This window comes from Pseudarthrobacter sp. RHLT1-30-1, from assembly GCF_059383415.1.
The window spans coordinates 1-43,834 of the sequence record NZ_JBWZCG010000031.1; the positions used below are offsets into that span (position 1 = coordinate 1).

The following is a 43,834-nucleotide window of genomic DNA, read 5'->3' on the forward strand; positions in this document are numbered from 1 at the left end:
CGGCCTCAGCAGCGAAGCCCGGGAAGGCAAACAGCGCCGCCGTCGCCGCCCCGACCGCCGCCAAAGCCTCCCTGCTCTCCACACTCAAGGCCGAGATATCCATGGACCAAGTACATCAAGGACCTACGACAAAAGGACTTGCCGAACCCTTCAGGGGTGCAGGTTCGGCGATCAAAAATCCGGCCGCCCCGAGGGGAGATCGGACCGGACCTCGCCGGCAGCAACACCTGCCGCCTTCGCCGTTTCGCAGTCTCAGCCGGCTCGCGTCGGGAACGCGGAAAAGCCCGCAACCCGACGACAGCCCTCCGTCAGCAGCCGACTTATACGTGTTTACATCCTAATGTCAGGACAAACTATTGACATGCGTGAGCTAAGTCACCATGATCTAGGTAGGCATTATTCCGGCGGCTGCAAAGTAGTAGCCCGGAGCTGAAATCAAAGGAGATTCACGGTGGCTAAATTTTCCTGGCGCAAGGCAACCCTGGTTGCAGCGGTCGTACCGATGCTGGCCTTAAGCGCATGTTCAAGCACTGGCGGCAAGCCCGCCGACTCAGGCAACGCGGCCGGCGGCGGCCAAGTCGCCACGACCGAACGGATCAAGATCGCCCTAGTCACTCACGCCGCTCCCGGCGACACATTCTGGGACATACTCCGTAAGGGGGCCGAAGAGGCGGCCGCGAAGGACAACGTGGAACTGCTCTACACCTCAGACCCAGAAGGCGGCCGCCAGGCCCAACTGATCCAGCAGGCCATTGACCAGAAGGTTGGAGGCATTGCCGTCACCTTGGCCAAGCCAGACGCGCTCAAGGACGTCCTGAAAAAAGCCACTGATGCCGGTATCCCAGTTGTCAGCCTTAACTCGGGTGCGGATGTCTGGAGGCAAGTAGGTGCCTTTACTCACTTCGGTTCTGATGAAAATCTGGCCGGCGCCGCCGTCGGAGAGAAGCTCTCCTCGCTCGGAGCCAAGCACCCGATCTGCGTGATCATGGAACAAGGCAATGTCGCACTGGATTCCCGGTGCGCCGGCGTCAAGTCGAAGATCCCGGGTACCGAGAACCTGTTTGTTCAGGGAACGGACATGACCCAGGTTTCCTCCACCGTGACAGCGAAGCTCCAGGCTACCCCGGATGCAGACGCCATCATCGGCCTCGGCGCGCCCTTCACCTTGACCATAAACAAAGCGGTGGAAGCCTTGGGACTGCAGAGCAAAGTCAAGGTCGCTTCCTTCGACATGAATGGTGACCTTGCCCAGGCCATCATCGACGGCAAGGTAGCCTTCACTGTTGACCAGCAGCCTTGGCTTCAGGGCTACGGCGCCATCGACGCGCTGTGGCAGGTCAAGCGTGGCGGCTACCACGTGGGTGGCGGACTTGCGGTGCTGACCGGTCCGTCGATCATTGATCAGGCAGCAGCTCCTGACGTCCTCAAATTCGCCAAGGAAGGCATCCGCTAAGGATGCTCTGAGCCGGGTTCCGGGGCCCTCTCGGCTCCGGAACCCGCCCTAGCAGGAGAAACCCCATGACTCAGACACTATCCAAGTCCCCCCTCCCTGTGACCGACGAACGTGTCGGCAAACGCAATCCCCTCCAGAAGCTACTCGGTCGCCCGGAGGTCGGCGCCCTGGTGGGCGCAATCGTCCTCTTCATTTTTTTCGCATTGGTTTCCCAGACGTTCCTGCAGCCGGCTTCCTTCGCGACCGTGTTGTACGGCAGCTCCACGATCGGCATCATGGCCGTGGGGGTGTCGCTGCTCATGATCGGCGGTGAGTTCGACCTCTCCACCGGTGTCGCCGTGATCAGTTCGGCGCTGACGGCGTCAATGTTCAGCTGGTATTTCAGCACCAACGTCTGGGTTGGCGTCCTCCTGGCCCTGGTCGTCTCCCTGGCTATCGGATTCATCAATGGCTGGATCCTGATGAAGACCAAGCTGCCCAGCTTCATCGTCACCCTGGCCACGTTCCTGATGCTGACCGGCCTGAACCTGGGCCTGACCCGTATGATCGGCGGCGGCGTGTCTTCCCCCTCGATTTCGACCATGGACGGCTTCGCCTCCGCCCGAGGGGTGTTCGCTTCCTCGGTAACCATCGGCGGTATCGACGTCAAAATCACCGTGTTCATCTGGATCGCGCTCGTCGCGGTTGCCACCTGGGTGCTGATGCGCACCCGGGTGGGGAACTGGATCTTCGCCGTCGGCGGCGACGAGAACGCGGCCCGCGCCGTGGGTGTCCCGGTCAAGGCCACCAAGATCGGCCTGTTCATGGGCGTCGGGTTCTGCGGCTGGATCCTGGGCATGCACAACCTCTTCGCCTTCGACACCGTGCAGTCCGGCGAGGGCGTGGGCAACGAATTCCTCTACATCATCGCCGCAGTCATCGGCGGCTGCCTCCTCACCGGCGGCTACGGCTCGGCCATAGGCGGCGCGATCGGCGCGTTCATCTTCGGCATGGCCAACAAGGGCATCGTCTACGCCCAGTGGAACCCGGACTGGTTCAAGTTCTTCCTTGGCCTGATGCTGCTGCTGGCCACCATCGTCAACCTCATCGTCAAACGCCGCGCGGAACTCAAGTAAAGGGGCCGGAGAAATGAACGCCAACGAGATCGACCAGCAAACGCTGCTGCAGAACGAAAAAGACCCCCTCACCCACACACCCGTGCACCTGCTTTCCCTCGAGGGGGTCGGCAAGCACTACGGCAACATCATCGCCCTCTCCGATGTCACGATGGCCGTAGACAACGGCCGCGTCACCTGCGTCCTGGGCGACAACGGCGCCGGCAAGTCCACCCTGATCAAGATCATCGCCGGCCTGCACCAGCACGACGCCGGAATCCTGAACATCATGGGCGAGGAACGCAAGTTCAGCTCACCCCGGGACGCGCTCGACGCCGGCATCGCCACGGTCTACCAGGACCTCGCCGTGGTGCCGCTGATGCCGATCTGGCGGAACTTCTTCCTCGGCTCGGAACTGACGTCCGGCTTCGGCCCGTTCAAGAGCATGGACGTCGAGAAAATGAAAGCGATCACGCTCAAGGAACTCGCCGAAATGGGCATCGACCTCCGCGACGTCGAACAGCCCATCGGCCAGCTCTCCGGCGGTGAACGCCAGTGCGTCGCGATCGCCCGCGCTGTGTACTTCGGCGCGAAAGTCCTCATCCTCGACGAACCCACCGCCGCCCTGGGCGTGAAACAGTCCGGTGTGGTGCTGCGCTACATCCTGCAGGCCCGCGACCGCGGCCTCGGCGTCATCTTCATCACCCACAACCCGCACCACGCCTTCCCCGTCGGCGACCGGTTCCTGCTCCTCAAACGCGGCAAATCGATCGGCTACTACGACAAAAAAGACATCACCCTCGACGAGCTCACGGCCCAAATGGCCGGCGGCGCCGAACTCGCCGAACTCGCGCACGAACTCGAACAACTCGGCGGACACAGCGACATCGTCAAGGAAGTCCAGAGCGAAGTGGCCGAGGTGGCACAGACCACCGGCAAGACCTACTAGCCCCAAGGGGGAGCAGGGCCCGCCCGCCTGGGCCTGGCCCTGCTTCGCCATGCGCTGGCGGAGCCGCGGCCTGGACTCCGCTTTCCGGGACGGGGCCGGTTCCAACCCCGCGCAGTTGTGAACGTGAACATATCTGAAAGGACGGGCCCATGGCTTACCTGAATCGAGACTCCACCAACGTCCCCTCGCCCGTGCGCATCGGACTCATCGGCTCGGGCTGGATGGGCGCTTTCCACGCCGAGAGCATCGCCCGCCGGGTCCCGGGCGCCGAGCTCGCCGCCATCGCTGATCCCAACGTGGAGTCCGCCGCGGCGCTGGCAACCGTCCTGGGCGCCGGCAAGGTAACGGCCGACGCCGCCGACATCCTGGCCGACCCGGAGATCGACGCCGTGATCATCGCAAGCCCGGCGCGCTTCCACTCCTCGCTGATCGCCCAGGCAGCCGCCGCCGGAAAGCATGTGTTCTGCGAGAAACCGGCCGGCCTGGGGCTCGACCAGCTCGACGCCGCCCTGGCCACCGTGGAGGCCGCCGGCGTGCACTTCCAGATCGGCTTCAACCGCCGTTACGCCGAGGACTTCCAGGCGGCCAAAAAGGACCTCGCCGCCGGCACAGTCGGGACGCCGCAACTGTTGCGCTCGCTGACCCGGGATCCGGGCACGGGCAGCATTCCAAACGCGGCCAGGGTCCCTGCCTGGACCGTCTTCCTGGAAACCCTGATCCACGACTTCGACACGCTGAACTGGTTCAACGAAGGCGCCGAACCGGTGGAGGTCTACGCCATTGCCGATGCCCTCGTGGAACCCGGGCTGCGCGACCAGGGCTTCCTGGACACGGCCGTCGTCACCATCCGCTACAGCAACGGTGCCATCGCGGTCGCCGAGGCGAACTTCAGCGCCCTCTACGGCTACGACATCCGCGGGGAAGTCTTCGGCTCCAAGGGCATGGTGCAGGCCGGCAGGGCCACGGAAACCGCGGCCCGCCGCTACACTGCCGGCGGGATGTCGGCCGACACTCCGCGGCTTAACGTCGAGCTCTTCCGGCAGGCCTACACGGATGAACTCGTCGACTTCGCCGATGCCGTGCGTGCGCGGCGGGACGGCACGGCGCCGTCGTCGGCCGCGTACTCGCTCACGCCCGGCGCCGCGGATGCCCGGCGCGCGCTGGCTATGGCGCTGGCCTGCATCGAGTCGGTCAAACGCGGCACCCCGGTGGCCGTCAACGCAGTGGCTGTCAACACCGTCGCCGTCAACGAGACGGCAGTCCTCTGATGCGCCTGGCAGTCTGCGCGGAAATGGTCTTCACCGACCTGCCATTCACAGAGCGGGTGCGCCGGATCCACGACGCCGGCTTCGACGTCGAACTGTGGGACTCGCGGACCAAGGACATCGCCGCGCTCAAGGCAACCGGCGCGGTCTTCTCGTCCATGACCGGCTACACGGCCGGCAGCCTGGTGGACCCCGAGTCGGCGGACGAGGTGGTGCGGACCGCCGAGTCGCTGATCCCAACCGCCCTGGAACTCGGCGTGAGCCGGATGGTGGTCCACCCGGCGGAACTCATCGACGGCCACGCGGCCCGTCCGGTCTACCGATCCAGTGGCCACATGTGGACTACCGGTGCCAGGAACCTGGAGCGGCTCGGCCGGCTCGGCGAGAAGTACGGCGTAACCTTCTGCCTCGAGAACCTCAATACCATCCTCGACCACCCAGGCGTCCCGCTGGCCCGCGCCAAGGACACCCTGGCGCTCGTGCAGGCCGCCGGGCACCCGAACGCCAGGCTCATGCTGGACCTTTACCACGCCCAAATGGGGGAGGGGAACCTGGTCGAGCTGGTCCGTAGCGCCCTGCCGTACCTCGGCGAAATCCAGGTGGCGGATGTTCCGGGGCGCTGCGAACCCGGGACCGGGGAAATCAACTACGCTGCTGTCGCCAAGGCGCTTGCGGAAGCCGGCTACGACGGGACCGTGGGCATGGAAGCCTGGGCCAGCGGCGACAGCTACGCGGCCCTGGAGGCTTTCCGGGCGGCCTTTACCGTGCCAGCACTACACATGAAAGTAGAAGTATGAAAGACGTCATTCTCGGGCTGGTCGGGGTGGGGCGGATCGGCGTGATGCACGCCAACAACATCGCCGCGCTCAACGGCGCCCTCAATCCGCAGGGCATCAACGTCCGGCTCCGGCTCACCGACGTCGCGGCAGACCACGCCCGGGCCATCGCCGCCGGACTCGGTGCCGATTTCCTGCCGTCGGTGGAAGCGCTCCTCGCGTCCGGGCTGGACGGACTCGTCATCGCCACCGGGACCGGGACCCACCCGGAGCTGATCAAGGCCGGAGTCGACGCCGGCATCCCGGTGTTCTGCGAAAAGCCTGTCGCCCTGAACGTGGCGGACGCCCTGCCCGTGCTCGACTACATCCGGAACCGCCACGGGGTGGTCCAAATCGGCCACCAGCGCCGCTTCGATGCCGGCTACCAGGAGGCCCGGCGCGCCTACCAGGCCGGGGAACTGGGCTGGATCCACTCACTGCGCGCCGTCACCTGCGACATGACACCGCCGCCGGTCGAGTTCCTGGCCAGCTCCGGAGGGCTGTTCCGGGACTGCTCCGTCCACGATTTCGACATTCTGCGCTGGCTCACCGGCCGGGAAATCGTCGAGGTATACGCCCGCGGCTCCAACAACGGCGACCCGGCCATCGGGGCAGCCGGCGATGTGGACACCGCCCTCGCGCTGGTGACCTTCGACGACGGCACCGTGGGAACGGTCTCGGCCACGCGGTACAACGGGGCGGGCCATGACGTCCGGCTGGAAATCCAGGGCTCCCGAGGTTCGCTCATGGTCGGCCTGGACGACAAGACGGCGCTGGCCTCCGCCGAGGCCGGGATCAGCTTCCCGGCCGGGGAACCGCACCGGACGTTCGCCGAACGGTTCGACCAGGCCTACCGCTCCGAGATGGCCGCCTTCGTGGAGTTGATCCTGGGCCGCAGGGACAACCCCTGCACCCCGGAGGATGCCGTGGCCGCTTCCCGGGTCGCGGACGCCGCCCAGGAATCCCTCGCGACCGGCGTTCCGGTCCGGGTGGTCCACACCGTGCCCAGTTGAACGGACGACAGCGCCGATTGTGACGCAAAACCCCGGCTGGTTCGGGGTCAAAGTATTCAGATACCGCAGTCAAATACCGCAGCCAAATACAACGAACCCCCGGCGCCGAAAGGCTCCGGGGGTTCGTTGTGGCTGGAGCGGCTTGGGCCGGTTCTGGCCCGCTCAGGCTTCTGGCCCGCTCAGGCGCCGAAGGGCAGCCGCGGGTCGAGGTCCTGGCCGTCCCAGGTCTGTCGGATCCAGCCGTGGTGCGGGTCGTCGCTGATGAGCCACTCGCGGACCGGGCCGGGACCGGCCATCACATTGAGGTAGTACAGGTCGTAGCCGGGCGCCGCCATGGCCGGGCCGTGCCAGCCGTATGGGACCAGGACGACGTCGCCGGTCCGGACCTCGGCGGCGACGTCGATGGGCCGCTCGTCCGAGGCGTACACGCGCTGGTAGCCGATCGCGTCGTCCGCTCCGGGCCGTGCCGGGGCGCCGGGCGTCACGCGGGTTTCGAAGTAGTAGATTTCCTCGAGGCTGGTTTCGCCGTCCTTCTCCTCGTCGTGCTTGTGCGGGGGATAGGAGGACCAGTTGCCGGCCGGCGTGAGGACTTCGCAGACGATAAAGCGGTCCGCCTCCAGCGCGGCCGGCGTCCCGAAGTTGTGGACCTGGCGCGAGCAGTTGCCGGCCCCCCGCAGCTCAACCGGAGTCTCCGCGGCCGTGACCAGACGGGTCGGGTAGGAAGCCCTGGCCGGAGCAGTGGCCACGGCGACCCGTCCGCCGTCGGCTGAACTGATCGTCACGGCTTTGCCGGTGCCCGTGTAGAGGACGTCGCTGGGGCCGCTGAAGACGCTCGCCCGGCCGGCCAGCCGGTACTCCTCGCCGTCGACGGAGACCGTGAAGGACCCGTTGAGCGGGACCACGATGCGTTCCTCGTCGGCGGCGGAAAGTTCGACGGCGGCCGCCGCACCCAGCGTGGCGACCTTCAGCCCGGTGTGGGCCCAGCCGTCCACCTCCACGGCGGAATCGGAGGTGCCCAGCGAGATATCCCAGCTGCCTTGGGCGGCGGTGCCGAGCGGATAGACCCAGTTGGCCATCGGTTCTGCCCTTTCGTTGTCGCGCCGGCGGACGGCGCGGGTGTTGTGGGGTGTTGTCGACCGGGGCGGGTGGCACCCGCCGGCAGGCGCCAGCGCCTAGCGTTGGACGAGCGTCATTTCGAAGCTGTAGGAATCCGCACGGTAGACGTGGTGGCCGGTCTCGACCTGGCGGCCGGTGTCGTCCACGGCGGTACGCTCCATGGTCACAAGGGCCGAGCCCGGAGTGGTTTCCAGCAGGGTCGCCTGGTAGTCGTTGGAGATCATGGCGCCGATCCGCTGCGAGGCGAGCCGGAAGTTCACGCCGCCGTTGCGCAGGATCCCGTAGAGGCCTTGTGAGCCCAGGAGTGCTTCGTCGATGGTGGTGATGTCATCGCGCACCCAGTTCTCCATCAGCGCCAGCGGTTTGCCGCCGACCTTCCGGAGCCGGGTGAAGTGGTAGACCTTGGCGCCGGCGGGAAGCTGCAGCGCTGCCCGGGTGGCGGCGTCGGCCTCGTCGTGGGAGAAGCTCAGCACCTCGGTGGTGGGTTTGCTGCCGTTGTTGCTGAGGTCGTCGAAGAGGCTGGAGAGTTCGAGCGGGCGCCGGACCTGGCTGGAGACTACCTGGGTGCCGACGCCGCGCTTGCGCACCAGCAGGCCGGAGCGGACCAGTTCGTCCATGGCTTTGCGCATGGTGGGGCGGGAAAGGTTCAGCTGGGCTGCCAGGTCAATCTCGTTGTCGAGGCGGCTGCCGGGGGGCAGCATCCCGCCGTGGATTGCGGCTTCGATGCCCTGCACCACCTGGTGGTAGAGCGGCACCGGGGAGGACCGGTCGATGCTGATGTTTAGGTGGTTAGCCACTTTTTGAATAGCCACTGTTGACCCGCTCCCTTGTACCCCGTGCCGGCACCCGGTGGGGCCGCCAGTTATCGATCCGGCATATGTTCGCTTGATAGGACATACTGCCTAAGTCGATGGTATCAGGGGCACGCCGGGGATGTCAGGACGCGGGGTGTTACGACGGCGGGATGCCAGGACGCGGGATGCGGGATGCGGGATGCGGGATGCGGGGTGCCGGATGCCACGATGCCGGGTACCGGGACGATGGATGCCTGGATGCGATGCTCCCCAGCTACCGCGCCCGGCAGACATCGACAAAGGCGCGGAACGGGGCCAGCCGGTCTTCCGCCGGGAGCTCGCGGGCTTCGGGGTGCCACTGTACGGACGCCACCCAGCGCTCCGGATCCTCCAGCGCCTCCACTGTGCCGTCCGCAGCCACCGCCGTCACGACGAGCCCTTCGGCGACCCGGCCCACTGCCTGATGGTGGCCGGAGGCGATCTTGACTGTGACGCCCGCGGGTGCGGCGCCGCCGCGTAAACCGACGCCGGCGCCGTAGAGTCCGGCAACCTTGCTTCCGCCCTGCACCTCCACCTCGTGCCAGGCCCAGGGCCCGGCTTCCTGCACCGGCATGGTTTCCCGGTGGGCCACGGTCCCCGGATCCATGTCCTGGATCAGCGTTCCGCCATAGAGGACATTGAGCAGCTGGTGTCCCCGGCAGACGCCGAGCACGGGCAGCCCGGCCTCGATGGACCGGCGCGCAATGGCAAGATCAAGCGCGTCCTGGGCCGGGCTGACGTCGTAGCAGGCGTCACCGGGCACCTCGCCGTAGCGGCGGGGGTCCAGGTCGCCGCCGCCTGGAAGGACCACGCCGCCGAGCGGCCCGAGCGGCACATCCGGTGCGCTCAGCAGCACCGGTTCGCCGCCGCCGTCGCGCACCAGATCCACGATGTAGTCAAAAAGCTCGTTCGCCTCCGCCACCCGCGGGTCCGGGTCCGTCGAACTGCTGAGCCGGACGGGAATGCCGATGCGCGGCCGGCTGCGGGGGAGGGGCGGAGTCTGCATGATTTATTCTGCAACAGAATGCCCGGGACTAGGATTGCCCGATGACCCACAGATATCTCGTGTCCCGCAGCCGCTTCATCGCCGCCGCCCCGGAAAAAATCTTCGAGGTGCTCGCCACCCCCGCACTGCACAGCGTGATCGACGGCTCGGACACCGTCAAAGGCGCCCAGCCGCGCGGCCCCGAACGGCTGGCCCTCGGCGCGAAGTTCGGCATGGAAATGAACATCAAGCTGGACTACAAGATCCTCAACACGGTCTGCGAGTTCGAGGAGGGCCGGCGGATCGCGTGGCAGCACTTCGGCGGCCACATCTGGCGGTACCTGCTGGAGCCCGCCACCGACTCCGCCGGCACTCCGGGCACCCTCGTCACCGAACAGTGGGACGCGCGTGAAGTGCGCGCCAGGATCCTGCTGCGGCTCGCCGGGTACGTCCGACGGCACCCGGCCAACATCGAACAGACCCTCGCCAAGCTTGAAGCGTACCTGTCGGCCACCGGGCAGCGTTCGGCCGGCAATGCGGGGGTTTCCTGACGCCGAGGCGGCACTGAGCCCTGGCCGTACCGCTGGGAGGCGGTCCCTCAAGTCCCGGCGTGCCCGCCGGGTTCTGTAGTGTGGATGGCACCGGGAGCAACAGCAAAGATTGAAGGTGGAACCGCGATGGGCCGCAGGACACTCGTGGACGACCTCGTCGACGGCCTGCTCGCCGACATTCTCGACGGTAAGCTGCAGCCCCACGAAGCCATTCCGCCCGAAGCCGACATTGCCAAGGCCTACGATGTCAGCCGGCTCACGGTGCGCGAGGCACTCAAGGCCCTGCGGGCGCAGAACATCCTCTACGTGAAGGCCGGGCGGGGAACCTTCGTCAACCCATCCGACAACTGGACCGGCCTGGATGCGATCTTCAAAGCCGCCTCGCACGGCAGCGGGGCGGAGCAGGTGGGCGCAGGCCTGATTGAGATGCGCCGCATGGTCGAAACCGGGGCCGCCGCCCTGGCAGCCAAGCGCCACACTCCCGAGCATGCCCAACAGATGCTCGAGTGCATCGAGGACATGAAACGCTTCCATGATTCCGGCGACCTGGATGCCTTTGTCGCAGCGGACATCGGGTTTCACGATGCCGTGCTGAAGGCCTCAGGCAATCCTTTTGTCCGGGCGCTGTTCGCCCAGCTGGGGCAGCTCCTTTACGTGAAGCGGCGCGAAACGTCAGCCGTCGAAGTGATCCAGCTGCACGCCATTGAGTACCACCAGAAGGTCATGGACAGCATCCTCAGTGGCGACCCCGAGCTGGCCCGCCGCAGCATGGACGAACATATGGACCAGACGTACCGCGACTACGAACGCTACGTGCACAACGCCGCGTCCTAATCCCACGCGGCCCCGGCAGCCCGGTCCGTAACGACTCACTTGTAGGCCGGGCGGGTGAAGTAGATGTCCTCCTCATCAGCCCACTTGATCAGGGCGTACTCAATGATTTCCCTGTTGATCATGGCCACGAAAACTTTCCCTACGCGTTGCCATCGACAGGTCCATCCCCTCATCGTCACCGCAGTGCCCGGAGCGGCCGATGATTCGCGAGCGTTTCTCAATAAGGCATGCACCCCGTTTCCCGAGCACCGCTGGTGAGCCTCGTCGGGGTCTTGACGTAACGCACGTCACTCTTTTATGATCGTTCTCATGCCTTTCCATCAGACGTCTGACATCTGACTCAGCCCCCTTGTAGCCTTCGCAGGACTGAGCTTCCCCCACCCATGGAGTCCCGCCACCCCCCCCGCAGGTGCTGGACCCGTAAGACCAAAGGTCGATGATGACTTCACACTCCCTAAAGCCCGCCGGACTCGGCGAGCTTGGCGAGCGCACGCTCCGCAAGGTCCGCCGTCGCGTTATGCCGCTGATTGTCCTGCTGTACTTTGTTGCCTACCTTGACCGCAACAACGTGGGCTTCGCCAAACTGACCATGAGCGAGGACATCGGCCTGAACGCCGCCGCCTACGGTCTGGGCGCCGGCATCTTCTTCCTCGGTTACGCGCTTCTCGAGGTCCCGAGCAACGCCGGGATGTACAAGTTCGGCGCCCGCAAATGGCTGGCTCGGATTCTGATCACCTGGGGCATCTTCGCCACGGCCATGTGCCTGGTGAACGGCGAAACCACCTACTACGTCGTCCGGTTCCTGCTGGGAGCTGCGGAGGCGGGGTTCTTCCCGGCCATCCTCTTCTACCTCACGCTTTGGTTCCCCGCCGCGCAGCGTGTGACGGTGCTGGGTATCTTTATCCTTGCCCAGCCGGTGTCCAATGCCCTCGGTGCACCGGTTTCCGGCCTGCTCCTGCAAATGGACGGCGTCATGGGCCTGCAGGGCTGGCAGTGGCTCTACATCATCGAAGGCATCCCGGCCATCCTGCTTGGCCTGCTCACCCCGATCCTGATGACAGACCGCCCGCGGGATGCCAAATGGCTCAACCCGGAAGAGCGCGAATGGCTTGCCAGCACCATGGACAAGGAACTCGCCGTCAAGTCCGGCACCGGCAACCACAACTTCCTGGCCGGCCTGAAGGACAAGCGCACCCTGACCTACTCGGCCCTCTACTTCGGCCTCGTCTGCGGCATTTACGGCCTGGGGCTGTGGATGCCCACGATCGTCTCCGCCCTGGGAAAATTCTCCACCGCCCAGATCGGCTTTATCGTCCTGATCCCCTACACAATCGCCGCGGTGTTCGTGTACTTCTGGAGCAGGCGTGCGGACCGGACCGGCAAGCGTGCCTGGCACACCGCCGTTAGTATGGTGCTGGCCGGTATGGGCCTGCTGGCCGCCGGATACCTGCTGCCCATCAACCCGGTCCTGGCCATGATCGGACTGACAGCCTCGGCCATGGGCATTTATGGTGCGATCGCGCCGTTCCTTTCGATGCCCTCCGCCGCACTGACCGGGGCGGCTGCCGCCTCCGGGTTGGCCCTGATCAACTCGCTGGGAAACCTGGGCGGCTTCGTTGCCCCCTACGCTGTCGGACTCCTGAACGACGCGACGGGAAACAACCAGAGCGGGCTGCTGTTCCTGTCCTTCTGCCTGTGCGTCACCGCGGTGGCGACCTACCTCTACGCCCGCAAACGCCCCGAGGGCGATGCGGCGCTGGATCCCGCCGTTGCCGCGGGCGCCGCAGTGACGCCGGACTCCGCGGCCGCCGCCAAGATCTCCTGATACCGAAATCCCCGAAGGAAACCCAACATGAGCGAAACAACTTTCCCTTCCGAACGCACCGTCGTCCTGACTGGCGCCGCCTCGGCTCGCGGCATCGGCCGCGCTGCCGCTGACCGCATGGCCAGCGACGGATGGTCCATCGCTATCCTGGACATCAACGCGGAGGACGCCAAGGCTGCCGCCGCGGAGATTGGCTCCAACCGCGCTGTGAAGGCGGTCGGCGTCGGGGCGGACGTCTCCGATGCGGCGTCCGTGGACCGGGCCATTTCCGAGATCGAAGATTCGCTGCCGCCGATCGTTGCCCTGGCCAACCTGGCGGGCATCAGTTCGCCGACGACGTTCATGGAAACCACCGTGGCGGAGTGGGACAAGGTGTTCGCCGTCAACATGCGGGGAACCTTCATCGTGTCGCAGCGGGTGCTCAAAGGCATGATCGAGCGCAAGCTTGGGCGCATTGTGAGCATCTCCTCGATCTCCGCCCAGCGTGGCGGCGGCACCTACTCCAAGGTTGCCTACAGCGCCTCCAAGGCCGGCATCATCGGGTTCACCAGGGCACTCGCCCGGGAAGTCGGCGAATTTGGCGTCACCGTGAATGCAATCGCACCGGGTCCCATCGACACGGACATCATGGGGGGCGCACTTAGCGATGAGCGCAAGGCCCAGATGTCCGAGGGCATCATGATGGGACGGGTCGGCACACGTGAGGAAGTTGCAGCCCTGATCGCCTTCCTGCTTGGACAGGACTCGGGCTACATTACGGCCGCCACCTATGACATCAACGGCGGCCTCCAGGTTTCCTGACCGGATCCGGACCGAAACAGAGTTCCCTCCGCCGGTTTCCGGCGGGGGCACCTCCGTTTCGGACCCACTGCTTGCCCGGACGGATCCTGCAACGCAGTCTAGGCTGGCACCATGAATCCCGCCGGCAGCCTGCACCCGAGTCCGCGCACCCTGGAGGTCGACAGTCTGGAGGGCTTCGACCGGCTGGTTGCGGCCGGGGCCAGGACCATGCAGGGCTGGCAAGCCCAGTCGCTGGACCTGCGCGGACGGACTGCACAGCTCGAGGCCATGAACGCCCAGGGCGCGGTTTTCCTCGGGTGTACCTTCGACGCCGGGGTGGAGGCTTCGCTGCGCAGCCGTGGCGCGCTCATTTTCCCGAAGCTCGAGGCGGTGCCGTTCAACCCCTATCGTTCACAGCTCTACACCCCGCAGGAGCTTTACCAGGGGATCACCGAGTCACGCTATGAGGAGACTCCGGACGCCAATATCTACCAGTGGAGCATCCGGGCGGGACAGCGCCACCGGCTGGACGCCACCCTGGCCGCGGCCCTGCATGACCACTCGATCGGTGATGCCCTCGAAGAGCTGACCCGCTCGGAACTCTGCACCGGCCGGACCATGGTGGGCGTGATGGGCGGCCATGCCGCGCACCGTGGTTCCGGGGTGTTCGAGGAGGCCGCGCTGCTCGGGCGGCTGCTTGCCCGGGACGGCCGTGTTGTGGCCACCGGCGGCGGGCCCGGCACCATGGAGGCGGCCAATTTGGGCGCCTACCTCAGCGAGGCCCCGGAGCGCGAGTTCCGGCGGGCGCTGGATGACCTCTCCGCTGTTCCCGGTTTCCTGCCCTCCGTCTCGGCGTGGGCGCGTTCCGCCGCCGCCGTCGTCGAACGCCATCCGAAGGGCACACCGTCGCTGGGGATCCCCACCTGGTTCTACGGGCACGAGCCGCCGAACTACTTCGCCACCCACATTGCCAAGTACTTCGCGAACTCCGTCCGCGAGGCCATCCTGCTGGAGCTCTGCAATGGCGGCATCGTCTTCCTGCCGGGCTCCGGGGGCACCGTGCAGGAGATCTTCCAGGATGCCTGCGAGAACTACTACGGCACCCCGGAGACCATCATGCCGATGGTGCTGGTGGGGCAGGACCACTGGCTCCGGCGCTACCCGGCCTGGCCGCTGTTGCAGAGCCTCGCCGCGGGACGGCGGATGGAGAGCCGGATCTTCCTGGTGGATACCGTCGAGGAAGCGCTCGCCGTTTTGGACAGCTGACTGCTCAAAGGTCCTTGCGGCACTGGGCGTTGCCCAGCTCGTAAAGGCCGTTCAGGTCGCCGGCTGCCAGTCCGTCCGGCGCGCCGATCTCCGGATACATCAGCTGCACGGGGTCGTCCACATGCTCCAGCCCCATCACGTGGCCGAGTTCGTGCAGGATCACCGCGGTGGCGTACGCGGCACCGTCCCGCCGGCTGAGGTCCCCGGCGATCTGCGCAGCGTCGAGTTCCAGGCTTCCGGTGACGAAGCTCTTGGGTCCGTCGCCGAAGCTGAAGTGGGTGCTGCCCCCGGTGCCGATCACCGGGCCCTGGAGCTGAGGTGCCTGCTCGGGCGTGGTCCACGTGATCAGCAATGGTGCCCAGCGTTCCCCGTAGGCGTCCGGCTGGTATGGAATGCGGGACTGGGAGGACAGTTCGGCGGTGACGCCGTCGTCGACGAAGGTGATGCCCGTCGCCCGCGACATCGTCCGGATCGCGCCCTCCACCAGGCCCGCGGCGCCCGCCGGCGCCAGCGCCGCATTCACCACATAGTGCAGCGGCCGGCACGGCGAGTAGCCCACCGGCGTGCCGTCGTCATTCACGGCCAGGAACTTGTACGAACTGCTGGCCGCGGCCGGCTTCTGCGGGCGACCGAGCGGCTGGTCCTGCTCTTCGTAACCGGCCGGGGGAGTGTCAGTGCGCACCGCCCCGGCGGATGCCGGTCGCCCGGGCTGGCCCGGTACCGCCGTGCCCGGTCCGGTTCCACGGCTGTCGTCAAAAAGTCCGGCGAACCGCGGATCCCCTTCGACGATGCCGGCGGCAAGGAACGCCGCGCCGGTAATCACCGCGGCGGTGGCGAGGCCGCGGACGATCCGCCAGGCGGTGCCCGGACGGCTGTGCTGCGGTGTCCGGTCCCGGAACTCAGGACCGTCCACTATGCGACCACGGCACCGAAGGCCATGCCGAGCAGATAGGTCACGCCGGCGGCGCCGATCCCGATCGCCAGCTGGCGGAGGCCCCGGGTCGTCGGGGAGGTACCCGAGAGCAGCCCGACGACGCCGCCGGTCAGCAGCAGCGCCGCACCCACCAGGATGGCGGACACGACGAGCGCCGCGACGCCGGTCATGCCCAGGATGAAGGGAATGATCGGCACGATGGCGCCGGAAGCGAAGAAGCAGAAGCTCGACGCCGCCGCGCTCCAGGCGGTGCCGACGGCCTCATGCTCGTCCCGGCTTTCCGGCAGCTCCGGCTGCAGCGAGAGGCTGGGGTCGCAGTCGCAGTCGAGCAGGCCCATCCGTTCCGCGACGCGGTGTTCGGCGGCTTCCCGGGACATGCCGCGGGCAAGGTAGACCAGCAGGAGTTCGTTGTGCTCGATGTCCAGGGAGGGCGCGGCGGAGAGCGTGATCTGGGTGGGTCGGGTCGCAGCGAGGAGTTCTCGCTGGGAGCGCACGGAGATAAACTCGCCCGCTCCCATCGACAGCGCGCCGGAGAGAAGTCCGGCGACCCCGCTGAGCAGCACCACTGAACTGCCCACGCCGGAGGCGGCCATGCCCATTACCAGGGACAGGTTGCTGACGAGGCCGTCGTTGGCGCCGAAGACGGCTGCGCGGAATGAGCCGGCCAACCGGTTGCGGCCCCGGGTGGCGAGCCCGCGGACGACTTCCTCGTGAATCTGCTCGTCGGCGACCATGGCCGGGGTGGCCGAGGGATCGGTGGAGTACGGCGACCGGCTTTCGGCCCGCTGGGCGAGGGCCAGAACAAAGACCGAGCCGAAGTGGCGGGCCAGGAAGCCCAGGAGCTGGCTGCGGAGCGAGGCGGGTCGGGCGCGGCCGGCGTGGCCGCCGAGCAGCTGGAGCCAGTGCGCCTCGTGCCGGCCCTCGGCCTCGGCGAGGGCGAGCAGGATCGCGCGTTCCTCGCCCCGGCGGTTTTGGGCCAGGTCACGGTAGACGGCGGCTTCGGCCCGTTCGTCGGCGAGGTACTGCCGCCACCGCTTGATGTCCGCAGCGCTGGGGGTGGGCACTTCCTTGCTGGCGGGAGTTGCCGGGCCCGGTATTGCCGCTGCTGGCGTCGCGGCCGCCGGCGTCGCGGCGCTGGCTGCCGGGGCGGGGGTGCCGGGGCCGGGTTCGTGGTGGGGTTCAGGGTTGAACGGGTCAGATGTGGCGTGCTGTGACACGGAAGCTCCTGGGCTGGAAAAGGGCATGGTTCGGCCCCATTGCGTCTCCAGCGTACCCCGTATTTCCGCGGATTTTCGGCTGGCATTCCTCAGCCGGGAGTTTAGGTAAACCGCAAAAAATGACGCTTCGTGCGGCTGTTTCCGGCAGCCGGGCTCCGGCTGGCTGGGAGCCCTTGACCACCCGGGTTCCCGGTGTTCGAATGAAACCCAAGGGCGGGCTCTGCGGGGCCCTTGCCGCCATCCAGTGACACGGAGGTTGCATCATGGACAATACCGGCTCACGTCCAATCCAGCCGGCCCGGGATTCCCTCGAGTCCGACCCCGCCTACGACTACGCCGAGGACGCACCCGTGGGGGACGCCGCGGAGACGGAGGAAGAGGAGCTTTTGGAGGAGGCCGACCGTCTCGTTCCGCTCGGCGAAGACGACTTCCTGGGCGACGAGATGCCGGTTGCGCCCCTGGCAGGGGAGGAATTCCTCGAGCCGGAGGAAAACGAATAGCGCGCGCTAAATCGCCGGCTGATAATTGCCCGACGGCGGCGCCCCCGGAAAGGGGAGCGCCGCCGTCGGGCATTAATTCGTTAGGAAGCTGCTGCCTCGGGACTTCAGTGGGTCAGGACCGGGACCTGTTCCTCCTCGGCGGCGCCGCCGGCGACGCGTCGGCGCCACTTGGCCATTACCGCGGGATCCGTTGGTTTGGTCAGCAGCGACACCGCAATGTAGACAACGGTGGAGGCCAGCAGGCCGTAGTAGATCGGCTCGTTGGCGTAGATGCCGTCCAGCGGAACCTCGGCGTTGATCTCCAGGACGATCATGGTGCCGAGCGTAATGACCGACCCCACCGCCATGGACGCGGCCGCGGCGATTCCGGTGCCGCGCTTCCAGACCAGCCCGCCGAGGATCGCGACGAGGAGGCCGCCGACGAGGATGTCGTATGCGATGGTGAGTGCCGCGACGACGTCCTTGGTGATGATGGCGATGACGATCGCGACGATGCCCAGTCCCAGGACCCATCGACGGTTGGCCCTGACGTCGTGCTCCGGGTTGTCGGTGTCGTCGGTGTTGATGCTTTTGCCGAACCAGCTTGCGACGAACGGCAGGACGTCCGCGCGGGCCACGGTGGCGGCGGCGATCAGGGCGCCGGAGGCCGTGGACATCATGGCGGCGACAGCCGCGGCGAGCACCAGGCCGCCGATGCCGATCGGCAGCAGGTTGGTGGCGACCTCGGCGTAGACAACGTCCTTGCCGAGGGCCTTGACGTCGATGTCCGGCAGCGCGACGCGGGCGCCGAGGCCGATCAGGGCGCCGGCGGCACCGTAGAGAATGCAGTAGATGCCGGCGGTGGCGCCGCCCCAGCGGGCGACCGTGGGGGTCTTGGCGGTGAAGACGCGCTGCCAGATATCCTGGCCGATCAGCAGGCCCAGCGTGTAGACGACGAAGTAGGTGATGATCGTCTGGATGCCGATGCCGTCGATCTGGAAGAAGCTGGCGTCCACGCGGGCACGGATGCCCTCGAAGCCGCCGGCGGCGTTGAGCGTAAACGGCAGCATCAGGAAGAAGATGCCGACCGTCTTGATGACGAACTGGACCTGGTCGGCCAGGGTGATGGACCACATGCCGCCGATGGTGGAGTAGACCAGGACGATCGCGCCGCCGATGGCGATGGCGAGGGCGCGGTCCCAGCCGAAGAGCACCACGAAGATGGTGGCGTAGGCGCCGGTGGACGTCGCGCAGAGCATCAGTGTGTAGGCGAGCATCACGATGCCGGAGGTCTGGGTGGCGTGGCTGCCGTAACGCAGGCTCAGCATCTGGGACACGGTGTAGATCTTCAGCTTCTGGATGGTGCTGGCGAAGAGCAGGCTGAGCAGCAGCACGCCGGCACCGATCGCGACCACAAGCCACATGCCGGAGATGCCGAACTTGTAGCCCAAGCCGACGCCGCCGACCGTGGAGGCGCCGCCGAGCACGACGGCGGCCATGGTTCCGGTGTAGAGAAACGGGCCGAGGCGGCGGCCGGCCACCAGGAAATCGCTGTTGTTCTTGGTGCGGGACTTACCCCACCACCCAAACGCCAGCATGGCGACCAGGTACACCACCACAATGGCGATGTTGACGAAACTTGCGTCCATTAGGGGCTCCTCGGAGCTGTTCGGAGCAGGGCTGAACCCGCCGGCACACCACAGGGCTCCGGCGATCAGGTGCTTCTTGACGGTTTTGGGGACGGGTTGCCGGCGGGAGTGCCGCAAAGGGGGCAGCAGCCCGGTCCGGCGGAAGATATTGCCTAATAGGCAACTCTTGTTGCCAAACACTATGATGTGATCCGGGTAACAGTCAAGACGCATTACGTGCCGCAGGGGGATCCGGCCTCCGGAGGATGCGGTCCCGCTAGTATTGCTCCAATGATGGGGCCGAGGCGGCCGGCCGTGAAAGGTTCCTAAATGAAGGCTTTACCAGTTGAACCGAGCAACGTTCCGGTTGCCATCGGTTCGCGGATCCGTGCCGCGCGGCAGTCGCAGCGGCTCACCATCGAACAGGTTGCGGACGCCACGGGTCTGACCAAAGGCTTCCTCAGCCGGGTGGAGCGCGACCTCACGTCACCGTCGGTCGCTTCCCTGGTGACGCTGTGCCAGGTGCTCTCCATCTCGATCGGCGACCTCTTCGCCGCTCCGGAAACGCATCTGACCAAAAAGAACGAGGGCCCGCGGATTTCCCTCGGCGGCGAGGGGATCGTGGAGCGGCTGCTGACGGCGCGCTCCGAGCGCCGGGTGCAGATCATCCAGGCCGTGATTGCGCCCCGCGGCCGCGGCGAGTCCGAACTGTACGCGGTGGACTGCGACGTCGACGTGCTGCATGTGGTCCGTGGCAGCATCCGACTGATCCTCACAAACGAGGAATTTGAACTGCACACCGGGGACACGGTGACCTTCCCCGGCCGCGAGCCGCACACCTGGGTCAATCCCACGGATGAAGCCGTCGAGGTCCTCTGGGTGCTGGTCCCCGCCGCCAGCCGGTAGTTCGCGCCCCGCCGCGAGCCGCGATACAAGCCGCTGCCCGGCCCGGGGTGTCCGCTAACTTTTCTGCGAGCCGTTGAGGCGTTCCTGCCCAGTTACGGAAGCCCCGCGGCCTGAACGGGTTTGGTGAACCCCTGATTTCCGCGGGAGAACTGGTGCGAGTCCGACAGTAAGTGGGCGGGAAGGTCAGGTGGGCGTTTAGCTGCGGCATTTTGGTCCTCGCGGCGCCACGGCTACGTCAGGGTGCGGGCCGGGGCCGTCGGAGTACGGCCCGGATTTCCGCCAACACCCGCTCCGGCTCAAACCAGATGTGCTCAGGCATGTACCTCAGTACGGCGAAACCTGCCAGAGTCGAGGCGTTGTTGCGGCCAAGGTCCCGGCGCATGGCTTCGCGGCTGGAGTGGAAGGCAAATCCATCCACCTCCACGATCAGATACCCCTCGATGAGGAAATCGACCCGGCCGATCCCCCGGAGGAGGACCTGGGTGTCATAGCCAACGCCGTTGATGGTGAAGAGGTGTTGGGCATCGACCTCCACGATGGACTCGGCCCTCAGATCCAACTGGCGCAGCGCCTTCAGTGCGGGGCCGGACCTGGCGCCTCGGAGTTGGTCCTTGAGTAACTCCAGCGGCACGCCGTGCAGACGCATCGCCGAGGTTGCGATCGCAGTGCATGCCGGCGGTGCGAGGCAGGTCATTGCATGCAGGACAACATCCTCGACCGCGGCGAGGGGTAACGACGGATGGCCCTCGAACCGAATCGTCCGGTGCCGGATGAAGCCGTTTCCGTGGCCGTGGTTGCAGGCCAGATGGTGCTGGCCCGGCGGTTTCCGGAGCCAAAGCCCGTCGTGCCCCGCCGCGCTGGCGCACGTGACGCGGGCGTTGTGGCGTATCGCAGCCTCAAGATCAGGACGGCACTCGGGAAGGGCGAAGACACCCCGCCGCAGGAGGCGGACGCCGTTGTTTGCCAGCTGGGCGATGTCCGTCCGGGAGAAGCCGGCGGCCAACAGTTGCCCGGTCCGGGCCACGCCACCCTGCTGGGCAAGGTAGATGAGGGGATCCATGGAGCCAGTTGATATCCGAACCCGTGCCGGGTAAACGCTGCAGTAGGCCCATGTGGGAAAGTGCGGGGATTATCTGTAGAAGTCGGTGCTCGCGGGGGATTAGCCGGCGTACTCCGTGGCGCTCCCGGACAACTCCCGCGCTCCTGCCCAGTTGCTCCAGGCGGCACCGGACCTGCGCGGCAGCTGAACCCTGGATTCCCGGGGTTCAGCCGGGAGGCGGCAGGCTGTGGGGGACAGTAACTGGGCAGGAGCGCCAGAGTCGGGCCCGGGCTGCGCGAAAATCCGGGGCCGGGGCCCTCGAACGGGAACCGAGGAGGCCTGAGAAGGCCCAGGAGCGCACTCCGGGGTCAGGCGTAGCCTCATTAGTAAACAATTGATGCGCAATACGAAACTTCGAGTGTATGATGGCTGTCACACCCGTCGGTCAATCCTCGAAGGAGAGGCTTTCTTTTGGAAGAGCTGCGCATCGAGGCCAATGGCAACCTTGGCCCCATCGATTCATCCCGCATTCCGCGCTACGCGGGAGCCGCCACCTACGCGCGCCTGCCGCGGCTGGACCAGGTCGCCAAGGCCGATGTCACGGTGGTCGGTGTGCCCTTCGACTCGGGCGTCTCGTACCGCCCCGGCGCCCGCTTCGGGTCCAACCACATCCGCGAGGCCAGCCGGCTGCTGCGACCGTACAACCCGGCGTGGGACACCAGCCCCTTCGAAAACATCCAGGTGGCCGACGCCGGCGACATGGCCGTCAACCCCTTCAACATCCACGAAGCGATCGAAACCATCCAGCAGAACGCACTGGACCTGACCGCCACCGGCAGCAAGCTGCTGACCCTTGGCGGGGACCACACGATCGCGCTGCCGCTGCTCCGCGCCGCCGCCGAGCGCGCCGGCGAGCCCGTCGCGATGCTGCACTTCGACGCCCACCTGGACACCTGGGATACCTACTTCGGCGCCGAGTACACCCACGGCACGCCGTTCCGCCGCGCTGTTGAGGAGGGCATCCTGGACACCGAGGCCATCAGCCACATCGGCACCCGCGGCCCGCTCTACGGCAAGAAGGACCTCGACGACGACCACCGTTTCGGCTTCGGCATTGTCACCTCCGCCGACGTCTATTACCAGGGCGTGCTGGAAACCGTCGCCAAGGTCCGCGACCGGATCGGGAAACGTCCGCTCTACATCTCGGTGGACATCGACGTGCTGGATCCCGCGCATGCGCCCGGCACCGGAACCCCGGAAGCCGGCGGCATCACCAGCCGCGAGCTGCTGGAAATCATCCGCGGCCTCCGCGGCATGAACCTGGTCGGGGCCGACGTCGTCGAGGTCGCACCCGCGTACGACCACGCCGACATCACCGGCGTCGCCGCCAGCCACGTGGCGTACGAACTGGTCACCCTGATGTCGGACCGGGCGGTGGACGGCGACCGCTTCGGCGCCGCTACCGGTTACGCCGCCCAGGCCCTGGGCCAGGAAGCCCGGCGACCGGCCGGCTTCGCGGCCACGGCCGCCGGCCGCGTCGAGAGCGGGGTCGCCCAGTGACCGGCGTGCGCAACGGCGGCGACCTCGTCGTCGAGACCCTCGAAGCGCTCGGCGCCAAGACCGTCTTCGGCATTCCGGGCCAGCACGCGCTGGGTCTCTTCGACGCCATGGGCCGGGGAAACCTGCACTTCGTCTCCTCCCGGGTGGAGAACAACTCGGCCTTCGCCGCTGACGGCTACTCCCGCGCCACCGGCGAGGTCGGTGTCCTCTTCCTCTCCACCGGCCCCGGCGCGCTCACCTCCCTGGCCGGGCTGCAGGAGGCCTACGCCACCGGCGTGCCCATGGTCGTTGTCGCGAGCCAGATCCCGCTGGAAGGACTCGGCGCGCGCCGAAAGGGCATGCTCCACCAGCTCGATGACCAGAAGGCCTCCGCCGCGAACGTCACCAAGAGCCAGCGGCTGATCCAGCACGCCTCCGGGATTCCCTCCGCGATCCAGGATGCCTGGACCGAGGCGATCTCCTCGCCGCAGGGTCCGGTCTGGCTCGAAATCCCGCAGAACGTGCTGCTCGATCCCATCATGGTGCCCCCGGTGGAGGACGCGCTCGCCGAGGCAGCCGACAACCCGCCGCGCGTGGAACTGGTCCGCGAGGCCGTGAAATGGCTGTCGACGGCGAAGCGTCCGGCCGTCATCGCCGGTGGCGGCACCCGCCGGGGCCGGGCCGAGAAGTCGCTGCTCTCCCTCGCGGAGAAACTGCGGGCTCCGGTCATCTGCACTCCCGGCGGGAACGGCGCGTTCCCCTGGAACCATGAGCTCTCGCTGCAGGCCTGGATCGAGGACCAGTACATGACGGAGCTGCTTGAGGACGCCGATGTGCTGGTCGTCGTCGGCTCCTCGCTGGGCGAGGTCACGTCCAACTACTTCACCTTTGCCCCGCGCGGCCGGATCATCCAGATCGACGCCGAGCCGCGCGTGCTGGAATCCAACCGCCCGGGCCTGGGCATCCGGGCCGACGCCGGCCAGGCGCTCGCCGCGCTCGACTCAGCGCTCGACTCGGCGTTCGACGCCGCGCTGGACGCGGCCCGGACGGACACGCGCCATGCCCGCGCCGACTGGCACGGCACCACCCCCGAGGCGCTGGTCAAGGAAACCCTGGCCAAGGTCAAGGCCCGGCTGGAATCCCAGGACCTCGGCAAGGAACTGAAGTTCATGGCCGACATCCGGGAAGCCGTGCCCGCCACCATGCAGACGTTCTGGGACATGACCATTTCGGCCTACTGGGCCTGGAGCTGCTGGGACGCCCGCGAAGGCCAGTTCCACTCCGCGCAGGGCGCCGGGGGACTGGGCTTCGGATTCCCCGCGGCGATCGGCGGCGCCGTCGGCCTGGAAACCACCGGTAAACCCGGCGGCTCGGCCCGGGTGCTCGCCGTCTCGGGCGACGGCTCGGCGATGTACTCCATCTCCGAACTGGCCACGGCAAAGCAGCACAATGTCCCCGTCACCTGGCTGATTGTCGACGACGGCGGCTACGGCATCCTGCGCGAATACATGGTCGGGGCCTTCGGCAAGGCCACGGCCACCGAACTCGCCCGGCCTGATTTCGTCAAGCTGGCCGAGGCCTTCGGGGTCCCGGCCGTCCGGGTTGCCCCCGAAGGTGTCGGGGACGCGCTGAAGGCCGGTTTCGCAGCGGACGGGCCGAACGTCGTTGTCGTCGAAACCCTGCTGAAGATGTTCGCGCCCACCCACATCGGAGACTAGCGCGCAGCTCACACCAGGCGCGGACCGGCAGCACGACTGCCACTCACACCAGGCGCGGACCGGCAGCACGGCTGCCGGTCCGCGTTCGGCGTTAAAGCCCAGCCAGGCTGTTAGTTTCCCAAAGTAACTAAATTCCTGATATGTTGTTGCCTTAGGCAAACATAAGGGGGCCGTCATGGCAGTTGCGCCGGACACCGCAGCCAAACTCGTCCACCAGATCTTCGATCTGCAGCGCGCCGTCCGTTGTGTCGCCGCGGTAAAGCTCCGTGGCGAGGACACCGGTGTGGCGCTCCAGGGCGTACTGCGGTTCGTTGGGGAGGGGGAAACCCGCGCCACCCAGCTTGCCGAGCGGCTCGGAGTGAGCGCCCCCGTCCTGAGCCGGCACATTTGCGAGCTGGAGGAACAGGGCTATGTGGTCCGCCGCCCCGACCCCCTCGACGGACGGGCGCAGCTGGTCGCGCTTTCCGGGTCCGGAGCCGCGAAGCTCCGCTCGATTGAGGACCAGCGTGCCACCACACTCCTTGGCTTCCTGCAGGACTGGAGCGAGCAGGACGTCGAAGAGACAACGAAGACCTTGCAGAAACTTGCTGAGTCCCTCAGGACATCAGCCCGGGCAACGACGGCCGGTTCCATTAATACGACCGAAATTGTTTAGGAGAACCCCCATGGCAGCAACCACAGAAATGCCCCCGGCAGCAACGGTGGTGATGACCCACCGCCAGATCATGGAAGCGTTGACCGGCCTGCTGGCCGCCTTCTTCACCGCGATCATCAGCAGCACGATCGTCGCCAACGCCCTGCCCACGATCATGTCCGAGCTCAATGGGACCCAGACGGACTTCGCCTGGGTGATCACGGCGGCCCTGCTGGCCAACGCCGCAACCACCCCGATCTGGGGCAAGCTCGCCGATCTGTTCAACAAGAAGATGCTGGTCCAGCTCAGCATTGTGATCTTCGTGTCCGGCTCCGTCATGGCGGGCCTGTCCGAGACGATCCCGCTGCTGTTGACCGCCCGCGTGATCCAGGGTGTTGCCATGGGCGGGCTCACCGCACTGTCGATGGCCATCATCGGTTCCATCATTCCGCCCCGTGACCGCGGCAAATACTCCGGTTACATGGGCGCCGTTATGGCCGTCGGCACCGCCGGCGGCCCGCTGCTGGGCGGCTTCATCGTGGACAGTCCGCTGGGCTGGCGCTGGACGTTCTTCGTTTGTGTTCCGCTGGCGATTATCGCCCTGATCCTGCTGCAGGTCACGCTGAAACTGCCGCACGTCAGGCGCCCCGCCAAGATCGACTGGCTCGGTTCGATCCTGCTGACCTCCGGTGTCAGCCTGCTGCTGATCTGGGTATCCTTCGCCGGCAACCCGGACTACTACGACTGGTGGTCCTGGCAGACCGTGGCCATGGTGGGCGGCGGCATTGTCCTGCTGGCCCTGCTGGTCCTGGTTGAATCCAAGGTCTCGCAGCCGATCATTCCGCTGAAGATCATTTCGCAGCGCACCACCGCCCTGGCCATCCTCGCCTCGATCGCCGTCGGTGTCGCGATGTTCGGTTCCTCCACGTTCCTGGGCCAGTACTTCCAGGTCGCCCGCGACGCATCACCTACCGAAGCGGGACTCCTGACCCTGCCGATGATCGCCGGCAACCTGATCGGCTCCGTCGTCTCCGGCCAGCTGATCAGCCGGACCGGAAAATGGAAGCGGTACCTGGTCGCCGGCTCGATCCTGCTCATTAGCGGCCTTGGCCTGACCGGAACCATCGATCACACCACCGAGCTGTGGCTGGCCGGCCTCTACACCGCGGTCCTCGGCCTCGGCCTGGGCTTGCTGCTGCAGAACCTCGTACTGGCAGTGCAGAACACCGTGCGGGCCCGCGACATCGGGACCGCCAGCGCCTCGGTGGCATTCTTCCGCTCGGTCGGCGGCGCCATCGGCGTCTCCGTCCTGGGCGCCGTGATGGGCAACCGGGTCAAGCAACTCGCCACCGAGGGCCTCGCCGCCGCCGGGATCCCCAGCAGCGGGGGAGTCGGCGCCAGCATGGACCTCAAGGACCTGCCGGAGCCCGTCCGCGAGATCATGCGGGCCGCTTACGGTGACGCAACGGCCCAGATCTTCATGATCTCCGCGGTCGTTGCCTTGATTGCCCTGGGTGCGGTCCTGCTCATCAAGGAAGAACCGCTGCGGCGCACCGTTGACCTCGTCAAGCCCTCCGCCAGAGGCGGCAACGACGACGACGGCGGCCCGGCTGCCGGTTCTGCGACCGCTCCTGCTGCCCACGCCACGGCCGCATCCGCTGTACCCGTATCCGGCGACCCCATGACCCGAACCGGAATCGTCGACCTCGACCGGGAATTTGTCGACGTCCTCGGCCGCGAACGCGCCAGCCAGCACCGGAGGGACTAGGCGGCGGGGGAAGCCACCAGGATCACGTTTTTCCCGTAGAGATCTTCCGTGTAGCAGCTGATCAGGACGAGTCGATTGGGTACAACCTGCCAGATCGGATGGTCCTTGAGCGAGGGTTTCGCTTCGGTGGAAATGGAATCGACCCGGTAACTGATGGTGCCGGCGGCCGTCGTCACTTCGAAGATATCCCCTACGGCGGTGCCTGAACTGAGGCGATTGAACGGTGCGTCCCGGCCATCCCAGCTGTGGCCCATGATGTAGGTCGTGTTGACCGATCCCGCGCCGGGCGTGCCGAAAGTCGTCACCCAGAACCCGTCCAGGGACACGGGCGGCACGATGGTCTGGGATTCGATGTCGGCCGGGCTGGGATCCAGCGGGTGGACCACGACGTCAAAACCGGCCGCCGGATATACAATGTGGAGGGGCGCCGCCGCGGCGGGAAGCACGGGAAGCCCTGCGGCTTCCGTTGGCGCGACGGCGGTGCCGGCGGCGCCAGAAGCCGCAGCACTGTTCTCAAGCGCGACGGCGCTGGGGCCTGCCGGAACCACCAGCGCCCGGGGTGCCGGTGCGGCGCCGGCCAGGTCGGACCCGGCGGGAGTTGCCGGTCCGGACAGGAACGCCATGACAAGGAAAGCGACCAGACCGCAAGCCAGAAGCAGCAGATCGCCGCGGTTCCAGGTCCGCCGCTTCGTGGGCGTTGAACCGCGGGACGGAAAGTAGGGGAAGGGCATCGGGGCTCCTTCGTGAGATCGAAAAGGTCGGGCCACCGGCCCTGGCGGGTCCGGTGCCCCTCCCCAGCAGCAACTCCTACAGGGTTGCGTCCGCGTTCTGCGCGCGTTCTCTGCGCCTCAACGCGACCATCGAAGCGGCCGTCAGGAGGACCGCCAGGCCGCCCACCCATCCCGGAAGTCCGGCGTCGGTTTGGCCGGAAACGGCAGTTTGAGCGTTGAATCCCCGGTTGACGGCAGCGGCTGCACCAACGCCGGCACCTGAGGGTACAACCGCCGTTACGTCGGCTACGGTCTCAACCTCAACCTCAACTTCCTCTTCGCCCGGCGGAACGACAGCAGGCGGCACTGTGGTGTCTCCACCACCGCCCGGGTTCTCTTCCTCTTCCTCGTGGTCGTCGTGGGCCTTTACGCACCCCTTTGCCGGGACCGGGTAGATGTCCGTGTGGCCGTTGTGTCCGTCCTTGTGCCCGTTGAGCCAGGCCTGTTCGGAAATGGTGATGACCTCGTACGGGTTCTTCTCAGATCCGGTCGCGTGACAAATGGTGACCTTCTTGGATTCCGATCCGTGGTCTCCGTCGGCGGCGCCCGGGCAGCCCTTGGCCGGGGCCGGAACGATGTCGTCGTCGTGCACACCCTGGGCGTTGTGTCCGTTAAGTCCGTTCTCGCTGATCGTAATTTCCTGGTACGGATTGGAGTCCGAGCCGGTCGCGTGGCAGATGCTGATTTTGTCGTCTGGGCCGGCAGTTGCGGGGGCGCTAATTGTTAGTAGGGCAAGACCGGCAATGCCGGCCGCTGCTAGAACCTTCTTCATGGCAGTGCTCCATCTGGATCATTTCTAACTGATCAGCCTGCGGGATGCCTGCTCTTAGCGGAGCCGAGGGCTCAACAGCGGTTCCCAGATAACCTTCGTTGCCTGCAGTGTTGTCCAGTAACTGACAACTTCACGCTAGGCCGCCGGACGCGGGCGGGCACGAGTAATCGCTACCCAGTGGACTACCGGTTCTTTTTCCGAAACTACTGAGACCCGGAGTGACTACTGTGGTTCACGGTGACTCACGTTGTCTCCCAAACCTCAAAAGGCCCGCCACCGCGGTGTCCTCTTGATTTTCTGTGTCCGGTGTTCCGTCCGGGCCGGTCGTTTCGTAGAGTTGCCTATGGCTGTCGGCCCCCTTTGGTACTACTGGGTGCATATCCCTTGACGGCGCACCTCTTGCTTCTCCAGCCTCAACTATTCGCTAAGGACCCGTGGGCATGCTTGTCACTCTTATACGGCGCTATTCGAAGCCGTATCTGCCGTACATCTGGGCGGTCATCTTCTTCCAGCTCGTCTCCACCATTGCGGCGCTGTATCTTCCCAGCCTGAACGCCCAGATCATCGACGAGGGCGTCTCCCGCGGCGACACCGACTACATCTGGCGCACCGGCGGGGTAATGCTCGGCGTCGCCCTGGTCCAGGTCGCCACCGCGATTGCCGGGGTCTACTTCGGGTCCAAGGCCGCCATGGCGTTTGGCCGCGACCTGCGCCGCGGCGTGTTCCGCAAGGTCACGAGCTTCTCCGCGAAGGACGTCAACGTTTTCGGTGCCCCCACCCTGATCACCCGCGGCACCAACGACGTCCAGCAGGTGCAGATGCTGATGCTGATGGGGCTGAACTTCATGGTGGCCACGCCCATCATGTGCATCGGCGGTATTTTCATGGCCCTCCGCGAGGACCTCAACCTGTCCTGGCTGGTCTGGGTTTCCGTTCCGCTGCTCGTGGTGGTGGTCGGCTACCTCGTGGTCCGCCTGATGCCGCTCTTCCGCTCCATGCAGGTGAAGATCGACCGGCTCAACGGCATCCTCCGCGAGCAGATCATCGGCATCCGCGTGGTCCGCGCATTTGTCCGCGAGCCGCACGAGGCGAAGCGCTTCGGTGCCGCGAACAAGGAGCTCACCGACGTTTCACTGAAGATCGGCGCCCTGTTCGTGCTGATGTTCCCCGCGATCGGCATGATCCTGCACATCTCCACCGCGGCTGTGCTGTGGTTCGGCGGCCAGCGGGTGGAAGCCGGCGAGATGCAGATCGGCTCGCTGACGGCGTTCCTGCAGTACCTGCTGCAGATCCTGATGGCGGTCATGATGGGCACCTTTATGGCCATGATGATTCCGCGCGCCTCGGTCTGCGCGGACCGCATCGGCGAGGTGCTCGACGTCGAACCCTCCATCCACCAGACCCTCACCCCGGTGGCACCGGGCGAAAAGGCCGGCCGCGTGGAGTTCCGGAACGTCTCCTTCGCCTACCCCGGCGCCGAGGCTCCGGTCCTGAGCAACATCAGCTTCACCGCCGAGCCCGGCCAGACCGTGGCGATCATCGGCTCCACCGGCGCCGGCAAGACCAGCCTGCTGGCCCTGCTGCCCCGCCTCTACGACGCGGACTCGGGGGAGGTGCTGCTCGACGGCGTCCCGGTCACCAACCTGGACCGCGCGGAGATCACGCAGCGCGTGGCCATGGTGCCGCAGCGGCCGTATCTGTTCTCCGGGACCATCGAGCACAACCTGCGCTTCGGCCGGCCCGAAGCCACCGACGAGCAGCTCTGGGACGCCCTGACCGTGGCCCAGGCCGATGACTTTGTGCTTGCGAAGAAGAACGGACTCGGTTCCCGGATCGCCCAGGGCGGCACCAACGTCTCGGGTGGCCAGCGCCAGCGCCTCTGCATCGCCCGGGCCCTCGTCACCGAGCCCAAGGTCTTCCTGTTCGACGACTCCTTCTCCGCCCTCGACGTCGCCACCGACGCGCGGCTCCGCCGGGCCCTCAAGGCGAAGACCTCCGACGCCACCGTGATCATTGTCGGCCAGCGTGTCTCCACCATCGCCGACGCCGACCAGATCCTGGTGCTCGACAACGGGCGGATCGTGGACCGCGGCACGCATGAGGAACTGCTGCAAAGCTCCAGTACCTACCAGGAAATTGTTGAATCCCAGCTGACTGCAGAGGCCGTGGCATGAGCACCAAAGAGTACGTCTCCCCAAACAACAGCGAACAGGACCGCGCAACCCCCGGCCCGCAGGACCCGGACTCCCAGCTCGCGGCCGACCCCGACGACGATTTCGTCGAGGAGGAATACAAGCCCGGCGAAGCCGACGGCGGGATGTTCGGCGGCACGCCCGCGAAGAAAGCCCAGCACTTCTGGCCCTCCGCGAAGCGGCTGATGGGGCTGCTGAAGCCGGAGCGGACCGGCATTATCGTCGTCCTTGCGATGGTGACGGTCGCTGTAGTCCTGAACGTTGTCGCACCCCGGATCCTCGGCCAGGCGATGGACGTGATCTTCGGCGGCGTCATTGGCAAACAACTGCCGGCCGGCGTCACCAAGGACCAGTTCGTCGAAGGCCTGCGCGCCCAGGGCCAGGACAACGTGGCAGACATGCTCGCGAAAATGGACCTCATCCCCGGCGTCGGCATCGATTTCCAGAAGCTCGCGTTCCTGATCAGCGTGGTGCTGGTGATGTACTTCGTCGCCAACATCTTTCTCTGGCTGCAGGGCTATGTCCTGAACATCCTGGTCATGCGGGTGGTCCGCCAGTTGCGCGACAACACCGAGAAGAAGCTCAACAAGCTCCCGCTGAACTACTTCGACACCCGCCAGCGCGGTGACATCCTCTCCCGGGTCACCAACGACGTGGACAACATCCAGCAGGCGCTGCAGCAGGCGTTCGCGCAGTTGCTGAGCTCGGCGCTGACGGTGATCGGCATCGTCATCATGATGTTCATCGTGTCCTGGCAACTGGCCCTGATTGCCCTGGTCGCGCTGCCGCTCTCGGCCGTCGCCGCCGGAATCATCGGCTCCCGCAGCCAGAAACTCTTCGCCTCCCAGTGGAAGAACACCGGCGAGCTCAATGGCCAGATCGAGGAGTCCTTCTCCGGACACGACCTCGTCCGCGTCTTCGGCCGCGACGCCGACATGCTGGAGCGCTTCGACGAGCGGAACGAGGCGCTGTATAAGGCCAGCTTCGCGGCGCAGTTCGTCTCCGGCATGATCATGCCGGTTATGCAGTTCGTGTCCTACCTCAGCTACGTCGGGATCGCCGTCGTCGGCGGGCTGCGGGTGGCCTCCGGCGGGATGAGCCTTGGCGACGCCACCGCGTTCATCCAGTACTCGCGCGAGTTCACCCAGCCGCTGGGCCAGATGGCGGGCATGGCGAACATGCTGCAGTCCGGCGTCGCCTCCGCGGAACGCGTCTTTGAATTCCTCGACGCCGAGGAACAGGACGCCGAGACCGCCACGGAGCAGCTGCCGGCCAAGACCGACGGCCACGTCGAATTCCGGCACGTGACCTTCAGCTATACCCCGGACAAACCGCTGATCGAGGACCTGTCCTTCACCGCGGAGCCCGGGCACACCGTGGCGATCGTCGGGCCCACAGGGGCCGGCAAGACCACCCTGGTGAACCTCGTGATGCGCTTCTATGAGCTCCAGGGCGGCAGCATCACCCTGGACGGGGTCGACATCACCCACCTGAGCCGAGCGGAACTGCGCGCCAAGGTAGGCATGGTGCTGCAGGACGCCTGGCTCTTCGGCGGCACCATCTACGACAACATCCGCTACGGCAAGCTGGACGCCACCGAGGACCAGGTGATGGAGGCGGCCAAGGCCACCTTCGTGGACCGCTTTGTCCGCGCCCTCCCGGACGGCTACAACACCATCATCGATGAGGAAGGCAACAACGTGAGCGCCGGCGAGAAGCAGCTGATCACCATCGCCCGGGCCTTCGTCGCGAATCCCTCGCTGCTGATCCTGGACGAGGCCACCAGCTCGGTGGACACGCGCACCGAAGTGCTCGTGCAGAAGGCCATGGCCGCGCTGCGGACCGACCGCACGAGCTTCGTGATCGCGCACCGCCTGTCCACCATCCGCGACGCCGACACCATCCTGGTGATGGAGGCCGGCCGGATTGTGGAGCAGGGCAACCACGCCCGGCTGCTGGACCTCCAGGGGGCCTACTACCGCCTGTACATGTCCCAGTTCGCCGGCGAAGACGCGGAGACGGCCTTTTCGGAAAACACGGCCGACGACCCGACGGCGGTGCGCAGCTGAACGCCGCCGGCCGCGCCGCCGCCGTCCCTGGCGCTCTCCCTGCCGCCGGCCCCCGGCGCATCGAGGTGCAGATCCCGATGCGCTGGGGCGACATGGATGCCTACGGCCACATCAACAACGTCCAGGTCGTCCGGATCCTCGAGGAGGCCCGCATCGCGGCCTTCGGACCGCCGCGCGGCACCGGGCTGCCGGGGGTGGAGCCTCCGGTGGCGCTGTTCAACGCGGTCCCGGAGGGGACCCTGGCGCTGATCGTGGAGCACAAGATCCGCTACGTCCGGACCCTCGAGTACCGCAACATACCGGCGGTGGTCCAGCTGTGGATCGGCGCGGTGAAGGGTGCCAGCTTCGACATCCACTATTTGGTCCAGGACCCCGTCACGGGGGAGGACTGCGTCCGGGCCACCAGCCACCTGGCGTTCGTGGACGAGGCCACCGGACGGGTCCTCAGGCTCACGCCGGGGCAGAAGGACAACCTGGCGCCGTACATGGCCGGGCACACGGCAACCCACCCGGCCCCGGACCAAGCCGCCCCGGCCGCGGACCAGGCCGCTCCGGCCGCGGACTCCGCCCACCCGGTCCGGTAGCCTCTACCTCGCTCCACCGATCGACCCCTAGAATGAACAACCCGCGGGCAGCCAGCCCCGGACGCCCCAGCCCGGAAGCCAAGGAGCACTCACTATGGTGAAAAAACGAGCACAGGTCATGGCCGACAAGCGCAAGCGGAACGCCCGGAAGAAGTCCTGGAAGGAACTCTCGCCGATGGCGAAGTTCGGGACCATCACGGCCGCCATCGTCCAGCTCTCGCTCCTGGTCGCGGCCCAGCGCGACATCTCACACCGCCCGGCCGAACAGATCCGCGGCAGCAAGACGATGTGGCGGGTGGCGACCCTGGTCAACTTCGTCGGCCCGGGCAGCTACTTCACCTTCGGCGTCAAGCGGGGCCCTGCGGCCAAGTAGCAGCCAGCACCGCGCGCGGAGTTGCGCGCGGAGTCATAGCGTGGAGTTACTGTTCGGTAACTTGGGGCGGCGCCGTGATGCGGGCGGCCGGCTTAAGCCTGTAAATTGAAAGCATGACCCCCGCCAAAAAGCCTGCCATGCACCGTGCCCTCGGGATCTCCAAGGAGATTGAGGACGCGGCCTGGTTTGTCTTGGGGCCGGGGCTGAACGGAAAGCCCTCGGCCTTGGACGGGCGCACCAGAACGTGGTCGGTGCAGGCTGCCGCGGAGCTGCTCGATCGCCTTGAACGTGGGGTGCCGGACCCAAAGGCACCCATGATGACGAACCTGCGGCAGAACCTGCAGGACGCCTCCCGGGGCGCCAAACAGCTGGCCGTGGAGCTGCTCTTCCTGCAGTCCCTGCCGCTGGCGCACGAGGTGAAGTCCCTTAAGGTCAAGCGGGCGAGGGTGGCCGAAGCCGCGTCCTGGCTGGAGCCGCCGCTGGAGCTGCCGGACGAGCTGTTCGCGGGCATGACGGACCACGGCGTCATCCGGGACCGCACCGCGGAGTTCAACTGGACCATCTGGGACCACCTGAAATGGCTTTGCCGGTTCGTGCAGCACGTGGCGCAGCGTCCGGCGGGCGCCGTCGCCGCAGCGGTCAAGGATCCGCTGGTGTTCCACCGGCTGGTTGCCGGCACGCCGGATGACCAGCCGGCCATCCGCCGCAGCATCGAATTCCTTGTCTGGCCGAGCTACTTCGAGCCCGTGGTGGCCGACGTCGAACGCCAGGAGATCCGGGACGCCTTTGCCTCCCTCGTGGGCGGCGCGAAGGGCGACAGCGACGAGGATGTTTCCGCCGACATCCACCGCATCCGGCTGCACCTGGACGAACAGGCCGGGCAGCGGATCGACTGGTACTCCCGGCAGCTGGTCAGCCAGTGGCGCAAGGTCGGCGACCCCGGGCAGCGGGCCTGGCTGCTGCGCACCCACCACGACAACCCCGACCTGCTCGGCACCTGGCAGTCCGAGGAGACGGTGACGCTCGATGTCGAGCACCTCCGGCTGCTGGACCCAGGCGTCACCGCCGGGCTGGTCCAGCATGCCGTGGATGAGGACTATAAACACCTCGGCTACGTCGAACGCGAGGACACCAAAACCGCAGTTTTCGCGTTCCTGACCGTGATGAAGCCCGGCGACCTGGCGCTGTACCAGACCTCCGGCACCGTCCGGGTGGGCGTGGTCCTGGGTGAGCCCGGACACCGGGAGGACAACCGCCAGCTGCGCCGGAAGGTCCGCTGGTTCGACGAGTCCCACAACATCACCGAGCTGCCCCGCCACGTGCAGCGGCAGCTGGCCACCTCGGGCATCGTCGTGGACATTACCCGCGTTATCCAGGCCCTGGAGGCGCTCCTGCCCGCTGAGGCGGAGGCCGAGGAGGGCGACGGCGCCGAGCCGGCCGCAGTCGTCGAACCTCCCTGTGAAGGGTTCCGCCCGTTGACGCCGGAGTTCGCCGCGTCGCTGCACATGGACCTCGAGCCGCTGCAGGAGATCGCCGAACTGCTCGAGGAGAACCGCCAGCTGGTGCTGTACGGTCCGCCCGGGACCGGTAAAACGTATCTGGCCAAGCACTTGGCCGCCCAGCTCGCCGGCGACACCACCGACGAGCGGGTCAAGCTGGTGCAGTTCCACCCCTCCTACGCCTACGAGGACTTCTTCGAGGGCTTCCGTCCGGACAAGACGGATGAAGGGCAGGTGTCCTTCAAACTCGTGGCTGGGCCGCTGCGCCGGATCGCCGAAGAGGCCGCCAAACCCGGGAACGAGAGCAAGCCGTACTTCCTGATCATCGATGAGATGAACCGCGCGAACCTCGCGAAGGTTTTCGGTGAGCTGTACTTCCTGCTCGAATACCGCGATGACCGGATCTACCTGCAGTACAGCCCCAATGAGCCGTTCACGCTGCCGGACAACCTCTACATCATCGGCACCATGAACACCGCCGACCGGTCCATTGCGATGATGGATGCCGCGATCCGCCGGCGCTTCTCCTTTATTGAGCTGCACCCCAAGACCGAGCCGGTGAAGGGGTCACTGTTGCGGTTCCTGCAGGCCCGGGATCTGGACACGACGCCGGCTGCGCTGATGGATGCGCTGAACGATGCCATCGATGAGTGGGACCGGGACCTGATGATCGGCCCGTCGTACTTCATGAAGCCGTCGGCGCAGACGCCCAAGGGCCTGCGCCGGATCTGGAAGTACGAGCTGATGCCGCTGCTGGAGGAGCACTACCACGGCCAGCTGAACCGGGCGCAGTTGGAGGAACGGTTCGGACTGGACCAACTGCTTGACCGCCTTGCGCGCGTCTAGCCAGCGGGGGACCGCCGGCCGCGGGGGGCGCGGCACCGCTCCGGTCCGCCGGATCGTCCTGGACGAACTCTCCGGCGGCGTCGTTGACCGGCTCGACGCGGCCAGCGCGGCCTACGTCAACGGCAGCGGCCTGGCCAGGGCCTCGCCGATGGGCATGGGTCTGTACCGGATCGAGCCCGTCGGGAAGGTCGGTTCGGTGCGCACCCCAACGCTGCAGCTCGAGGTGCGGCCCAAGGAACGGCTCGGCCTGGGCCGGCTGCTGTTCCTGCTCGGTTACGCCGGCGACCAGGGCTTCCGGGAGGATTCCGTCGCCGCGATTGAGGAGGCGGATCTGTGGAGCGCGCTGGCCGAGTCGCTGGCCCAGCTTGCGGACCGCGCGCTGAGCCGGGGTGTGCTGCAGGGCTACCTCACCGTGGACGAATCGCTGCGGACGGTCAAGGGAAGGATCCGTATTTCGGACCAGATCTCCCGACGGCCTGGCATGCTCGTTCCCCTCGAAGTGTCCTACGACGAGTTCACCGAGGACATCGCGGAGAACCGGATCCTGCGGGCGGCGCTGGAACGGATGTCCCAGGTCCCGGGGGTGCGGCCGGAAGTGCTGAGCCGGCTTCGCCGGCTCAAGGGCAAGCTCGCGGCCGTGACGCGACTGCAGTCCGGCGCGCCCCTGCCGGCCTGGCGGGCGAGCCGGATGAACACCCGGTACCAGGCCGCGCTGCGGCTCGCCGAGGTGATCCTGCGCCACTCCTCGGCGGAGGCCGGCGACGGCGCGCAGCAGTCGGCGTCGTTTGTGGTGGACATGTCCGTTGTGTTCTCGGACTTTGTCGGCACCGCGCTGCGCGAGGCCATGGCGGCCTTCCCGGGGGAGATGCGCCTGCGGTACAACGCCCTCCTCAACGAGGCCGTCAACGATTCGGACCGGATCGTGGTGCAGCCCGGAGCCGTCCACCTGCTGGGCGGGCGGCCCGTGATGGTCTACGACGCCAGGTACCAGGCCGCGGCCGACGTCGGGGCGTCACTGTCGGCGGACCACTACCGGATGCTCGCCTACTGCACTTCGCTCCGGGTTCCGACGGCCTGGCTGGTGTACCCAGGCGCGGGAGAGCTCAAGCTGCGCCGGATCCTGAACACTGACATTGACGTGGTGGAGTTCCCGCTGGACCTGTCAAAGCCGCCGGCCGACATCCTGGCCGCCGTCGCGGACCTCGCGCAACAGTCGTGGGGCGAAGTCGTGCGTCAGGCGACCATCAGCCGCTGACGTGCTGGGTGCTGCTAGCCGGCGTCCTGTTCCGCGGAGACAGCCAGCAGGTGGCTCAGGAGCGCCTTTTCCGGCCGGCCGGGGTTGTTGGCGATGTGCCAGCGGAGCTGTTCGCGTACGTTCGCGTCTTCGGGCTTGGTGTCGGAGAGAATCGCATCGACGATTTGGGACACCTGCTGGCGCAGGGGGCCGAGATCGTGGTCGACCTCGGGTGACCGCATGCAATCCTGCGGCCGGAAATCGTGGGAGGACTTCGATGGCCGTGTAGTGGTGCTCAGCGGCGTGGTGGACCTCAGCAAGTGCGGCATCTGGCGCTCTCCCGTGGAGTAGTTACGAGTAAGTGCGGACCCAACAGAGTCCTTGTCCCCAAGACTCGGATATTACCCGAGATAGCCCTATCTTTTTGAGCAGCGCTCCGGCGTGGCCAAGTGTCGTTTCCTGAAGTTCGTCGCCGCGCGTGTCCCTGGTTGCGTGCACGGACCGTTCCGGCCCGCAGACGGACCTGGGGCCGGAGATCAGTCCACGGATTCACTGGCCGGGAGTGGCTTGCGGGCCAGCAGAAAAGCATCCAATTGCTGTTCCAGCGCGGAGAGATCCTTCAGTTCGCACTCCCAGACGGTGAGCACTTCCCAGCCCGAGCGCTGCAGCAGTAGGCGCTGTTCGGCGTCGCGGCTCCGCGTCCGGCTGCGTTTGGTCTCCCAGAACTCGGCATTGGCCTTCGGGGCGTGTTGCCCGACCCTGCAGTCATGGAAGTGCCAGAAGCAGCCGTTGACGAAGATGACTTTGTGCCGGCCGGCGAAGACCAGATCAGGGTTGCCGGGGAGCCGTCCGCCGCTGGCGGTACCGTGCAGCCGGTAACGGTAGCCCAAGGCGTGGAGCAGCTTTCGCACCAGCAGCTCGGGCTTGGTGTTCTTCCCGCGGACCCGGGACATGTTCCAGCTGCGCCGCTCGGGAGTCAGCTTGTCCGCCATGGTTTAAGTCTAGGCGGCAGGGCGGGCGGGGCGCCCGGTTGCCCGACGGCGGACGGGCGGCCGCCGCCGTCGGACGTCGGCTAGATTTCCCGTTCCGGGTGCTCGCCGAACTGGAAGTGGCGCCCGCTGACCGAGGTGGGCTCGATCTCGACGTAAAAGTCTTTCAGGGTCGGCACCCACGGCTTGAGCCCCAGCGCCTCAGCCGCCGCGATATCGGCGGACTGGTCGAGCACCCTGGCCGTGCCGCGCAGCACAACCGACCAGGCCTCGTCGGAGAGGATGCCGTCTGTTTCGAACAGCACCTTGGAATTGATGGTCAGTTCAGCGAGTTTGTTGCCGGGGGCCGTCCGGAGGTAGAGCTTCCTGCCGCTCACGGCATAGTTCACCGGAAAGATATCGGGCTCGCCGCCCACGATGAGAACGAGCCTGCCGTGCTTGGTGGCCTCGATCAGCTTCCAGCTCTGGTCGTCGTCAAGGTTGAGGATGGGGTTTTCGTCTGCATGTTCGAACATCATGGGTTCATTGTTCTGGGCGGTGTAGAAAAGCGCCAGTGGCTGACGCGCGGAAGTCGGCGTGTGTCGGCCAAAAGCGGGTTTGACGTGCCGCGATAGTGGGGAGCGTGGGACTGGGGCCCGGCCCTGTGGATAACCTTGAGCTCCAAAATGTGATGTCAGTTACCCTTAAGGCAGTGTTTGGCTTCAGGCGTCTTGATTTCTATCGGGGGGAATAGCTGACCATGACATCTCGCACTCCAACTTTTGTCCGACGCAGACGCATCTGCGCAGCCCTGGTCGCGCTGACGATGTTGCCGTTCACCGCCTGCACCGGCGGCGGAACAACCCCGGGCGCGACGGCGGCCCCAGAATCCTCCAGTGCGACGGCGTCGCCGGCACCAACTCCCACCCCGACGCCGACGCCCAGTTACAAACCAGCCGACGCCACGGGCCGGGCCCAGAATGTGCCGGTTCCCGTATTGCCGGAGGCAGCGAAGGCGGAGACGAAGGAAGGCGCAATTGCATTCGCTTCTTACTGGTTCAGCCTGCTCAGCTACGGATACGAGACCGGCGAACTAACGCAATTCGATGCAGTTACGTCGCCGAGTTGTGAGCCATGTGCAAAGGCAAAAGGCGTTATCAATGCCTGGCACACTGAAGGGCGCTGGTTGATAGGTGGGAAGATCACCACTCCTTCGGTCAGCAGTGATTTTGTTCGCGACGCGGATGCCACTTATCAGGTTGTCGTTCAAGCACAGCAAACTCCGCTTACGTATATGCGGCAGGATGCTAGCGTCGCCCGTAGTGATCCTCAGCCGGACGATACCGGCAACCTTCTGTTCGTCACCTTCGGCGGTGGGACATGGACCGTCGTAAATGTCGGCAGAATTGTCGGCTAGATCATGCGCTTCGTCGGAACCCGCCGCCTACTGAGCGCGCTGGCCATCTCGGTAACCTTCGTCATGTTTATCGCGCCACCGACCGCTCTAGCGGAGCCGCCTGAAATTTTCGGGGATTGGAAGCCGGACAGCGTCAACGTCGGCGGCTGGAGACTGGACCCAGCGACGGGGAAGTTCGTAGCCCTTCAACCTGGCGTACCTCAAGCCGATCCCTATCAATACAAGTACGAACTTCAGTGCCACCTGGGCGGCGGCGACTTCGACACGGACTGCCTGGCCGTCCTCGTGGACTGTAAGAACGGCCCCGACGGCAAGGACGGAATACCGGTCGTCTGGCTGAAAGCCCCGGCGGGTATACCCAACCCCACCTGGAGCTACCACTCCGGACCGACGTGTCTGTTCGACCCCAGACCGGAGGATCTGCTGCCCAGGATTGCTGCCATGATTCACGCGGAGTTCCAGCGGCTGCCGGTCGCTGCAGGCACTGCCACGGCGCAGCCGAGTCCGCACACGCTGCGGGGTGCCGAGACTAACTTCTTTGCAGAGGCCGCTGAGCAGCAATTCGACATCTCGATTCTGGCGCAGAAAGTCCATGTGGTTGCCAAGCCCGTCCAGTACACCTGGAATTACGGCGACGGGACCTCGCTGGGGCCGCAGACCGCGGCTGGCGGAGCCCTCCCGCAGGACCGCTGGGGCGAAGAGACGGCCACCAGCCACGTCTACACCGAGACCGGCGATTTCTCAGTCGTGCTGACGACCCATTTCCAGGGGACGTATTCCGTCAACGGCGGGCCGCCCCTGCCCATCCCGGGCCAGGGGCAATTCAGTGCCCCGCCGCAGACCGTGAGCGTCTGGCGCTCCATCACCCGGAACTTCGCTGATGACTGCCTCCGCAACCCGCAAGGTCAAGGGTGCCCCGGCGTCGTAACGCCAGCTCCGTAGCTCTGGGGATAAGGTCCGGCGCGCGCAGGCACACTGCAGACGCCGCGCTCAGGCCCGCAGCTCCCGGTCGACCCTTTCCATCCGCGCGGTCACCAGCTGGCAACGCGGATCCCCGGGTCCCATCAGAGTGGCCGCCGTTGCTGCTGCGGCCGTGTCCGAGGAGCCCATGTCGCTCGTGCACCACTGCAGCATCAGCGCCGCGTCGCCGCTGGCGCGGATGGAGGCACCGACGGCTTCGTTGAGTTCTGCTCGCATGATTTCGACGGCGAGGTTGCTCGAGCGGTTGAGGAGTTTGGCCTGATACGCGGCAAAAGCCTGGGCAACCCGTCCGTCGCGCAAAAAGCCAGCCACGATTGAGGCGTCCGTCACGACCCTGACGCTGGACGAGAAACGGTAGGGGTTCGCTTCGACCACATTGCCCAGGATGCTGCGGATCCGGTGCATCTCGGTCCGGATTGCCGCAGCGGTGCCCGCGTCGCCGTGGATCTCGTAGGCCATCTCGTCCGCGCTCCAGCCCTGGGTCCGGGACGCCAGCAGGGCCAGAATCTCGGCACGGCGCAACGTCAGCGGGCGACGGCTGCCGCCGTCGAGCGCGGCAGAAGGCGCATCACCCAGCAACAGCAGCGTCAACTGGGACGCGGCTCCGGCCCCGGAGTGTCCCGCAGCAGCAAATCCCCGCGCGTTGCCGTCGGCCCCGAACGGAGGGCCAGCAGATTTCAACAGCTCCTCCGCCAGACGTACGCCGCAGCGCACCAGTCGTAGGCTGTCCGGCGTAACGGATTCGAACGGGCCGGAAACATCCAAAACGCCCACGATTTCCCCCGTCAACGGGTCTCGAATCGGGGACGCGGTGCAGGCCCAGTCGTGATGGGTCCGCACGAGGTGCTCGGCCGAGAAGAGCTGTGCCGGGGCACCCGTCACCAGGGCCTCGCTGATGGCGTTGGTGCCCACCCCGGATTCGGACCAGTCCGCACCCTCCACGAACTCCAGGGAGTCCGCGAGTTTCAAGGCCTGTTTACTGCCAACGCGCCACAGCACTTCACCTTCATGATCGGTCACGATCAACAGGTGGCGCCCGGTCGCCGTGTCGTCAGCCAGCAACTGGGACAGTGCGGGCATCACGGCGGCCAGCCGGTGGCCTGCACTGAGCGTGCGCGCCTCGGAAACTTCATGCCGGTGAACCGGCCGGTGCCCATCGGGATTGATGCCCATCGCGAGGGAACGCTGCCAGGACTTGACGAGGGACGCCGACAGATGCGGACCCGGAGTGCCGGAAACCGTGGCCTCGTGGGCCTTCCGGAGCGCCCGGGCGTACTCCGCCGGCGCTGAAAACCTCAGGTCCGGGGACGGCGTGAGGGAGCGGTTGCCCGGCCGCATGCTCATGTTCCCAACTCGCCCTCGAATCGTCGCGCCCCGCCAGCCACCGCCAACCCCCGACCGGCGGAAGCGCGGGCCAGGAGCCTGAGAGCTCCGTGTAACCCGATTGTAACCCCCGGCGGTCTTTACTTGTGATGCGGGTCACGGCATGGCCGAGACGCCATCCAACGGAACCCGCCCACAGTTGGCAACGGAAAGAGGAAACATGCCTGAGACTCCAAACGGCGTGGTCGGGGCGTGGCTGGCGCAGTTCGATGAGGCGCTGCGCAGCCACAACACAGACGGCGTGCTTGACCTTTTCGACGACGATTCGTACTGGCGCGACTTCGTCTCCTTCACCTGGAACCTCAAGACCCTCGAAGGCAAGGACGATATCCGGCGGATGCTGGACGCGACCCTGGCCGACGTCCAGCCCAGCAACTGGACCCTGGCCGAGGACGCCACCGGGGACGCGGCCAACACCGAAGCCTGGGTGAATTTCGAGACCGCCCAGGCACGCGGGTACGCCCACCTGCGGCTCCGGAACGGGAAGTGCTGGACCCTGCTCACCACCATGCAGGAGCTCAAGGGCTTCGAGGAAAAGAAGGGGGTCAACCGGGAGAAGGGTGTCGCCCACGAGATCACCAAGGGCCGCAAGTCGTGGCTCGAACTGAAAGAAGAGCAGGAAGCCCGGCTCGGCTACGAAGACCAGCCCTACACCGTCATCATCGGCGGCGGCCAGGGCGGGATCGGGCTGGGGGCACGGCTGCGCCGGCTCGGCGTGCCCACCATCATCATCGAAAAGAACGACCGCCCGGGTGATTCCTGGCGGAACCGCTACAAGTCCCTCCACCTGCACGATCCGGTCTGGTACGACCACCTGCCCTACATCAAGTTCCCCGACGACTGGCCGGTCTTCGCGGCCAAGGACAAAATCGGCGACTGGCTGGAAAACTACACGCGGATCATGGAACTGAACTACTGGTCCAAAACCGAATGCACCAATGCGCGCTTCGACGAATCCTCGCAGGAGTGGGTCGTTGAGGTGGTGCGCGACGGCGAACCGGTCACCCTGCGCCCCAAGCAGCTCGTCTTCGCCCTGGGCGTTTCGGGGTACCCCAGCGTCCCCGCGTTCGACGGCGCCGAGTCCTTCCTCGGCGAGCAGTACCACTCGTCCAAGCACCCGGGCGGCGGGGACTGGACCGGGAAGAAGGCCGTGGTCATCGGCTCCAACAACTCCGCGCACGATATTTGCGCCGATCTGTGGGAACACGGCGCCGACGTCACGATGGTCCAGCGCTCCTCCACGCACATCGCCCGCAGCGAATCCCTCATGGACCTCGCCCTCGGCGGTCTGTACTCCGAGCAGGCGCTGGCCAACGGGGTCACCACCGAGAAGGCCGACCTGCTGTTCGCCTCGCTGCCCTACCGGATCCTGCCTGAGGCCCAGATCCCGGTCTATGCGGAGATGGCCGAGCGGGACGCAGAATTCTACTCCCAGCTGGAAGCCGCCGGCTTCGACCTGGACTTCGGCGTGGACGGCTCCGGCCTGTTCCTCAAGTACCTGCGCCGCGGCTCCGGCTACTACATCGACGTCGGCGCCTCCCAGCTGATCATCGACGGCCGGGTCAGGCTCGCCAACGGCGAGGTTGGCAAGATCACCGGGAACGCCGTCGTGATGGCCAACGGCACGGAACTGGAAGCCGACGCGATCATCTACGCCACCGGTTACGGGTCCATGAACGGCTGGCTGGCCGATCTGGTCTCACCCGAGGTGGCCGACGCCGTCGGGAAGTGCTGGGGCTTTGGCTCCGACACCCCCAAAGACCCGGGCCCGTGGGAAGGCGAACTGCGCAACATGTGGAAGCCCACCAACGTGGACAACCTCTGGATCCACGGCGGCAATCTGCACCAAAGCCGCCACTACTCCAACTATCTGGCCCTGCAGCTCAAGGCCAGGATGGAAGGGCTGCCGACGCCGGTCTTCGAACGCCAGCCCACGCACCACACCCGCTGACCCGGGCGGGCCGTGACATTCACCCCCCGTGGAACCACACTGGGGGTGACGGACACCTTGTGAGAATCCAACGACCTGCCGTTGGAGGGGGCGGACAGACACATCCGCAAAGGAACGGAGAAAGAAAAAAAAACAAAACCAAAAAACCCCCCCA

General features: G+C 66.4%; 38 protein-coding genes and 1 pseudogene. 26 read left to right on the plus strand and 13 right to left on the minus strand.

The window, feature by feature from the left end; all coding sequences use genetic code 11:
• Positions 1-451 precede the first annotated feature (451 nt).
• The 6 genes from AC50YM_RS17785 (at position 452) to AC50YM_RS17810 (ending at position 6,589) form a co-directional block, all read left to right on the plus strand.
• Positions 452-1,453: a substrate-binding domain-containing protein gene (locus AC50YM_RS17785; RefSeq protein ID WP_494958275.1), complete on the plus strand. Its 1,002-nt coding sequence runs from the start codon at positions 452-454 to the stop codon at positions 1,451-1,453.
• A gap of 65 nt (positions 1,454-1,518) precedes the next feature.
• The gene (locus AC50YM_RS17790; RefSeq protein WP_494958276.1) at positions 1,519-2,568 is read left to right on the plus strand and encodes an ABC transporter permease; all 1,050 of its coding nucleotides are present in this window, start codon (positions 1,519-1,521) and stop codon (positions 2,566-2,568) included.
• A gap of 13 nt (positions 2,569-2,581) precedes the next feature.
• Positions 2,582-3,496: an ATP-binding cassette domain-containing protein gene (locus AC50YM_RS17795; protein ID WP_494958277.1), complete on the plus strand. Its 915-nt coding sequence runs from the start codon at positions 2,582-2,584 to the stop codon at positions 3,494-3,496.
• 149 nt (positions 3,497-3,645) lie between these two features.
• Complete coding sequence (locus tag AC50YM_RS17800; RefSeq protein ID WP_494958278.1) at positions 3,646-4,764, plus strand: Gfo/Idh/MocA family oxidoreductase; 1,119 nt, start codon at positions 3,646-3,648, stop codon at positions 4,762-4,764.
• Positions 4,764-5,558, plus strand: a complete 795-nt coding sequence (locus AC50YM_RS17805) for a TIM barrel protein (protein WP_494958279.1) — start codon at positions 4,764-4,766, stop codon at positions 5,556-5,558. The genes AC50YM_RS17800 and AC50YM_RS17805 overlap by 1 nt, the downstream gene beginning before the upstream one ends.
• Positions 5,555-6,589: a Gfo/Idh/MocA family oxidoreductase gene (locus tag AC50YM_RS17810; protein ID WP_494958280.1), complete on the plus strand. Its 1,035-nt coding sequence runs from the start codon at positions 5,555-5,557 to the stop codon at positions 6,587-6,589. Before AC50YM_RS17805 ends, AC50YM_RS17810 begins: the two co-directional genes overlap by 4 nt.
• A 179-nt stretch (positions 6,590-6,768) precedes the next feature.
• Here AC50YM_RS17810 and iolB read toward each other — a convergent pair whose 3' ends face one another.
• From iolB to AC50YM_RS17825, 3 genes are all read right to left on the minus strand, one after another.
• Positions 6,769-7,665: a 5-deoxy-glucuronate isomerase gene (gene iolB / locus AC50YM_RS17815; RefSeq protein WP_494958281.1), complete on the minus strand. Its 897-nt coding sequence runs from the start codon at positions 7,663-7,665 to the stop codon at positions 6,769-6,771.
• A 96-nt stretch (positions 7,666-7,761) separates the two neighbouring features.
• A complete protein-coding gene (locus AC50YM_RS17820; protein ID WP_494958282.1) occupies positions 7,762-8,502 on the minus strand; it encodes a GntR family transcriptional regulator in 741 nt (246 codons plus the stop codon).
• A gap of 271 nt (positions 8,503-8,773) precedes the next feature.
• Positions 8,774-9,544: a gamma-glutamyl-gamma-aminobutyrate hydrolase family protein gene (locus AC50YM_RS17825; RefSeq protein ID WP_494958283.1), complete on the minus strand. Its 771-nt coding sequence runs from the start codon at positions 9,542-9,544 to the stop codon at positions 8,774-8,776.
• A gap of 41 nt (positions 9,545-9,585) precedes the next feature.
• Here AC50YM_RS17825 and AC50YM_RS17830 point away from each other — a divergent pair, with 41 nt between their 5' ends.
• From AC50YM_RS17830 to AC50YM_RS17850, 5 genes are all read left to right on the plus strand, one after another.
• Positions 9,586-10,074 carry an SRPBCC family protein gene (locus AC50YM_RS17830; RefSeq protein ID WP_494958284.1) on the plus strand — a complete coding sequence of 163 codons (489 nt, stop codon included), beginning with the start codon at positions 9,586-9,588 and terminating at the stop codon, positions 10,072-10,074.
• Positions 10,075-10,200: 126 nt separating this feature from the next.
• Positions 10,201-10,908, plus strand: a complete 708-nt coding sequence (locus AC50YM_RS17835) for a FadR/GntR family transcriptional regulator (protein ID WP_494958285.1) — start codon at positions 10,201-10,203, stop codon at positions 10,906-10,908.
• 439 nt (positions 10,909-11,347) lie between these two features.
• Entirely contained in the window at positions 11,348-12,733 is a 1,386-nt protein-coding gene (locus tag AC50YM_RS17840) for an MFS transporter (protein WP_494958309.1), read from the plus strand.
• 27 nt (positions 12,734-12,760) lie between these two features.
• The gene (locus AC50YM_RS17845) at positions 12,761-13,534 is read left to right on the plus strand and encodes an SDR family NAD(P)-dependent oxidoreductase (RefSeq protein ID WP_494958286.1); all 774 of its coding nucleotides are present in this window, start codon (positions 12,761-12,763) and stop codon (positions 13,532-13,534) included.
• Positions 13,535-13,645: 111 nt separating this feature from the next.
• Entirely contained in the window at positions 13,646-14,779 is a 1,134-nt protein-coding gene (locus AC50YM_RS17850; protein WP_494958287.1) for an LOG family protein, read from the plus strand.
• 4 nt (positions 14,780-14,783) lie between these two features.
• Here AC50YM_RS17850 and AC50YM_RS17855 read toward each other — a convergent pair whose 3' ends face one another.
• Both AC50YM_RS17855 and AC50YM_RS17860 read right to left on the minus strand, forming a co-directional pair.
• Complete coding sequence (locus AC50YM_RS17855; RefSeq protein ID WP_494958288.1) at positions 14,784-15,692, minus strand: matrixin family metalloprotease; 909 nt, start codon at positions 15,690-15,692, stop codon at positions 14,784-14,786.
• Entirely contained in the window at positions 15,692-16,930 is a 1,239-nt protein-coding gene (locus AC50YM_RS17860; protein WP_494958289.1) for a VIT1/CCC1 transporter family protein, read from the minus strand. Before AC50YM_RS17860 ends, AC50YM_RS17855 begins: the two co-directional genes overlap by 1 nt.
• A 263-nt stretch (positions 16,931-17,193) precedes the next feature.
• On the opposite strand from AC50YM_RS17860, the gene AC50YM_RS17865 reads away from it, so the two are divergent.
• Positions 17,194-17,430, plus strand: coding sequence for a hypothetical protein (locus AC50YM_RS17865; protein ID WP_494958290.1), 237 nt, complete (start codon positions 17,194-17,196; stop codon positions 17,428-17,430).
• A gap of 104 nt (positions 17,431-17,534) precedes the next feature.
• On the opposite strand, the gene AC50YM_RS17870 is transcribed toward AC50YM_RS17865, so the two are convergent.
• The gene (locus AC50YM_RS17870; protein WP_494958291.1) at positions 17,535-19,058 is read right to left on the minus strand and encodes a sodium:solute symporter family protein; all 1,524 of its coding nucleotides are present in this window, start codon (positions 19,056-19,058) and stop codon (positions 17,535-17,537) included.
• A gap of 309 nt (positions 19,059-19,367) precedes the next feature.
• Here AC50YM_RS17870 and AC50YM_RS17875 point away from each other — a divergent pair, with 309 nt between their 5' ends.
• A complete protein-coding gene (locus AC50YM_RS17875) occupies positions 19,368-19,943 on the plus strand; it encodes a helix-turn-helix domain-containing protein (RefSeq protein WP_494958292.1) in 576 nt (191 codons plus the stop codon).
• 235 nt (positions 19,944-20,178) lie between these two features.
• On the opposite strand, the gene AC50YM_RS17880 is transcribed toward AC50YM_RS17875, so the two are convergent.
• Positions 20,179-21,003, minus strand: a complete 825-nt coding sequence (locus AC50YM_RS17880) for an endonuclease domain-containing protein (RefSeq protein ID WP_494958293.1) — start codon at positions 21,001-21,003, stop codon at positions 20,179-20,181.
• A 450-nt stretch (positions 21,004-21,453) separates the two neighbouring features.
• Between AC50YM_RS17880 and speB the strand changes: the two genes are divergently transcribed.
• From speB to AC50YM_RS17900, 4 genes are all read left to right on the plus strand, one after another.
• The gene (gene speB, locus AC50YM_RS17885) at positions 21,454-22,542 is read left to right on the plus strand and encodes an agmatinase (protein WP_494958294.1); all 1,089 of its coding nucleotides are present in this window, start codon (positions 21,454-21,456) and stop codon (positions 22,540-22,542) included.
• Positions 22,539-24,239 carry a thiamine pyrophosphate-binding protein gene (locus tag AC50YM_RS17890; RefSeq protein WP_494958295.1) on the plus strand — a complete coding sequence of 567 codons (1,701 nt, stop codon included), beginning with the start codon at positions 22,539-22,541 and terminating at the stop codon, positions 24,237-24,239. The genes speB and AC50YM_RS17890 overlap by 4 nt, the downstream gene beginning before the upstream one ends.
• A 175-nt stretch (positions 24,240-24,414) precedes the next feature.
• On the plus strand, positions 24,415-24,894 hold the full coding sequence (locus AC50YM_RS17895) for a MarR family winged helix-turn-helix transcriptional regulator (RefSeq protein ID WP_494958296.1): 480 nt from the start codon (positions 24,415-24,417) through the stop codon (positions 24,892-24,894).
• Positions 24,895-24,904: 10 nt separating this feature from the next.
• Complete coding sequence (locus tag AC50YM_RS17900; protein ID WP_494958297.1) at positions 24,905-26,641, plus strand: MFS transporter; 1,737 nt, start codon at positions 24,905-24,907, stop codon at positions 26,639-26,641.
• On the opposite strand, the gene AC50YM_RS17905 is transcribed toward AC50YM_RS17900, so the two are convergent.
• Together AC50YM_RS17905 and AC50YM_RS17910 are read right to left on the minus strand one after the other, a co-directional pair.
• Positions 26,638-27,372 carry a class F sortase gene (locus AC50YM_RS17905; protein WP_494958298.1) on the minus strand — a complete coding sequence of 245 codons (735 nt, stop codon included), beginning with the start codon at positions 27,370-27,372 and terminating at the stop codon, positions 26,638-26,640. The two genes, AC50YM_RS17900 and AC50YM_RS17905, sit on opposite strands and share 4 nt — an antisense overlap.
• A gap of 76 nt (positions 27,373-27,448) precedes the next feature.
• Positions 27,449-28,183, minus strand: coding sequence for a hypothetical protein (locus AC50YM_RS17910; protein WP_494958299.1), 735 nt, complete (start codon positions 28,181-28,183; stop codon positions 27,449-27,451).
• Positions 28,184-28,623: 440 nt separating this feature from the next.
• Between AC50YM_RS17910 and AC50YM_RS17915 the strand changes: the two genes are divergently transcribed.
• The 6 genes and pseudogenes from AC50YM_RS17915 (at position 28,624) to AC50YM_RS17940 (ending at position 37,001) form a co-directional block, all read left to right on the plus strand.
• On the plus strand, positions 28,624-30,357 hold the full coding sequence (locus AC50YM_RS17915) for an ABC transporter ATP-binding protein (RefSeq protein ID WP_494958300.1): 1,734 nt from the start codon (positions 28,624-28,626) through the stop codon (positions 30,355-30,357).
• A 143-nt stretch (positions 30,358-30,500) separates the two neighbouring features.
• A complete protein-coding gene (locus AC50YM_RS17920) occupies positions 30,501-32,444 on the plus strand; it encodes an ABC transporter ATP-binding protein (protein ID WP_494958310.1) in 1,944 nt (647 codons plus the stop codon).
• Between the two features lie 77 nt (positions 32,445-32,521).
• Positions 32,522-32,929, plus strand: a pseudogene (locus tag AC50YM_RS17925) (acyl-CoA thioesterase); the annotation flags it as partial.
• 193 nt (positions 32,930-33,122) lie between these two features.
• Complete coding sequence (locus tag AC50YM_RS17930; RefSeq protein WP_494958301.1) at positions 33,123-33,401, plus strand: hypothetical protein; 279 nt, start codon at positions 33,123-33,125, stop codon at positions 33,399-33,401.
• A 113-nt stretch (positions 33,402-33,514) separates the two neighbouring features.
• Positions 33,515-35,746, plus strand: coding sequence for an McrB family protein (locus AC50YM_RS17935; RefSeq protein WP_494958302.1), 2,232 nt, complete (start codon positions 33,515-33,517; stop codon positions 35,744-35,746).
• Positions 35,733-37,001 (plus strand): 5-methylcytosine restriction system specificity protein McrC, encoded by a 1,269-nt coding sequence (locus tag AC50YM_RS17940; protein ID WP_494958311.1) that lies wholly within the window; start codon positions 35,733-35,735, stop codon positions 36,999-37,001. The genes AC50YM_RS17935 and AC50YM_RS17940 overlap by 14 nt, the downstream gene beginning before the upstream one ends.
• A gap of 14 nt (positions 37,002-37,015) precedes the next feature.
• On the opposite strand, the gene AC50YM_RS17945 is transcribed toward AC50YM_RS17940, so the two are convergent.
• From AC50YM_RS17945 to AC50YM_RS17955, 3 genes are all read right to left on the minus strand, one after another.
• Positions 37,016-37,222, minus strand: coding sequence for a hypothetical protein (locus AC50YM_RS17945; RefSeq protein WP_494958303.1), 207 nt, complete (start codon positions 37,220-37,222; stop codon positions 37,016-37,018).
• Between the two features lie 294 nt (positions 37,223-37,516).
• Positions 37,517-37,972: a very short patch repair endonuclease gene (locus AC50YM_RS17950; RefSeq protein ID WP_494958304.1), complete on the minus strand. Its 456-nt coding sequence runs from the start codon at positions 37,970-37,972 to the stop codon at positions 37,517-37,519.
• Between the two features lie 80 nt (positions 37,973-38,052).
• Positions 38,053-38,487: a pyridoxamine 5'-phosphate oxidase family protein gene (locus tag AC50YM_RS17955; protein ID WP_494958305.1), complete on the minus strand. Its 435-nt coding sequence runs from the start codon at positions 38,485-38,487 to the stop codon at positions 38,053-38,055.
• Between the two features lie 221 nt (positions 38,488-38,708).
• On the opposite strand from AC50YM_RS17955, the gene AC50YM_RS17960 reads away from it, so the two are divergent.
• A complete protein-coding gene (locus AC50YM_RS17960; RefSeq protein ID WP_494958306.1) occupies positions 38,709-39,365 on the plus strand; it encodes a DUF6318 family protein in 657 nt (218 codons plus the stop codon).
• 3 nt (positions 39,366-39,368) lie between these two features.
• On the plus strand, positions 39,369-40,307 hold the full coding sequence (locus AC50YM_RS17965; RefSeq protein WP_494958307.1) for a PKD domain-containing protein: 939 nt from the start codon (positions 39,369-39,371) through the stop codon (positions 40,305-40,307).
• A gap of 48 nt (positions 40,308-40,355) precedes the next feature.
• Here AC50YM_RS17965 and AC50YM_RS17970 read toward each other — a convergent pair whose 3' ends face one another.
• A complete protein-coding gene (locus tag AC50YM_RS17970) occupies positions 40,356-41,684 on the minus strand; it encodes a GAF domain-containing protein (RefSeq protein ID WP_494958312.1) in 1,329 nt (442 codons plus the stop codon).
• Positions 41,685-41,889: 205 nt separating this feature from the next.
• Between AC50YM_RS17970 and AC50YM_RS17975 the strand changes: the two genes are divergently transcribed.
• A complete protein-coding gene (locus AC50YM_RS17975; protein WP_494958308.1) occupies positions 41,890-43,680 on the plus strand; it encodes an NAD(P)/FAD-dependent oxidoreductase in 1,791 nt (596 codons plus the stop codon).
• Positions 43,681-43,834 lie beyond the last annotated feature (154 nt).

Coding starts and splice junctions, on each gene's coding strand:
- AC50YM_RS17790 (WP_494958276.1), top strand. CDS start 1,519: ATGACTCAGACACTATCCAAGTCCCCCCTCCCTGTGACCGACGAACGT.
- AC50YM_RS17795 (WP_494958277.1), top strand. CDS start 2,582: ATGAACGCCAACGAGATCGACCAGCAAACGCTGCTGCAGAACGAAAAA.
- AC50YM_RS17800 (WP_494958278.1), top strand. CDS start 3,646: ATGGCTTACCTGAATCGAGACTCCACCAACGTCCCCTCGCCCGTGCGC.
- AC50YM_RS17805 (WP_494958279.1), top strand. CDS start 4,764: ATGCGCCTGGCAGTCTGCGCGGAAATGGTCTTCACCGACCTGCCATTC.
- AC50YM_RS17810 (WP_494958280.1), top strand. CDS start 5,555: ATGAAAGACGTCATTCTCGGGCTGGTCGGGGTGGGGCGGATCGGCGTG.
- iolB (WP_494958281.1), bottom strand. CDS start 7,665: ATGGCCAACTGGGTCTATCCGCTCGGCACCGCCGCCCAAGGCAGCTGG.
- AC50YM_RS17825 (WP_494958283.1), bottom strand. CDS start 9,544: ATGCAGACTCCGCCCCTCCCCCGCAGCCGGCCGCGCATCGGCATTCCC.
- AC50YM_RS17830 (WP_494958284.1), top strand. CDS start 9,586: ATGACCCACAGATATCTCGTGTCCCGCAGCCGCTTCATCGCCGCCGCC.
- AC50YM_RS17835 (WP_494958285.1), top strand. CDS start 10,201: ATGGGCCGCAGGACACTCGTGGACGACCTCGTCGACGGCCTGCTCGCC.
- AC50YM_RS17840 (WP_494958309.1), top strand. CDS start 11,348: ATGACTTCACACTCCCTAAAGCCCGCCGGACTCGGCGAGCTTGGCGAG.
- AC50YM_RS17845 (WP_494958286.1), top strand. CDS start 12,761: ATGAGCGAAACAACTTTCCCTTCCGAACGCACCGTCGTCCTGACTGGC.
- AC50YM_RS17850 (WP_494958287.1), top strand. CDS start 13,646: ATGAATCCCGCCGGCAGCCTGCACCCGAGTCCGCGCACCCTGGAGGTC.
- AC50YM_RS17865 (WP_494958290.1), top strand. CDS start 17,194: ATGGACAATACCGGCTCACGTCCAATCCAGCCGGCCCGGGATTCCCTC.
- AC50YM_RS17870 (WP_494958291.1), bottom strand. CDS start 19,058: ATGGACGCAAGTTTCGTCAACATCGCCATTGTGGTGGTGTACCTGGTC.
- AC50YM_RS17875 (WP_494958292.1), top strand. CDS start 19,368: ATGAAGGCTTTACCAGTTGAACCGAGCAACGTTCCGGTTGCCATCGGT.
- AC50YM_RS17880 (WP_494958293.1), bottom strand. CDS start 21,003: ATGGATCCCCTCATCTACCTTGCCCAGCAGGGTGGCGTGGCCCGGACC.
- AC50YM_RS17895 (WP_494958296.1), top strand. CDS start 24,415: ATGGCAGTTGCGCCGGACACCGCAGCCAAACTCGTCCACCAGATCTTC.
- AC50YM_RS17900 (WP_494958297.1), top strand. CDS start 24,905: ATGGCAGCAACCACAGAAATGCCCCCGGCAGCAACGGTGGTGATGACC.
- AC50YM_RS17905 (WP_494958298.1), bottom strand. CDS start 27,372: ATGCCCTTCCCCTACTTTCCGTCCCGCGGTTCAACGCCCACGAAGCGG.
- AC50YM_RS17910 (WP_494958299.1), bottom strand. CDS start 28,183: ATGAAGAAGGTTCTAGCAGCGGCCGGCATTGCCGGTCTTGCCCTACTA.
- AC50YM_RS17915 (WP_494958300.1), top strand. CDS start 28,624: ATGCTTGTCACTCTTATACGGCGCTATTCGAAGCCGTATCTGCCGTAC.
- AC50YM_RS17920 (WP_494958310.1), top strand. CDS start 30,501: ATGTTCGGCGGCACGCCCGCGAAGAAAGCCCAGCACTTCTGGCCCTCC.
- AC50YM_RS17930 (WP_494958301.1), top strand. CDS start 33,123: ATGGTGAAAAAACGAGCACAGGTCATGGCCGACAAGCGCAAGCGGAAC.
- AC50YM_RS17935 (WP_494958302.1), top strand. CDS start 33,515: ATGACCCCCGCCAAAAAGCCTGCCATGCACCGTGCCCTCGGGATCTCC.
- AC50YM_RS17945 (WP_494958303.1), bottom strand. CDS start 37,222: ATGCGGTCACCCGAGGTCGACCACGATCTCGGCCCCCTGCGCCAGCAG.
- AC50YM_RS17950 (WP_494958304.1), bottom strand. CDS start 37,972: ATGGCGGACAAGCTGACTCCCGAGCGGCGCAGCTGGAACATGTCCCGG.
- AC50YM_RS17955 (WP_494958305.1), bottom strand. CDS start 38,487: ATGATGTTCGAACATGCAGACGAAAACCCCATCCTCAACCTTGACGAC.
- AC50YM_RS17960 (WP_494958306.1), top strand. CDS start 38,709: ATGACATCTCGCACTCCAACTTTTGTCCGACGCAGACGCATCTGCGCA.
- AC50YM_RS17965 (WP_494958307.1), top strand. CDS start 39,369: ATGCGCTTCGTCGGAACCCGCCGCCTACTGAGCGCGCTGGCCATCTCG.
- AC50YM_RS17970 (WP_494958312.1), bottom strand. CDS start 41,684: ATGCGGCCGGGCAACCGCTCCCTCACGCCGTCCCCGGACCTGAGGTTT.
- AC50YM_RS17975 (WP_494958308.1), top strand. CDS start 41,890: ATGCCTGAGACTCCAAACGGCGTGGTCGGGGCGTGGCTGGCGCAGTTC.